Annotated in this window: 46 protein-coding genes and 2 pseudogenes; 17 read left to right on the top strand and 31 right to left on the bottom strand. The window is 70.3% G+C overall.

All coding sequences use genetic code 11. From position 1 onward, the window contains the following. Together GT007_RS22575 and GT007_RS17670 are read left to right on the top strand one after the other, a co-directional pair. Positions 1-109: pseudogene (locus GT007_RS22575) on the top strand (IS5/IS1182 family transposase); the annotation flags it as partial. Positions 110-285: 176 nt separating this feature from the next. Beyond that, positions 286-603, top strand: a complete 318-nt coding sequence (locus GT007_RS17670) for a YnfA family protein (RefSeq protein ID WP_160122983.1) — start codon at positions 286-288, stop codon at positions 601-603. Positions 604-685: 82 nt separating this feature from the next. Here the strand turns inward: GT007_RS17670 and phnX are convergent, their stop codons facing one another. Further along, on the bottom strand, positions 686-1,489 hold the full coding sequence (gene phnX / locus GT007_RS17665; protein WP_160122982.1) for a phosphonoacetaldehyde hydrolase: 804 nt from the start codon (positions 1,487-1,489) through the stop codon (positions 686-688). Continuing rightward, positions 1,486-2,616: a TIGR03364 family FAD-dependent oxidoreductase gene (locus GT007_RS17660; RefSeq protein WP_160122981.1), complete on the bottom strand. Its 1,131-nt coding sequence runs from the start codon at positions 2,614-2,616 to the stop codon at positions 1,486-1,488. Before GT007_RS17660 ends, phnX begins: the two co-directional genes overlap by 4 nt. A 164-nt stretch (positions 2,617-2,780) precedes the next feature. Between GT007_RS17660 and GT007_RS17655 the strand changes: the two genes are divergently transcribed. From GT007_RS17655 to GT007_RS17645, 3 genes are read left to right on the top strand one after another with little or no spacing between them, the layout of a single operon-like run. Then, positions 2,781-3,803, top strand: coding sequence for a putative 2-aminoethylphosphonate ABC transporter substrate-binding protein (locus GT007_RS17655; protein WP_160122980.1), 1,023 nt, complete (start codon positions 2,781-2,783; stop codon positions 3,801-3,803). Further along, positions 3,800-4,825, top strand: a complete 1,026-nt coding sequence (locus GT007_RS17650) for an ABC transporter ATP-binding protein (protein ID WP_236571733.1) — start codon at positions 3,800-3,802, stop codon at positions 4,823-4,825. Before GT007_RS17655 ends, GT007_RS17650 begins: the two co-directional genes overlap by 4 nt. Then, entirely contained in the window at positions 4,818-6,497 is a 1,680-nt protein-coding gene (locus GT007_RS17645) for a putative 2-aminoethylphosphonate ABC transporter permease subunit (RefSeq protein ID WP_160122978.1), read from the top strand. The genes GT007_RS17650 and GT007_RS17645 overlap by 8 nt, the downstream gene beginning before the upstream one ends. 18 nt (positions 6,498-6,515) lie before the next feature. Here the strand turns inward: GT007_RS17645 and serA are convergent, their stop codons facing one another. From serA to rpsF, 6 genes are all read right to left on the bottom strand, one after another. Beyond that, a complete protein-coding gene (gene serA / locus GT007_RS17640; protein ID WP_160122977.1) occupies positions 6,516-7,757 on the bottom strand; it encodes a phosphoglycerate dehydrogenase in 1,242 nt (413 codons plus the stop codon). A gap of 95 nt (positions 7,758-7,852) precedes the next feature. After that, on the bottom strand, positions 7,853-8,485 hold the full coding sequence (gene folE, locus GT007_RS17635; protein WP_160122976.1) for a GTP cyclohydrolase I FolE: 633 nt from the start codon (positions 8,483-8,485) through the stop codon (positions 7,853-7,855). A gap of 169 nt (positions 8,486-8,654) precedes the next feature. Then, on the bottom strand, positions 8,655-9,206 hold the full coding sequence (gene rplI, locus GT007_RS17630) for a 50S ribosomal protein L9 (protein WP_160122975.1): 552 nt from the start codon (positions 9,204-9,206) through the stop codon (positions 8,655-8,657). Positions 9,207-9,218: 12 nt separating this feature from the next. Beyond that, the gene (locus GT007_RS17625; RefSeq protein ID WP_160122974.1) at positions 9,219-10,103 is read right to left on the bottom strand and encodes a hypothetical protein; all 885 of its coding nucleotides are present in this window, start codon (positions 10,101-10,103) and stop codon (positions 9,219-9,221) included. Positions 10,104-10,127: 24 nt separating this feature from the next. Further along, the gene (rpsR, locus tag GT007_RS17620; protein WP_160122973.1) at positions 10,128-10,406 is read right to left on the bottom strand and encodes a 30S ribosomal protein S18; all 279 of its coding nucleotides are present in this window, start codon (positions 10,404-10,406) and stop codon (positions 10,128-10,130) included. A 5-nt stretch (positions 10,407-10,411) separates the two neighbouring features. Continuing rightward, positions 10,412-10,870 carry a 30S ribosomal protein S6 gene (gene rpsF, locus GT007_RS17615; protein ID WP_160122972.1) on the bottom strand — a complete coding sequence of 153 codons (459 nt, stop codon included), beginning with the start codon at positions 10,868-10,870 and terminating at the stop codon, positions 10,412-10,414. Positions 10,871-11,127: 257 nt separating this feature from the next. Here rpsF and GT007_RS17610 point away from each other — a divergent pair, with 257 nt between their 5' ends. The 3 genes from GT007_RS17610 (at position 11,128) to GT007_RS17600 (ending at position 14,031) form a co-directional block, all read left to right on the top strand. Then, positions 11,128-12,147, top strand: coding sequence for an LLM class flavin-dependent oxidoreductase (locus GT007_RS17610; protein ID WP_160122971.1), 1,020 nt, complete (start codon positions 11,128-11,130; stop codon positions 12,145-12,147). A gap of 165 nt (positions 12,148-12,312) precedes the next feature. Further along, on the top strand, positions 12,313-12,708 hold the full coding sequence (locus GT007_RS17605; protein WP_160122970.1) for a DoxX family protein: 396 nt from the start codon (positions 12,313-12,315) through the stop codon (positions 12,706-12,708). 54 nt (positions 12,709-12,762) lie between these two features. Beyond that, positions 12,763-14,031, top strand: coding sequence for a Zn-dependent hydrolase (locus GT007_RS17600; protein WP_160122969.1), 1,269 nt, complete (start codon positions 12,763-12,765; stop codon positions 14,029-14,031). Here GT007_RS17600 and GT007_RS17595 read toward each other — a convergent pair. The 8 genes from GT007_RS17595 to GT007_RS17560 form a co-directional block, all read right to left on the bottom strand. Further along, entirely contained in the window at positions 14,009-14,710 is a 702-nt protein-coding gene (locus GT007_RS17595; protein WP_160122968.1) for an ABC transporter ATP-binding protein, read from the bottom strand. The genes GT007_RS17600 and GT007_RS17595 overlap by 23 nt on opposite strands. Then, the gene (locus GT007_RS17590; RefSeq protein ID WP_160122967.1) at positions 14,710-15,465 is read right to left on the bottom strand and encodes an ABC transporter ATP-binding protein; all 756 of its coding nucleotides are present in this window, start codon (positions 15,463-15,465) and stop codon (positions 14,710-14,712) included. Before GT007_RS17590 ends, GT007_RS17595 begins: the two co-directional genes overlap by 1 nt. Beyond that, positions 15,458-16,432: a branched-chain amino acid ABC transporter permease gene (locus tag GT007_RS17585; protein WP_160122966.1), complete on the bottom strand. Its 975-nt coding sequence runs from the start codon at positions 16,430-16,432 to the stop codon at positions 15,458-15,460. The genes GT007_RS17590 and GT007_RS17585 overlap by 8 nt, the downstream gene beginning before the upstream one ends. After that, positions 16,425-17,339 carry a branched-chain amino acid ABC transporter permease gene (locus tag GT007_RS17580; protein ID WP_160122965.1) on the bottom strand — a complete coding sequence of 305 codons (915 nt, stop codon included), beginning with the start codon at positions 17,337-17,339 and terminating at the stop codon, positions 16,425-16,427. The genes GT007_RS17585 and GT007_RS17580 overlap by 8 nt, the downstream gene beginning before the upstream one ends. 9 nt (positions 17,340-17,348) lie before the next feature. After that, positions 17,349-18,518 carry an ABC transporter substrate-binding protein gene (locus tag GT007_RS17575; protein WP_160122964.1) on the bottom strand — a complete coding sequence of 390 codons (1,170 nt, stop codon included), beginning with the start codon at positions 18,516-18,518 and terminating at the stop codon, positions 17,349-17,351. A gap of 400 nt (positions 18,519-18,918) precedes the next feature. Continuing rightward, on the bottom strand, positions 18,919-19,608 hold the full coding sequence (locus GT007_RS17570) for an amino acid ABC transporter permease (protein ID WP_236571732.1): 690 nt from the start codon (positions 19,606-19,608) through the stop codon (positions 18,919-18,921). Beyond that, the gene (locus GT007_RS17565; RefSeq protein ID WP_160122963.1) at positions 19,596-20,276 is read right to left on the bottom strand and encodes an amino acid ABC transporter permease; all 681 of its coding nucleotides are present in this window, start codon (positions 20,274-20,276) and stop codon (positions 19,596-19,598) included. The genes GT007_RS17570 and GT007_RS17565 overlap by 13 nt, the downstream gene beginning before the upstream one ends. 39 nt (positions 20,277-20,315) lie before the next feature. Then, entirely contained in the window at positions 20,316-21,164 is an 849-nt protein-coding gene (locus GT007_RS17560) for a transporter substrate-binding domain-containing protein (RefSeq protein WP_160122962.1), read from the bottom strand. 146 nt (positions 21,165-21,310) lie between these two features. On the opposite strand from GT007_RS17560, the gene GT007_RS17555 reads away from it, so the two are divergent. Then, positions 21,311-21,514, top strand: coding sequence for a hypothetical protein (locus GT007_RS17555; RefSeq protein WP_160122961.1), 204 nt, complete (start codon positions 21,311-21,313; stop codon positions 21,512-21,514). Between the two features lies 1 nt (position 21,515). Here the strand turns inward: GT007_RS17555 and GT007_RS17550 are convergent, their stop codons facing one another. The 4 genes from GT007_RS17550 to GT007_RS17535 form a co-directional block, all read right to left on the bottom strand. After that, complete coding sequence (locus tag GT007_RS17550; RefSeq protein WP_160122960.1) at positions 21,516-21,860, bottom strand: hypothetical protein; 345 nt, start codon at positions 21,858-21,860, stop codon at positions 21,516-21,518. Positions 21,861-21,936: 76 nt separating this feature from the next. After that, positions 21,937-22,896, bottom strand: a complete 960-nt coding sequence (locus GT007_RS17545; RefSeq protein ID WP_160122959.1) for a LysR substrate-binding domain-containing protein — start codon at positions 22,894-22,896, stop codon at positions 21,937-21,939. Beyond that, the gene (locus tag GT007_RS17540) at positions 22,893-24,674 is read right to left on the bottom strand and encodes an HlyD family efflux transporter periplasmic adaptor subunit (RefSeq protein ID WP_160122958.1); all 1,782 of its coding nucleotides are present in this window, start codon (positions 24,672-24,674) and stop codon (positions 22,893-22,895) included. Before GT007_RS17540 ends, GT007_RS17545 begins: the two co-directional genes overlap by 4 nt. Beyond that, positions 24,647-26,125, bottom strand: coding sequence for a TolC family protein (locus tag GT007_RS17535; protein ID WP_160122957.1), 1,479 nt, complete (start codon positions 26,123-26,125; stop codon positions 24,647-24,649). Before GT007_RS17535 ends, GT007_RS17540 begins: the two co-directional genes overlap by 28 nt. A 95-nt stretch (positions 26,126-26,220) precedes the next feature. Here GT007_RS17535 and GT007_RS17530 point away from each other — a divergent pair, with 95 nt between their 5' ends. Then, complete coding sequence (locus GT007_RS17530; protein WP_160122956.1) at positions 26,221-26,481, top strand: hypothetical protein; 261 nt, start codon at positions 26,221-26,223, stop codon at positions 26,479-26,481. Here GT007_RS17530 and GT007_RS17525 read toward each other — a convergent pair. The 3 genes from GT007_RS17525 to GT007_RS17515 form a co-directional block, all read right to left on the bottom strand. Continuing rightward, positions 26,435-27,607: an ABC transporter permease gene (locus GT007_RS17525; protein WP_160122955.1), complete on the bottom strand. Its 1,173-nt coding sequence runs from the start codon at positions 27,605-27,607 to the stop codon at positions 26,435-26,437. The genes GT007_RS17530 and GT007_RS17525 overlap by 47 nt on opposite strands. Beyond that, positions 27,601-28,293: an ABC transporter ATP-binding protein gene (locus GT007_RS17520; RefSeq protein ID WP_160122954.1), complete on the bottom strand. Its 693-nt coding sequence runs from the start codon at positions 28,291-28,293 to the stop codon at positions 27,601-27,603. The genes GT007_RS17525 and GT007_RS17520 overlap by 7 nt, the downstream gene beginning before the upstream one ends. Before the next feature lie 361 nt (positions 28,294-28,654). Beyond that, entirely contained in the window at positions 28,655-29,620 is a 966-nt protein-coding gene (locus GT007_RS17515; RefSeq protein ID WP_160122953.1) for a lysine-2,3-aminomutase-like protein, read from the bottom strand. Positions 29,621-29,657: 37 nt separating this feature from the next. Here GT007_RS17515 and epmA point away from each other — a divergent pair, with 37 nt between their 5' ends. Continuing rightward, complete coding sequence (gene epmA, locus GT007_RS17510; RefSeq protein WP_160122952.1) at positions 29,658-30,683, top strand: EF-P lysine aminoacylase EpmA; 1,026 nt, start codon at positions 29,658-29,660, stop codon at positions 30,681-30,683. On the opposite strand, the gene GT007_RS17505 is transcribed toward epmA, so the two are convergent. Then, positions 30,680-30,865, bottom strand: coding sequence for a DUF1192 domain-containing protein (locus tag GT007_RS17505; protein WP_160122951.1), 186 nt, complete (start codon positions 30,863-30,865; stop codon positions 30,680-30,682). The two genes, epmA and GT007_RS17505, sit on opposite strands and share 4 nt — an antisense overlap. A 181-nt stretch (positions 30,866-31,046) precedes the next feature. Here GT007_RS17505 and GT007_RS17500 point away from each other — a divergent pair, with 181 nt between their 5' ends. From GT007_RS17500 to GT007_RS17485, 4 genes are all read left to right on the top strand, one after another. Continuing rightward, positions 31,047-31,619: a DUF1013 domain-containing protein gene (locus tag GT007_RS17500; RefSeq protein WP_160122950.1), complete on the top strand. Its 573-nt coding sequence runs from the start codon at positions 31,047-31,049 to the stop codon at positions 31,617-31,619. A gap of 80 nt (positions 31,620-31,699) precedes the next feature. Next, the gene (locus GT007_RS17495) at positions 31,700-32,098 is read left to right on the top strand and encodes a DUF2306 domain-containing protein (protein WP_160122949.1); all 399 of its coding nucleotides are present in this window, start codon (positions 31,700-31,702) and stop codon (positions 32,096-32,098) included. A gap of 63 nt (positions 32,099-32,161) precedes the next feature. Beyond that, the gene (radC, locus tag GT007_RS17490) at positions 32,162-32,947 is read left to right on the top strand and encodes a RadC family protein (protein ID WP_160122948.1); all 786 of its coding nucleotides are present in this window, start codon (positions 32,162-32,164) and stop codon (positions 32,945-32,947) included. A gap of 10 nt (positions 32,948-32,957) precedes the next feature. Beyond that, positions 32,958-34,091: an NADH:flavin oxidoreductase/NADH oxidase gene (locus GT007_RS17485; protein WP_160122947.1), complete on the top strand. Its 1,134-nt coding sequence runs from the start codon at positions 32,958-32,960 to the stop codon at positions 34,089-34,091. Between the two features lie 181 nt (positions 34,092-34,272). Here the strand turns inward: GT007_RS17485 and GT007_RS17480 are convergent, their stop codons facing one another. Together GT007_RS17480 and GT007_RS22840 are read right to left on the bottom strand one after the other, a co-directional pair. Further along, positions 34,273-35,169, bottom strand: coding sequence for an NAD(P)-dependent oxidoreductase (locus tag GT007_RS17480; protein ID WP_160122946.1), 897 nt, complete (start codon positions 35,167-35,169; stop codon positions 34,273-34,275). A 65-nt stretch (positions 35,170-35,234) separates the two neighbouring features. Next, complete coding sequence (locus tag GT007_RS22840) at positions 35,235-36,461, bottom strand: MFS transporter (RefSeq protein ID WP_160122945.1); 1,227 nt, start codon at positions 36,459-36,461, stop codon at positions 35,235-35,237. 86 nt (positions 36,462-36,547) lie between these two features. Between GT007_RS22840 and GT007_RS17470 the strand changes: the two genes are divergently transcribed. Then, the gene (locus GT007_RS17470) at positions 36,548-37,543 is read left to right on the top strand and encodes a LacI family DNA-binding transcriptional regulator (RefSeq protein ID WP_201451968.1); all 996 of its coding nucleotides are present in this window, start codon (positions 36,548-36,550) and stop codon (positions 37,541-37,543) included. Here the strand turns inward: GT007_RS17470 and GT007_RS17465 are convergent. From GT007_RS17465 to GT007_RS17450, 5 genes and pseudogenes are all read right to left on the bottom strand, one after another. Further along, positions 37,533-37,877, bottom strand: coding sequence for a TetR-like C-terminal domain-containing protein (locus tag GT007_RS17465; RefSeq protein WP_160122943.1), 345 nt, complete (start codon positions 37,875-37,877; stop codon positions 37,533-37,535). The two genes, GT007_RS17470 and GT007_RS17465, sit on opposite strands and share 11 nt — an antisense overlap. After that, positions 37,878-38,003 (bottom strand): annotated as a pseudogene (locus tag GT007_RS22970) (helix-turn-helix domain-containing protein); the annotation flags it as partial. It abuts the gene before it with no gap. A 48-nt stretch (positions 38,004-38,051) separates the two neighbouring features. Beyond that, positions 38,052-38,861 carry a type I methionyl aminopeptidase gene (gene map / locus GT007_RS17460; protein ID WP_160122942.1) on the bottom strand — a complete coding sequence of 270 codons (810 nt, stop codon included), beginning with the start codon at positions 38,859-38,861 and terminating at the stop codon, positions 38,052-38,054. Positions 38,862-38,966: 105 nt separating this feature from the next. Then, entirely contained in the window at positions 38,967-40,199 is a 1,233-nt protein-coding gene (locus GT007_RS17455; protein ID WP_160122941.1) for an ABC transporter substrate-binding protein, read from the bottom strand. Between the two features lie 88 nt (positions 40,200-40,287). Beyond that, positions 40,288-40,440 (bottom strand): DUF1127 domain-containing protein, encoded by a 153-nt coding sequence (locus GT007_RS17450; RefSeq protein WP_160122940.1) that lies wholly within the window; start codon positions 40,438-40,440, stop codon positions 40,288-40,290. 280 nt (positions 40,441-40,720) lie between these two features. On the opposite strand from GT007_RS17450, the gene GT007_RS17445 reads away from it, so the two are divergent. Next, positions 40,721-41,590, top strand: coding sequence for a LysR substrate-binding domain-containing protein (locus GT007_RS17445; RefSeq protein ID WP_160122939.1), 870 nt, complete (start codon positions 40,721-40,723; stop codon positions 41,588-41,590). Positions 41,591-41,714 lie beyond the last annotated feature (124 nt).

Here is a 41,714-nt window from a genome sequence, read left to right as displayed (position 1 = left end):
CTTCGCCAAACTCAAGGAATTCAAACGGATCGCACTGCGTAGCGACAAAACAGACAGCTCATTCGCCGCCATGATCTATCTCGCCGCAGCCGTCATACGGTCACGATGAATCTCAACAAGCCCTATATAGAATCAGCGCCGGCCCAAAACTTCTCGCAGGGGCCTGGGGAGATCTTATCTCCCCAGCGGATGGGGTCTGGGGAAGGCGGCGCCTTCCCCAGTCTTTGCCCCCTTGGGGAAGGCGGCGCCTTCCCCAGTGCGCGCCCCCCATCCACAATACCTGTCATGGCTTTCATCCTGTTCCCCCTCGCCGCCCTGTTCGAGATCGCGGGCTGCTTCGCCTTCTGGGCCGTCTGGCGGCAGGGCGCGCACCCGGCCTGGCTGGGCCTGGGCGTGCTCTCGCTGGTGGGGTTCGCGGCGTTGCTGGCGCTGTCCCCCTCCGAGGCGGCGGGCCGGGCCTTCGCGGCCTATGGTGGGGTGTATGTGGCGGCCAGCCTGGCCTGGCTGTGGTGTGTCGAGGGCTTCCGCCCCGATCGCTGGGACATGGCGGGGGCCGCGCTGTGCGTAGCGGGCGCCCTCGTGATCCTGTTCGCGCCGCGTTAGATCATCATCTGATCAGATAAAGATGATCGTGAAAACAAATACCTAGAGCGGTTTCCGTGAGCCGGTGCGAACGGAAGCCGCGCTAGGGCCTGTCGCCGCGCGCCATCCGGGCCTCGATCTGGTCGATGACCGCGGGCAGCTCATGCAGGCCCTCGATGATATAGTGCGCGCCGGTGGCTCGCAGCTTGGCGGCGGCGCCCTCATGCAGGGCGGCGCGTTCCGCCGCGCTCACGGCCGCCAGTTCGGCCTCGGACAGGCCCACCTCGTTGCCGGTCAGGGTCACGCCCACCGTCCAGCTGCCGGCGTTGATGCCCTCGCCGATGCCGGGCGGCGTGTCATCCACCTTCACCACCGCGCTGGCGGGCCACACGTTCAGGTCCAGGAAGCAGCGGTACATCATCAGCGGCGAGGGCCGGCCCTGCGGCAGGTCGCCCGCGCAGACCAGATTGTCGGGCGCATAGCCCTGGGCGGCGGCGGCCGGCAGCAGGGGGGCCATGATCTCCCGCGTGTAGCCGGTGGTGCTGCCGATCTTCAGGCCCCGGGCGCGCAGCGTGGCCACCGCCTGGGCGGCGCCGGGGATGAGCTGGGCGAAATCCACCACCACCCGCGCGTTCAGCGGCACGAACACGTCATGGATGGCGTCTGCGTCGGCATCGGAGAAGTCGCGGCCATGCGCGGCGCGCCAGGCTTCGGCGATGCGCGGCAGGCTGCCCAGGGCGCGGATATGGTCCCATTTGGCCATGCCCATGGGGCCGCGCGCCTCGGGCACCGTGATCTCCACGCCGAACTGGCGGAACACCTCGACAAAGGCGCCCATGGGCGCGCGGCTGCCGAAATCCACCACCGTGCCGGCCCAGTCCAGCACCACGGCCTTGAGGATGCTCATGCGGGTTCTCCGTGCAGTTCGGCCAGGGTTTCCTCCGCGATGGCGAAGGAGGTGGAGGCACCGGTGCCGCTGGTGACCATCACCAGCCGGATGTTGCCGGCTGGCGCGTCGCGGAACATCAGCTTGTCGGGGGCTGAGGGGTAGATGCCCGTCCAGCGTTCCAGCACCGGGGGCGGGGCAATGCCGAGCGCCGCCTGGAATTCCTCCAGGATCAGCCGGTCCACCTCCTCGGGCGCGAAGGGGTGGGGCGTGGCGCCGTAATGGTGGCTGTCGCCCACCACCAGCGACCCATCGGCCGATTGCACCACGATCAGGTGGATGCCGTTGTCGAGCTGGGCCTTCTGCTCGGCCAGCAGCACGGGGCGCAGGGCCTCGGCCTCCGGCAGTTCGGAATAGCCGAGGTAGCGCACCAGCCCCAGGTCGGACATCACCGCCCCCGGCAGGCGGAAGCCAGGATTGGCCAGGCGCAGCATGTGCAGCTTGCACTTGGTCACGCCCTGGGCCGCGATGCGCTCGGGGAACAGGGTCAGGAAATCATCGTTCGGGCAGACCACGACCATGCGGGCGGGGATGAGGCCGTCCGCGGTCTCCACGCCCTTTTCCGTCACGCCGCGCACCAGCGTGTCGCGGCGGAATTCCACCCCATGGGCGGCGGCCAGCCAGGCGGCCAGGCGCGGGATGGCGTCGCGGCTTTCCACCCGGCGCTCATGCGGGCTCCAGAGCAGGGCGCGGGGCGTACCGGCGCACAGGTCGGGGAAGCGGCGGGCGGCCTCGGCGGCGTCCAGCAATTCGCATTCCGCGCCCATTTCCGTGCGGCGGAAGGCCTCCAGCACCGCCACCGATTCGGGGCGGCGCGCCAGCATGGCGAAGCCGCTGTGCAGGATGTCGATGCCCGCCTGGGGCGCCACCTCGGCCCAGACGTCGCGGGAGCGCATGGCCCGGCGCCAGCAATCCCCCGCCTGCTGGCCGGTGACGGTGACGAAGCCGAAATTGCGGATGGAGGCGCCATTGGCCTGGGCGTCCTTGTCCAGCACCAGCACCTTCAGGCCGCGCCGGGCGGCGGCCAGCGCATGGGCCAGCCCCAATATGCCCGCGCCCACCACCGCGATGTCATAGCCCTGTAACATGCAGCCTGCCTGTTTCGCTGGCACAAACCCGAGGGTCCGCGCGGGGATGCCGAAGGAATGCCCCCAGTATGGGCATGGAAACGCTGGAAAATCGCGCGGTGTTTGTTTCACCCTGCGGGGGCTGCGGTCAATCCGGCCGCGATGACAGCCAGCACGGAAACCGCATGCGCCGCTCCCTCCTCCTCGCCATCGCCGCCGGGATCAGCCTGTTCTCGGCCGAGGCCCGCGCCCAGAGCCGCACCCGCCTCACCGTCTATACCGCGCTCGAGAACGAGCAGCTGGCGCCCTACAAGGCCGCGGCCGAGCGCGCGGTGCCGGGCATCGAGATCGCCTGGGTGCGCGACAGCACCGGCGTCATCACCGCCCGCCTGCTGGCCGAGCGCGCCAACCCGCGCGCCGACATGGTCTGGGGCCTGTCGGTGTTCAGCCTGCTGAGCCTGGAATCCCAGGACATGCTGGAACCCTACACCCCCCAGGGCGCCAGCGCGCTGCGGCCCAACATGCGCTCCGCGCGGGAGCCGATGACCTGGACGGGCATGGATGCCTATGTGGCCGCCATCTGCTTCAACCGGGTGGTGGCGCAGCAGCGCGGCCTGCCGCGCCCCTCCAGCTGGGCGGACCTGCTGAACCCGGCTTTCCGCGGGCAGGTGGTGATGCCCAACCCGGCCTCCTCGGGCACCGGCTTCCTGACCATGGCGGGCTGGATCGGTTCGATGGGGGAGGCGCCGGCCTGGACCTACATGACCGGCCTGCATGAGAACATCCAACTCTATACCCATTCCGGCAGCGCGCCCTGCAACAACGCGGCGCGCGGCGAATACGCGGCGGGCATCAGCTTCGACATGCGCTCCGTCACGCTGCGCAACCAGGGCGCGCCGATCGACATCATCATCCCGACCGATGGCGTGGGCTTCGACCTGGAGGCGACGGCGATCATGCGCGGCACCCGCAACCTGGAGGCCGCGCGCCGCCTGGCGGACTGGACCGTGAGCCGCGAGGCGAACGAGGCCTATGGCCGCTTCTTCGCGCTGCTGGCCCACCCGGATGCCAGCGCCAGCGTGCCCAACTACCCGGCCGATTTCGCCCAGCGCCTGGTCAGCCAGGATTTCGCGGGGCTTTCCGCTCGGCGTGAGGAACTGCTGCGCGAATGGACGCGCCGCTTCGACGGCAAATCCGCCCCGCGTTGAGCTATCTGCGGCTTTCGGCCATCGGCAAGCGCCACGGCGCCTTCCAGGCGCTGCGGGGGGTGGAGCTGTCGGTGGCGGAGGGGGAGTTCCTGTGCCTGCTGGGGCCCTCGGGCTGCGGCAAGACCACGCTGCTGCGCGCCATCGCCGGGCTGGACCCGCCGAGCGAGGGCCGCATCGAACAGGCCGGCCGGGACATCACGGCCCTGCCGCCCGCCGCGCGGGATTTCGGCATCGTGTTCCAATCCTATGCGCTGTTCCCGAACCTGACGGCGGCGGCCAACATCACCTATGGGCTGCGGGGCGGCGCCTGGCCGCGCGCGCGGCGCCAGGCCCGGCTGGAGGAACTGCTCGCGCTGGTGGGGCTGGCGGAGCATGCCGGGAAATACCCGGCGCAATTGTCCGGCGGGCAGCAGCAGCGGGTGGCCATCGCCCGGGCGCTGGCCGCCAGCCCCGGCCTGCTGCTGCTGGATGAGCCGCTGGCGGCGCTGGACGCCGTGGTGCGCCACCGCCTGCGCGCCGAGATCCGCGCCCTGCAGCAGCGCCTGCGTATCACCACCATCATGGTCACCCATGACCAGGAGGAAGCGCTGGCGGTCGCCGACCGCATCGCGGTGATGAACCAGGGCCGCATCGAGCAGCTCGGCTCGCCGGAGGAGCTGTATCTGCGCCCCGCCACCGGCTTCGTCGCGGGTTTCATCGGCCGGGCCAGCCAGTTCCGGGCCATGGTGGAGGCGCCGGGGCTGCTGCGGCTGGGCGGGCTTTCGTTGCGCGCCGCCATGGACCTGCCGGCGGGGGCGGCCGCGCGCGGCTTCATCCGGCCCGAGGACGTGCTGCCGGACCCCCAGGGCATGCCCGCCCGCATCCGCGCCATCGCCTTCGAGGGGCCGGTCTGCCGCCTGCAACTGGCCCTGCCGGAGCTGGTGCTGGAGGCCGAATGGCCGCCTGCCGCCGTGGCGGGCCTGGCCCCGGGGGCCGAGATCCGCATCGCCCTGCCGCGCGTGCTGGCCTTCGCCGATGGCTGAACCCGTGCGGCCGGTGCTGCCCGCCGACCAGAAGATCATGCTGGCCGGGCTGGCGGTGGCGCTGGTCTTCCTGGCCGCGGCGCTGGTGCTGCCGCTGGGATTCCTGCTGGTCCGCGCCTTCCAGGATGCCCAGGGCGGCTTCGTGGGGCTGGCGAATGTCGCCCAGTACCTCTCGACGCCCAGCCTCGCGGCCTCGGTGGTGAATTCGCTGTGGACGGCGGCGCTGGTAACGCTGGTGGTGGTGCCGCTGGCCTTCACCTATGCCTATGCGCTGACGCGCAGCTGCATCCCGCTGCGGCTGCTGTTCCGGGCGGTGATGCTGCTGCCGGTGCTGGCGCCCTCGCTGCTGCCGGCGTTGAGCCTGGTCTATCTGTTCGGCAACCAGGGCTTTCTGCGCGGCGCGCTGATGGGCGCGCCCCTGCAGGGGCCGGTGGGCATCGTGCTGGCGCAATGCGTGGCCTGTTTCCCGCATGCCGCGATGATCCTGGCGGTGGCGCTGTCCGCCGCCGATGCCCGGCTGTTCGAGGCCGCGGCGTCCCTGCGGGCGGGGCGGTGGCGGATCCTGGCCACCGTCACCCTGCCCGGCGCGCGGGGCGGGCTCGCCTCCGCCGCCGTCGTGGTGTTCACCCTGGTGGTGACGGATTTCGGCATTCCCAAGGTGATCGGCGGCAATTTCCCGGTGCTGGCCACCGAGGTCTATAAGCAGGTCGTCGGCCAGCAGAATTTCAACATGGGCGCGGTGGTGGGGCTGATCCTGCTGCTGCCGGCGCTGGCCGCCTATGGCTTCGACCGCTGGGCGAATGCGGCGCAGGAGAGCGTGTTCTCCGGCCGCGCCGTGCCCTATACGCCCCGCCCGCGCACCGGGCGGGACCTGCCGCTGTTCGTGTTCTGCTGCGCCATCGCGGGGCTGCTGCTGGCGGTGGTGGGGATGGCGGTGTGGGGTTCCTTCATCCAGTTCTGGCCGTGGAACCTGGCGCTCACGCTCGACAACTACGATTTCGGGCGGTTCGATCCGGCGGGCTGGTCCAGCCTGGGGAATTCGCTGGTCTTCGCGGCCCTGACGGCGGGGCTGGGCACGGGCGTCATCTTCCTGGTGGCCTGGCTGCTGGAGCGCGGGCCGCGCCTGCCGGCGCTGTCAGGCCCGCTGCGTTTCCTGGCTGCCGTGCCGCTGGCGGTGCCGGGGCTGGTGCTGGGGCTGGCCTATATCCTGTTCTTCAACGCGCCCTGGAACCCGCTGGGGGTGATGTACGGCACGCTGGGCATCCTGGTGCTGAACTCGCTGGTGCATTTCTACACTGTCTGCCACCTGACCGCCGTCACCGCGATCCGCCAGCTGGACCCGGAGTTCGAGAGCGTGTCCGCCAGCCTGGGCGTGCCGGTCTGGGTCACCTTCTGGCGCGTGACCCTGCCGATCTGCCTGCCCGCCATCCTGGAGATCGCGGCCTATCTGTTCATGTCCGCAATGACGACCGTCTCGGCCGTGATCTTCCTGTATGGGCCCGACACCAAGCCCGCCTCGGTCGCGGTGGTGCATATGGATGAGACGGGGCAGGTCTCGGCCGCCGCCGCCATGGCCGTGGTGCTGCTGGGGCTGAATCTGGCGGTCAAACTGGCGCAGCTGGGGCTGGGAGCCGCGCTGGGGCGGGGGATGCAGAGGTGGCGGCGGCGCTAGGCGCGCCGCCGCGCCGCCTCAGCGTTCGTAGAGCAGCCGCGCCCGCATCGTGCCCGGCAGGGCGCGCAGCTCCTCCAGGATCGCCTGGCTGTCGCGCGTCGCGCCCGCATCCACCACCACGTAGCCAACCTCGCCATCAGTCTGCAGGTACTGGCCGGCGATGTTCACGCCGCGCCGGGCGAAGATGGTGTTGATCCCGTTCATGATGCCCGGGACATTGTGGTGCACGTGCATGAAGCGCACGCCGGTGGCCTGCGTCGGCAGCGCCACCTGCGGGAAGTTCACCGCACCCATGGTGGCCCCGGTGTCGGAGTAGTCCACCAGCTTGCCGGCCACTTCCTCACCGATGCGGGCCTGGGCTTCCTCGGTGCTGCCGCCGATATGCGGCGTCAGGATCACGTTCTCGATGCCCTGCAGCGGCGTCACGAAGGGGTCGCCGTTGCGGGCGGGCTCCTCGGGGAAGACGTCCACGGCGGCACCGGCCAGATGGCCGCTGCGCAGCGCGTCCGCCAGGGCCTTCAGGTCCACCACCGTGCCGCGGGCGTTGTTGATGAAGATCGCGCCGGGGCGCATCTTCGCCAGCTGCTCGGCGCCGATCATGCCCATGGTGGAGGGTGTCTCGGGCACATGCAGCGTCACGATGTCCGACCACATCAGCAGCTCGTCCAGCGAGTTGCAGCGGCTGGCATTGCCGTGCGGCAGCTTGGCCTGGGTGTCGAAGAACAGCACCCGCATGCCGAAGGCCTCGGCCAGCACCGACAGCTGGCTGCCGATGCTGCCATAGCCCACGATGCCCAGCGTGCGACCGCGCACCTCATGGAAGCCGTCGGCCGTCTTGGCCCAGATGCCGGCATGAGCGGCCACCGATTTCGGGAACACGCCGCGCAGCAGGGTGATGATCTCGCCCATCACCAGCTCCGCCACCGAACGGGTGTTGGAGAAGGGGGCGTTGAACACCACCACGCCGCGCTCGCGCGCCGCGGCCAGGTCCACCTGGTTGGTGCCGATGCAGAAACAGCCGATGGAGATCAGCCGGTCGGCCGCCTCCAGCACATCGGCGGTCACCTGGGTGCGGCTGCGGATGCCCAGGATATGGACACCCTTCAGCGCCTCCTTCAGCGCCTCCCCATCCAGCGCCTTCTTCAGGCGCGTGACGGTGGCATAGCCGTTCTGCTCGAAGAAGGAGACGGCCGTATCGTTGATGCCTTCCAGCAGCAGGATACGGATGCGGTCCTTGGACAGGGAAAGAAGCTCGCTCATGGGGCGCTCTTGCTGCCAGAACGGGCATCGTGCAAGCCCCGGAACGGAATGGCTGCCCCCGCAAGCCGTGGGGCTTGCGGGAAGGCGCGCCCGGCCTAGCCTTCGATGTTGCCCCGGCTGCCCTGGATCATCGACAGGAACTCCTTCCGGGTGGAGTGATTCTCCCGGAAGGCACCCAGCATGCGGCTGGTCACCATGGTGACGCCGGGCTTGTGGATGCCGCGGGTGGTCATGCACTGGTGGGCGGCCTCGATCACCACGGCCACGCCCTTGGGCTGCAGCACGGTTTCGATCGTGTTGGCGATCTGGGCCGTCAGCTTCTCCTGGATCTGCAGGCGCTTGGCATAGGTCTCGACCACGCGCGCCAGCTTGGAGATGCCGACCACCCGGCCATTGGGCAGGTAGGCGACATGGGCCTTGCCGATGATGGGCACCATGTGGTGCTCGCAATGCGATTCCAGGCGGATGTCGCGCAGCACGACCATCTCGTCATAGCCGTCCGTCTCCTCGAAGGAGCGGGCGAGCATCTCGACCGGATCGTCGGCGTAGCCCTGGAAGAATTCCTCATAGGCCCGCACGACCCGGGCGGGGGTGTCCACCAGGCCTTCGCGGTCCGGGTCGTCACCGGCCCAGAGCAGCATGGTGCGCACGGCGGCCTCGGCCTCCGCGCGGGTGGGCCGCGCGATGGGGCCGGTGGAGAGGCGGTGCGGAGGCGTGACTTCGTTCATGGCCGCATGACAATCCCGCTGGGGCCTGTCCGCAAGGGGCTGGGCCCGCCCGTGGCGCGCCGGCGGGCCCTGTGCCGCGCCGTATCACCCCGGGAGTAATCACGAGATGGGGGCGGATCGCGTCTCCGCAACCCGCCCCCAACCGTATTTTCCGACTTATTGAGTCGGATTAGTCGCGCGCGGCGGCGCCCAGCTCGGCGGCCAGCTCGGCCTCCAGCGTGGGCTCTTCCTCACGCACCGGCTCTTCGCCGCGCGCCTGGCGCTCGGCTTCTTCCAGGCTGCGGGCGACGTTCACGATCACGGGGATATGCACCTCGGGGTGCAGTTCCACGCGCACGGTGGACAGGCCGAGCACCTTGATCGGCTCCACCAGCAGCACCTGCTGGCGGGTGATCGTCAGGCCGGCTTCCTTGGCGGCGTCGGCGATGTCGCGCGCGGAGACGGAACCGTAGAGGCCGCCGCTCTCACCCGCCTGGCGGATGAGGGTCACGGCGATGTTCTCCACGCGCTCGGCCACACGCTCGGCTTCCTCGCGGCGCTTCAGGTTCTGCGCCTCGAGCTGCGCGCGCTGGGCGGAGAACCGCTCCAGGTTTTCCTTGCTGGCGCGGATGGCCTTGCCACCGGGCAGCAGGAAGTTGCGCGCGTAACCGGGCTTCACCTTCACCAGGTCACCCATCTGGCCGAGCTTGTCGACCCGCTGCATCAGGATCAATTCGATCATTGTTAAGTTCTCCTAGGTCTGCGGCGGCGGCGAAGCGCGCCGCGCCCATTGTTCGTAAAGCCCCAGGCCCACCATCGCGGGCGCCATGATCTGCAGGAACAGCACCATCACCACGTAGAATGCCGCCAGCCACCACACATTCTGCCGCCGCAGCCGCCCATGCGCGCCGGCCACACCCATCAGGAAGAAGGGCAGCAGCAACAGCAGCAGCAGCGACAACGCCACGGCCCCACCCAGCACGGCTGCGGCCAGGGCCGCCGCCAGCACCAGCACCAGGTACCAGCCCGGCATCCGCGCGAAGGCGGTGGCCGGGTTGGGGCGCAGGGCCAGCCCGCGCCGGGCCAGGATACGCTGCGCGATGCCGGCGTTGGCCGACAGCGTCAGCGCCATCCAGAACCCCACCGCCGCCGCCTTCACCCGCACCACCGCCTGGACCATGCCGTCTGACAGCATGAGGCCCATGCGGGCGGAGCCTTGCTCCACGGCTTCGCGCATCACGGGCTCAAGCCCGCCGGACGGCGCGTACCAGGCAGCCAGGCACAGCAGCGCCGCCGCGGGGTACAACCCGAGCGACGCCAGGGGGAGCGACAGGCTCTGCCCATCGGGCCTGAGGAACAGGCTGACGAGCAGGGCGGCCGGCACCGCGAAGATGCCGAGGAAGATGAGCGTGGCCGCGATGTTGACCGAGACGGCCAGCACCACGGCGCCCACCCCCGCCGCGACCCAGGCCGGCGTGGTGCCGAACCCGAGGCCCGCGAGCAGGATGGGCAGTGGCGTGAACCACATCAGGACACTGCCCAGAGGCAGCCCCCGCGTGGCCCACATCAGCATCAGGGCCGCGACCAGCCCCGCGGCGGAACCCGCCAGCGCTGCCGGATTGTCGAAGCCCTTCATCATGGTGAACCCTGAGCCTTGGCCTGCTTAGTCGGCGATCACATACGGCAGCAGGGCCAGGAAACGCGCGCGCTTGATGGCCTGGGCCAGCTCACGCTGCTTCTTGGCGCTGACGGCCGTGATGCGGCTCGGCACGATCTTCCCCCGCTCGGAGAGGAAGCGGGACAGCAGACGCACGTCCTTGTAGTCGATCTTCGGCGCGTTGGGGCCGGAGAACGGGCAGGACTTCTTGCGGCGGTAGAAGGGCCGGCGGGCGCCCACGGCGGGGCGGCGGGCGGCGGGAACGAGCTGCGCGTCGTCGCTCATGGGGCTTACTCCTCGATCTCGGAAACGTCGAGCTCATCGCGCGAGCGGGCGCGGAACTCTTCGCGGTCGTCGCCACGGCCACGGCCGGAGGCGAAGCGGCCGGTGGGCTTGGGCCCACGGAAGCCGCGCTCGCGGTCGTCGCCGCGCTTGCTCAGGATCGCGCTGGGCTGGTCGTCGATCTCGTCGATGCGGATCGTCAGCGTGCGCAGCACGTCCTCATGCAGGGCGAGCTGGCGCTCCACTTCCTGCATGGTGGGGGCGGCGGTCTCGAGACCCAGCAGGGTGTAGTGGCCCTTGCGGTTCTTCTTCACGCGATAGGCCAGGGCGCGCAGGCCCCAGTACTCGCGCTTGCGAACCTCGCCGCCGGCCTCGGTGACCAGGGTCACGAGGGCGTCGGTGATGGTATCCACCTGTTGCTGCGAAACGTCATTGCGCGCGATGAACACGCACTCATACAACGGCATGTCTGCTCCCTTCGGATGAGCTCAGCCTGGCGTGCCCAACCATTGGACACAAATAGGCATAGCCGCGGCGCGCCAACGCCACGGCAGGGACGGGGGGCGTAAACACTGGATGCGCCCGGGCGTCAAGGCGGAAAGCGGCCTGGGGCGAGAAAGCCCGTCCGCCGCCTGCACGCACAGGTTGTATCGCCGATTCCGGCGTTCCCCCGGCCGCATCCCGCCGGTAGCGTCCGGCGCATGCAACGGGAAGGGGCCGCGCCATGGAATTCGGGCTGTTCGACCATATGGACCATGGCGCCGGCACCGTGGCCGAGGATTTCGAGCACCGTCTGCGCCTGGCCGAAGCCGGGGAGGCGCTGGGCTTCACCCGCTTCCACGCCACCGAGCACCACGGCACGCCGCTGTCCGTCGCGCCTTCGCCCAGCCTGCTGATGGCGGCCCTCGCCCAGCGCACGCGCCGGCTGCGCTTCGGGCCGCTGGTGTGGAACCTGCCGCTGTACAACCCGCTGCGCCTGGCGGAGGAGATCGCCATGCTCGACCAGATCTCCGGCGGGCGGCTGGAGATGGGGGTGGGGCGCGGGGCCTCACCCATCGAGCTGCGCCTGCACAACATAGCGCCCGAGGAAGCCGAGCCCCGCTTCGAGGAGGCGCTGGAACTGATCCTGCTGATCCTGCGCGGCGAGGGCGGGCAGGTGGATTTCTCCGGCCGCTTCTTTCGCGCCGAGGGGCTGCCGGTGGTGATCGGCCCGGTGCAGGCGCCGCACCCGCCGCTGTGGTATGGCGTGACGCGCGCCGCGACGGTGGCCCGCATCGCGCCCCGCCGCATGAACATCGTCACCAGCCACGACGCCACCGCCGCCCGCCCGATCACCGATGCCTATCGCGCCCTGCTGGCGCCAGGGCAGGCGGAGCCGCTGATGGGCATCAACCGCCATGCCGTGGTGGCGGAGAGCGACGCGGCGGCCCTGGCGCTGGGGCGGCGGGCCTATGCGGCCTGGCACCGCAGCTTCACGCATCTCTGGCGGCTGAAGGGCGGCGCGCCGCACACCCTGATGTTCCCGCCCGATTTCGACGCGCTGCTGGCCAGCGGCAAGGCGCTGGCGGGCAGCCCGGCCAGCGTGCGGGCGCAGCTGGCGGCGCAGATCCGCGATTCCGGCTGCAACTATGTGCTGGCGCGCTTCGCCTTCGGGGATATGCGGGCGGAGGAATCCCTTGCCTCCCAGGCGCTGTTCGCGCGGGAGGTGATGGGCGAGTTCGCCCCGCTCCATTGTAACGGGTGATAACGCTCATTCACCACGGCGATATCGTTCTTGATCTCGCACAAGGCCGGGCGAGGGTATCGAGACCAGTCTCCGCTCATCCGGCGGGGTGCCATAGGGGCATCTGCCGAAGCAGAATGGAGGCAGGTCATGGCCCTGCTCCCATCTTTCTCCCGCGATCCCCTGATGCCTGTCCGCATCATGCTGGGGCTGCTCTATCTACCGCACTGGTTTTACAAGATCCTGCGGATGGAAGCATCCGCCCGTTTCTTCGAGAGCGGCGGTTTCCATCCGGGGACGTTCTTTTTGTACGTCGCGCTGGTGATGGAGATCGCCTGCGCCATCGGCTTCATCTTCAACATCCAGACCAAGTGGTTGGGCCTCGTCTCCGCCGGGGTGATGGGTTTCGCGGGCATCGCCGTGTTCAACACGAAGGGCGTGGGCTGGCTGTGGAACCTGGGCGGTGTTGAGTACCTGTTCTTCTGGGGCTTCTGCTCGGTGGTCGTGGCCGCCGACGCCTGGCGGCGGGAATGGCAGGTCAACGGCAAGCTGAGCCTGTTCGGCACGCCCCGCTACGCCTGAACCATCTTTTGGGGGGCGTTCCCTTGGGGGGCGCCCCTGGTCTATTCCCGCCCCATGGCGAACCAGACCGACAGGCTTTCCATCAACGCGCAGCGGCTGCTCGGCCGCCTGCGCACTCTCGGCGATACGGGGCGGGATGGCGAAGGGCGCCTGACCCGCCTCGCGGCATCCGATACCGAAAAGGCCGGCCGGGACCTGCTGGCGGGCTGGATCGCCGCCGCCGGGCTGGAACTGGCGGTGGACCGCATCGGCAACATCTTCGGCATCTGGCGCGAGCCGGAGCAGGGAGATGCGGCGCCGGTCATGATGGGCTCCCACATCGACACCGTGATCAATGCCGGCATCTATGATGGCTGTTACGGCGTGCTGTCGGGGCTGGAGGTGATCGAGACCCTAAGGGAAGCCGGCATCCGGCCCGCGCGCCCCCTGGTGGTCGTGGCCTTCACCAATGAGGAGGGCGTGCGCTACGCCCCGGACATGCTGGGCTCCCTGGCCTATGTCGGCGGCCTGCCGCTGGAACAGGCGCTGGCCACCCCTGGCGTGGACGGCTCGGTGCTGGGCGAGGAGCTGTCCCGCATCGGCTATGCCGGCGAGCGGGAGCTCGGCTTCCTGCGCCCCCACGCCTATCTGGAACTGCACATCGAGCAGGGCCCGGTGCTGGAGCGCGAGGGGCTGCCGATCGGCGCCGTCGAGACGGTGCAGGGCATTTCCTGGCAGCGCGTGACCATCGAGGGCACGGCCAACCACGCCGGCACCACCCCCATGTCCATGCGCCAGGATGCTGGCATGGCCGCCGCCCGCGTCATGCTGTTCCTTCGGGAGCACGCGACCGGCGGCAACGCGCCCACCGTGGCGACCGTGGGCTGCCTGGAGCTGGTGCCCAACGCGATCAACGTCATCCCCTCCCGCGCCACCTTTACCGTGGATCTGCGCGACCCGGACGAGGCGCGGCTGCAGGCCGCCGAAGCGGCGCTGGCCGCCTTCCTGGAGCATCTGGCCGCCACCGAGGGTTTCGTGATCTCCACCGACCGGCTGGCCCGCTTCGAGCCCGTGCCCTTCGACCAGGCACTGGTCGGCGCGGTGGAACAGGCCGCCGCTGGGCGCGGGCTGCGCAGCCGGCGCATGACCTCCGGCGCGGGGCACGACGCGCAGATGCTGGCGCGGATCTGCCCGGCCGCGATGATCTTCGTGCCGAGCCAGGGCGGGATCAGCCATAATCCGCGGGAGTTCACCCCGGAGGCGGAGCTGGTGGCGGGGGCGAATGTGCTGCTGGATGCGGTGAGGGAGGGGCTCCGCCCGATCAGATCCCCATCCACCCCCTGACCATTTCCGCGTCGCGCTCCAGTTCTTCCGCGCTGCCGGCCCAGACGGTGCGGCCTTTTTCCAGCACATGGTGCCGGTCGGCCAGGCGCTTCAGCGCGGTCAGGTTCTTGTCGATCACCAGGATCGCCAGCCCCTCTGCCTTCAGCGCGGCCAGGGTGGACCAGATTTCCGCGCGGATGACCGGCGCCAGCCCCTCGGTCGCCTCGTCCAGGATCAGCAGCCAGGGGTTGGTCATCAGCGCGCGGCCGATGGCCAGCATCTGCTGCTCCCCGCCCGAGAGCGTGCGCGCCAACTGGTTCTGCCGCTCACCCAGGCGCGGGAACAGGGCGAAGATGCGCGGCAGGGTCCAGGGGCTGGCGCGGTGGAAACGGTCGGCGGCGGTGGCGATCAGGTTCTCGCGCACGGTCAGGGTGGGGAAGACCATCCGCCCCTCCGGCACCAGGCCGATGCCGCGCTGGGCCACGCGCTCCGGCGGCAGGGCGGCGATGGGCTCGCCACGGAAGGTCAGGCTGCCCCCGCGCGCGGGGTTCAGCCCCATGATGGCGCGCACCGTGGTGGTCTTGCCCATGCCGTTGCGGCCGAGCAGCGTGGCCACCTGGCCCTCGCCGATGCTCAGGTTCACGTCGAACAGGACTTGGGACGGGCCGTAGCCAGCCTCAAGGCCCAGCGCCTGCAGCATCACGCACCCTCCTCGGCCAGATAGGCTTCCTGCACGGCGGGGTTGGCACGGATCTCGGCCGCCGTGCCGGTGGCGATGGCGCGGCCATAGACCAGCACGGTGATGCGGTCCGCGAGCGCGAAGACGGCGTCCATGTCGTGTTCCACCAGCAGCATCGCGGGGCCGCCCTTCAGCGCGCGCAGCGTGTCGGTCATGCGGATGCTCTCGCTGGCGCCGAGCCCGGCCATGGGCTCGTCCAGCAGCAGCAGGCGGGGGGCGCCCGCCAGCACCATGGCCAGTTCCAGCACCTTGCGTTCCCCGGCGGACATGTCGGCCACGCGGGCGGCGCGGCGGGGTTCGGGGAAGTCCACCTGGTCCAGCAGGGCGCGGGCGGGGGCCAGCAGCCGCTCGTCGCGGTCCGCGCGGCGCCAGAAGCGGAAGCTGTGGCCCGCATGCGCCTGCACGGCCAGCGCCACATTGGCCAGCGCCGTTTCCTCATCCAGCAACTGCACGATCTGGAAGGACCGGCCGAGCCCCATCTTCACCCGCGCGGGCACGGAGGCGCGCGTCACGTCCTGGCCCAGGAAGCGCACGGTGCCGGCATCGGGCGCGATCTCCCCCACCAGCTGGCCGATCAGGGTGGATTTGCCGGCGCCATTGGGGCCGATCAAGGCGTGGATCTCGCCGGGGCGCACATCCAGCGAGAGGTGATCGGTGGCCGTTAGCCCGCCAAAGCGCTTTACCAGACCCGCGATCTCCAGGATGGGTTCAGCCACGGCGCACCCCCAGCAGGCGGTTCACCAGCGCCATGATGCCGCCCCGCCCGAACAGCACCACCACCACCAGGATGGGGCCGAGGATGATGGCCCAATGCTCGGTCAGGCCGCCCAGGAAGAATTCCAGCCCCTGCAAGGCGATGGCACCCAGCACCGGCCCCAGCAGCGTGCCGATGCCGCCCAGGATCACCACCACCATGATCTCGCCGGACTTCTGCCAGCTCATGATATCGGGCGAGACGAAGCGCATGTAATTGGCCATCAGCGCGCCCGCCGCACCCGCGCCCATGCCCGCGATGACGAAGGCCGCCAGCTTGTAGGGATAGGGCGAGATGCCGATGGCGCGCATCCGGCGCTCATTCTGGCGGATGCCCTCCAGCACGCGGCCGAAGCGGCTGCCGACGATGCGCCATTGCAGGAACAGCCAGGCGCAGAGCACCCCCAGCACCAGCCAGTACAGCTGGTCGATGTCGCGCAGATCGAGCCCCGGCACGGCGTTGCGCCGGCGGATGGTCATGCCGTCATCGCCGCCATAGGCCTTGAGGCCCACGAACAGGAAGAACAGCATCTGCGCGAAGGCCAGCGTGATCATGATGAACTGCACGCCGGAAGTGCGCAGCGACAGCGCCCCGATCACGGCGGCCGCCAGCCCGGCCATCAGCATCGCGGCGGGCAGGGTGATCAGCAGTTGGTCGGTGCCGGGGATGAGGCCGAAGATCGGCTCCTGCTGGCGGAAATGCTCCCACAATATGCCCACCGTATAGGCGCCGATCCCGTAATAGGCAGCATGGCCGAAGCTGATCATGCCGCCATGGCCGATGATCAGGTTCAGCGAGGACGCCGCGAAGGCCAGGCACAGGATGGAGGTGGCCACCCCTGTGCCGCCCGGCAGGTCGAGCGCGCGCATGAGAAAGGGCAGGGCGACGGCCGCCGCGAACAGGATGGCGAGGGCGATCTTCTCACGCATGGGCGGGGAAGATCCCGCGCGGCTTGATCAGCAGCACCAGCGCCATCAGCACATAGACCCCCATGGAGGACAGCGCGGCCCCCAGCGCATCGGCCTGGCTGGCATCCAGCACGCCGCGCAGCAGCCCGGGCACGAAGCCGCGCAGCAGCGTATCGACCACACCCACCAGCAGCGCCCCGAACAGCGCGCCGCGCACGGAGCCGATGCCCCCGATCACCACCACCACGAAGGTCTGGATCAGGATCTGCTCACCCATGCCGACCTGCACATTGAAGACGGGCCCGGCCATGATGCCCGCGAGCCCCGCCAGCAGTGCCCCCAGCCCGAACACCAGCGTGTAGAGCAGCCGGATATCGACCCCCAGCGCCCGCACCATCTCCCGATGCGTGGCCCCCGCGCGCACCAGCATGCCGATGCGCGTGCGCTGGATCAGCAAGTATAGCCCGCCCGCCACCGCGAGGCCCACCGCGATGATCAGCAGCCGGTAGGACGGGTAGGGCACGCCGGGGATGATCTCGACCGAGCCGGTGAACCAGGCGGGCAGGGCCACGAAGCGCGGCTGGCGGCCGAACAGCAGCACCATCAGCTGGTTGAAGAACAGGATCAGCCCAAAGGTCGCCAGCACCTGGTCCAGATGGTCGCGCGCGTATAATCGCCGCAGCACCACCAGCTCCATCACCATGCCGGTCACACCCGCGGCCAGCAGCCCGCCCAGCAGCGCCAGCCACCAGCTGCCGGTGGCCTGCGCCACCACGGCGGCGCCGAAGGCCCCCACCATGTACAGCGACCCATGGGCGAGGTTGATCACGCCCATGATCCCGAACACCAGCGTCAGCCCGGCGGCCAGCAGGAACAGCATGACGCCGAGCTGGAGGCCGTTCAGCAACTGCTCAGCGAGGAGCGCCATGCCGGGGTCTTACAGGCGGCACTGGGCGGCGTAGCTGTCGCCCTCATTCTCCAGGATCTTGGATTTGGTGACGAGCGCCAGCGTGCCGGCCACCCGCTCCACCTTCAGCGCGTACCAATCCTGCACCGGGTGCTGGTTGGGGCCGAAGGCGAACTTGCCGCGCGTCGAGACGAAATCCGCCTTCAGCATCGCGGTGCGGAAGGCCGCGGGGTCGATGCTGCCGCGCGTCTGGCGCAGCGCGGCGCCGATCGCCAGCGCCGTGTCATAGCCCTGCTGCGCGTAATAGGTGGGCAGCCGGTTGTACTTGGCGCGGAAGGCCGCGACGAAGGCCTGGCTCGCGGGGTTCTGGAAATCGCTGTTCCAGTGGCTGGTCAGGTTCACCCCCTCCGCCGCGTCGCCCACGGCGGCCAGCGTCGTGCTGTCCATCGAGGGGTTGGGCACGCATTGCGGGATGGTGCTCAGCAGCCCGGCCTGGGCGTATTGCCGCAGGAAGCCGATGCCCAGCCCCCCCGGGTGGAACTGGAACACCGCATCCGGCCGGGCGGCGCGGATCTGCGCGAGTTCGGCCGCGTAGTCGGTCTGGTCCAGGCGGGTATAGACCTCCTGCACCACCTCGCCGCCGAACTTGCGCTTGAAGCCGGTCAGCGCGTCGCGGCCCGCCTGGTAGTTCGGCGCCAGGATGAACATGCGCTTGTAGCCCAGCGTGTTGGCCAGCACGCCCGCCGTCTCGTGCAGCGTGTCGTTCTGCCAGGCCATGGTGTAGTAGTTGCGGTGGCACTCCCGCCCCGCGAAATTGCTGGGCGCCGCGTTGGGCGAGACATAGATGCCGTCCGCATCCAGCACGTCCGGCGCCACCGTGCCCAGCACGTTGCTGAACACCACGCCGGTCATCAGGCGGATGCGTTCATTGCGCAGGAAGCGCTCGGCGATGGACTTGCCCTGGCCCGGGCGCAGCGCGTCATCCTCGACCAGCACCTGCACATTGATGCCGCCGAGCTTGCCCTGCTCCTGCTCCACCGCCAGCTGGAAGGCATCGCGGATATCGGCGCCCAGATAGCCGCCGGGGCCCGAGAGAGTGGTGATCATGCCGATCTTGACCGGCGCGCCCTGCGCATAAGCCGGCGCCGCCAGCACCGAGGTCAGGCCGGCCGAAGCCGCCAGGAATCCACGCCTTTGCATCGGTTCACTCTCCCGGAATGATTGAAGCCTAAAATATTCTAGTCATGGCCCATGATGGACGTCGAGACATGAAACAAGGTCCGGCGGCTTCCCTCAAGCGGGCAGGCCGGGGCAGGGGGCGGGTGACTGCATTCCTGGGGGCAAATTGCCGTATTTGAGGCAGATCGCCGTGGGCAGGCAGGCGGAACGAGAGGGCTCTGCCCTCTCGCGCTCTCCCGCCAGGAGCCGAAAGGCCCCTGGACCCCAACCGTTTGGCGCCTCACCTTGATAGGCCCGTTGCCATTTTCATCATAAAAATCAAGCAGAACCACCTTGGCAGGACCAGCACCAAACTCCTGGGGGCCAGGGGCCTTTCGGCTCCTGGCGGGGGTCCAGGGGGCGGCGCCCCCTGGCCTTTTCGCTACCGCTTCCCCGCCATCTGCTTGTTCTCCAACCGCGACAGCACCCGCACCAGCGGCCACAGCAGGATGAAATAGGCCACCGCCGCCGCCATGATGGGGGTCGCGTTATAGGTCACGCTCTGCGCCTGCCGTGCCTGGAACAGCAGTTCCGGCAGGGCCACCACGCTGGCGATGGAGGTCAGCTTCACCACCTCCAGCGTGTTGGAGACGAGGTCCGGCAGCACGTTGCGGATGGCCTGCGGCAGCACCACCAGCCGCATGGTGTGGTAGCGCGACAGGCCGAGGGCGCGGGCGGCCTCCGCCTGGCCGGCCGGCACGCTTTCGATGCCGGCGCGGATGATCTCGCCGTAATAGGCCCCGGTGTTGAGGAAGAAGCCGATCGCCACCGCCTGCCAGGCATTCACCTCCAGCCCCGCGAAGGGCAGGCCGGCATAGACGAAGACCAGCAGCACCAGCGGCGGCAGGGCGCGGAACAGGTCCACCCAGGCCGCGATGGGCAGCCGCAGCCAAGGGTTGCGGATGGTGGAGGCGATGCCGAGGATGATGCCCCCCGCGATGCCGATCGGCACCACCATGGCCGAGAGCAGCAGCGTCTGGAGCAGCCCCTGGATCAGGATGGGGGAGGCTTCGCGCAGGATCTCCAGCGAGAAGAAGCCGTCGATGAAATCCTGCATGGTCAGCGTTTCCACGCGAAGCGCGTTTCGATCCAGCGGCCGGCGAGCACCACGGGAATGAACAGCGCGAGATAGGCCGCGGCCGCCATCGTCAGCGGCGTCGCGTTGAAGGAATGCGAGACGGCCGATTGCGCCGCGCCCAAAATCTCCGGCACCGCGACGACGGAGGCGAGTGCGGTGCCCTTGGTGATGGCGATGGTGCGGTTGACCAGCGGCGGCACCACCATGCGGATGGCCTGGGGCAGCACCACCAGGAAGAAGGTGACGAGGAAGCCGAGGCCGAGGGAGCGCGATGCCTCCCACTGGCCCTTGGGCACGGAGGTGATGCCGGCCCAGAACACTTCCTCGGCGAAGGCCGCGAGGATGAGGGAGAGGGCGAGCCAGGCCGCCCAGAACCCGTCCAGCTGGATGTCGATGGCGGGCAGGCCGAAGAAGATCAGCACGATCACGACCAGCGGCGGCAGGGCGCGGAACAGGTCGACGATGAAGATGATGGCCCAGTTCAGCACCCGCACGCCCATGGCGCGCAGCACCGCGAGGCCGAGCCCCGCCGCCAGCCCCGCCACGATCACGGCGATGGCCAGCAGCACGGTCACGCCCATGCCGTCCAGGATCTTGGGCGCCCATTGCGCCGCGATCCGGGCATTGAAGAAATTATCGAGGAAACGGTCGAGGTTGGTCATGCAAATGAACAGGGCGCCGTTTCCGGCGCCCTTCTATTCTCAGCCGCAGGTCGGGTTCTGCGGGGTGGGATCATAGCCCGGCATGTCCGGCGGGCCATAGCCCGGGAACTCGATCACCTCGGCCTGATCGGGGCCGGGGCGGTTGCCGAACCAGCGTTCGGAAAGGCGGGCCACCGTGCCGTCGCGCTTCATGCAGACCAGCACATCCTCCACCTGGCGGCGCAGGGCGGTGGCTTCACGCGGGAAGGGGCTGCCCCAATGCAGGCGGGTGCCCGGCAGCACGTAGTCGGCCACATATTGCGGGCTGCGGCTGGCGGTGTAGCGCACCACGGTGTTCCCCGCGAGGTTGGCGCGCGCCCGGCCCTGGATCACGGCCTGGGCCGCGTCGGCCTGGCTGTCGAACACCAGCGGCGTCAGGTTCAGGCGCTCGCGGTTCGCGTTCACCCAGTTCTCGTAGGGCGTGCCCTTGTTGACCGAGACGGTGGCGCCGCGCAGGTCTTCCTCGGTGCGGATGGGCTGGCTGCCGCGGCGGATACCGAATTGCAGCTCCGTCCACAGATAGCCCTCGGTGAACAGCAGCTGTTCCGCGCGTTCGCGCGTGACGGTCACGGGGGCGCAGAGGAAATCGTAGCGCCCGGCGTTCATCGCCGGGATCAGCCCCGCGAAATTCGCGCTGTCCACCACCAGCTCACGGCCCATGCGGCGCGCGACTTCGCGGAACAGGTCGATCTGGAAGCCCTGCACGCCGCCCGACAGGGCGGGGAAGGCGTGGGGGGCGAAGGTGCCGTCCACCGCGCAGCGCAGCGGCGGCTGGGCCGTCTGCGCCTGGACGGGGGGCGAAAGGAAGGGCAGGGCCGAAAGGGCGGCCGCCAGCAGCAGGCGTTTCATGTGTGGCATTCCCCGGGCAAGAACCGAAAGTCAGACGCCGATGATCGGGGAAGGGGGGCCGTGGCGCAATGCCATGAAATGGCCTTTTCCTCGGCGGCTTCCTGCCGCCTCGCCCAGCCATGGTGCAGGGCGAAAGGAAGATTGCCATGTTGCAGCGCATTGGCCTGGCCCTGGTGGGCACGGGCCTGGCCTTGATCCTGATGGTGGTGGCGGTGCTGATGACGGACGGGCTGACCCCCGGCCGGATCGCGCCGCTCTATGCCGCCCTGACGGCGGCGGGCGCGGGGCTGGCCCTGGTGCTGGGGCTGCGGCTGCTGGAACGCGGCCGCGACCAGCACAGCCTGTATTGAGTTAGCGGGCCGCGCGGTCCGGCACGGTCGGCGCGCCCTGGCGGGCGCATTCGGCAGCCAGCTGGTCGCGGCGGAACTGCCGGCCCAGCTGGTCGATCTGGCTGCGCATGCCCGATGCCGCGGCATCCGTGCCCACGCGCACGCCGCGCTCGTCCTCACGCATCAGCTGGCCGCGGTCCTGGCGTTCCAGCACCCGATTCGCTTGCTCCCGGCAGCTGGCCAGATAGGCGCTGCGGTCGCGGTTGGTGCTGCCCACATCGCCGCTGCCGCCGGAGGCCGCGAAATTCGGCCCGGCGCAGGCGGCCAGGGCGACAGGGAGCGTCAGGGCGAGAACGGCACGGATCATCATGCGATCATAGGTGGTGGCGCGGCGCCTGTCGAATGCCCCCGGCACAGAATTACGCGCCGCAACATGACCGCTCTCAGCCTGTGGCACGGATCGAGGCACCCAGCAGCCGCACCAGCCCCGTGGGGCCCAGCGCGTCGCGCATCGCCTCCCGCAGCAGGCGCACGTCGCGGATGCGGCCGAAGCTGGGGCGGTGATACAGTGACAGGGTGCGGCCCGGCTCCTCGCCGCCCTGCAGGCGGCGATAGGCCACCATGTCATCCAGCAGCGCGCCCACCGCCACCGCCAGGCGCGGCATCAGCGAGCAGCCGATGCTGGCCCCCACCATCTGGCGCAGGGTCTCCAGGCTCGAGGCCTGCAGCACGTCGCCCGGGCGGGTGCCGCGGTCGCGGGCGGGGCAGATGCCCAGCACCTGGTCGCGCAGGCAATGCCCGTCATTCAGCAGGATCAGCTCCTGGGCATGGATGTCGGCCAGCGTGACCCTGTCCACCGTGGCCAGCGCGTGGTCGCGCGGCACGGCCAGCACGAAGGTCTCGAAGAAGACCGGCAGCTCCGTCAGGTCCGAATCCTTGACAGGGCCGGAGGCCAGCACGGCATCCAGCTGCCCCTGTTCCAGCTGGGTCAGCAGCTGCCAGGTCAGCCCCTCCGTGATCAGCAGCCGCAGCTTGGGGTAGGCATCGCGCAGCGGCTTCAGCAGCAGCGGCAGCAGATAGGGGCCGAGGGTGGAGATCACCCCCAGGCGGAAATTGCCCGACAGCGGCTCGCCTCCGGCCTGGGCCAGTTCCAGCAGCCGCCGGCTCTCGCCCAGGATGATCCGTGCCTGGGAGACCACCTGCTGGCCGCGTTCGGTCAGCAGCACCTGGCGGGGCGCGCGCTCGAAGATATCGAAGCCGAGCCAGTCCTCCAGCTTGCGTATTTGTGCCGACAGGGTGGGCTGGCTGACCGAGCACGCCTGGGCCGCGCGGCCGAAATGTAGGTTTTCCGCCACCGCGACCACATATTCCAGGTCACGCAGCGACAGGCCGGAGACGTTCATCGTCCAACTCCCAGAAGTACAATGTCGCCGGGGTTGAGGGCGCCGCGCACCTCGATCCCGTCGGGGGTGGCGATGCCGATGGTCACCGGCACCTCCCGCACCGCGCCGCCCTGGCGCAGGCGCACGAAACGCCCCGCCGGGCCCTCCTGCACCGCCTCGGCGGGCAGTACGATCGCGGCGGGGTTGTCGTGGGTGATGATGGACAGGTTGGCGGACATGCCCACCGCCAGGCGCGGCCGCTGCTCGGGGGTGATGCCCTCGATCACCACCGTCACCGCGAAGCTCGGCAGGCCGGAGCGGCTGCCGCCCTCGGAGGAGGCCTGGGCCGCGATGCTGGCCACCCGGCCGCGCAGGGTGAGTTCGCTGAAGGCATCGCCCGTGACCTCCACCGGCTGGTCCAGGCGCAGCTTGGTCACGTCGATCTCATCGACCATGGCGCGCACCTGGAAGGTTTCCAGGTCGCCGATGGTGAACACGGTCTGGCCGCGCTGCACCCGGCTGCCGACCTCCACCGTCTGCGGCCGGCCGCCGCCCGGCGGGTCCGGCGGCAGCAGCACGACGCCGGAGACCGGGGCCGAGACGGCGGCCTGGGCGATATCCTGCTCCAGCTCCCGCACCTTGGTCTCGGCATTGGCCAGTTCGAATTCGGCGATGCGCAGATGTTCGCTGTCGCCCCGGGCCAGGGTGGAATCGAGGTCCTGCCGCGCGGCCTGCATCTGCAACAGCTGGTTGCGCTGCTGCTGCACCAGGTTGCGGTGTTCCTCGGCGGGGATGATGCCGCGCGCCAGCAGCGTGGCCGATTGGCCCACCCGGGTGCGCAGGTCGCCCGCCTCCATTTCCGCGGCGGCCAGCGCGCGGCGGGCGCGCGCGGCCTCGAAGCCATTGGCCCAGCCGCGCAGCTCCTCCACCCGCTGGCGGGCACGGATCTCGGCGCTGCGGGCCTCGCGCAGGCGCACTTCGGTCTCGCCGGTGTCCAGCACCAGCAGGGGCTCGCCGCGCTGCACCGCGCCGCCGTAGCGGAAGCTGCGGCTGCGCACGAGCCCGTCGAAGGGCCCCACCACATTCACCAACTGCCCGGCATCCAGCGCGCCGACCACCGCGATGCGGGAGGTGACGGGGCGCGGCGCCACCACCACGCTGTCGGCCATCATCGCCGGGCCGGAGGACGGGAACAGGTCCACCCCCGTGTTCTTCCAGGCATAGAGCCCGGCGGCCAGGAACAGCAGGAACACGCCGCCGGTGGCCACCGTGCGGGCCATCTGGATGCGCCGGCCGGTGGTGCGCATCTGCTCATGGGCCGCCTCCAACTCCCGGAAGGCGGTTTGCAGTTGGGCGTTCTGCTCGCGCAGCTGGGCGGCCAGGGCCTGCTCGGCCTGGGCCAGGCGTTCCAGCTCCGTCACGTCGGTGAAGCTGGCGGTCAGCACCAGCCGGCCGGCATCGGGGCCCTGGGTCAGCCGGTGGGCGCGGCTGCGCACCGCCAGCCGCCGCGCGCCATAGGCCACGCTGCCGCCCGCCTCGGCCTCGCCGGCCACGGGGGCCAGCACGGCATCCAGGAAAGCATCGCCGCTGCCATCCTCGGGCAGCAGCGCGTGCAGGCTGGCGCCGATGGCCTCGGCGGGTTCCAGCCCCAGCAGCCGCGCGCCGGCCGGGTTCAGGGTGCGGATGCGCCCATCGGCGCTGACCGTCAGCACCCCGTCCGCCAGGCCCTCCAGCGTCGCGTGGTCCAGCGCCTGCCTCTCGGTGGCGGCGGTCAGTTCCGGTTGAGGCTGATCTGCCATGTCTCCAGCGTGGTGCCGAGCACCTGATCGAGCGAAGTGAGCGCGTTCTGATAGGCGATGACGGCCGAGAGTTCCTGGCTCTCGGCCTGTTGCAGCGAGGTCTGGAACGACACCACCTGGAAGTTGGAGGACCGCCCGGCCTGCAGCTTGATCAGCTCCGCCTGCAATTGCTGCCGGGCCAGTTCGCGGGCGCGGCGGGCGAGTTCGGCCTGGCGGCGCTGGGCCTCCACGCCGCGCGCCGCGTCCTCCACCTGCTGGCGCACCCGGGCGCGGGCGGCGTCGGCGGCGATCTGGCTCTGGCGCAGGGCGATGGTGGCGTTCACCTCCGCCTGTTCGCGCGTCAGGGTGCCGATGGGGATGTTCACCACCAGCCCCACATTGAAATCCGACCGCACCCGGCCGAGCGCCGCCACCGTGTCCAGATAGCCCGCGCGGCTGGCCTGGGGCCCGGCGCCCGCCAGCAGCGAGACATCCCACAGCCGCTGGTTGCGCGCGACATCGAGGTTGATGCGCCCGATCTCGATCGCCAGCAGGGATTGCAGGAAGCTCGGTTGCTGATCGAGCGCCACGGCCAGGGCGCGTTCGGTCGTGACCTCCACGCTGGGGGCGGCCGGGCGTTCCACCGCCCAGACACGGCTCGACTGGTCCACGCCCATCAGCGTCAGCAGCGCCAGGCGCGCGCTCTCCCGCCCGTTGCGGGCGGAGACAACGCCGAGTTCCTGCTGGGCGATCGCGGCCTCGGACTGCACCAGCTCCACCTGCGCCAGGCGGCCGGCCGCGATCAGGGCGCGGTTCACCTCCAGCAATTCGCGGGCGCGCAGCAGCGCCTCATCGGCGATGCGCAGCTGTTCCTGGCCCTGCACCAGCGCGCGATAGGCCTGGATGATGCCGGTGATCTGGTCGATCACGCTGCCCTTCAGGCGCAGCTGGTTGTTGCGTTCCTGGATGCGGGCGATGCGGATGGGCGCCATGGCGTAGTCGATGCCGCCCCCCGCCAGCAGCGGCTGCACCACCTGGAAGGAGAGCTGGGAGAAGCTGCTGTCGGGCTGCCCCCGGGTCGAGACATTGTTGTTCGCCCAGCCGAAGGTGAAGCGCGCGCCGGTCGGCACATCCCAGGTCACGACCGGGCCCACGGTGGTGGCGCGGCTGGTGACACCCGCCGTGCGGGCGTAGCTGGTGTTGATCCCCACATCCAGCCGGGGGGTGAAGGCGCGCTCGGCCACGCGCAGGGAGAACCGGTCGGCGATGCGCTGCTGGAACTCGCTGCGGATGGCCCGGTTGTCCCGCAGGCCCAGATAGACGGCCTCCACCAGCGTCAGCGGCACATGGCCGGCGGGGATGGCGGAGCGCGGGGCGGCGGAAGCGGTGGGGGCGGCACGCTCCCCCCGGCGCTGCTGCGCCATGGCGGGGGGTGCCGCCATCAGCAGCGCCGCCAGCGTTCCCGCGGTCATGACACGCCAGTGCTTCACAATTCCGTTCCCAGGCCTGTTTCCCATTGTCATCAGCAAGCGTGGCCGCACAAGCGCCGATGGCCTATCGTCGCGGCATGTCCCGCTCTATCGCGCTGATTTCCGTCTGCTGTGCCATCCTGGCGGGATGCGGCACGCCCGCCGAGCTGCGCGCCCCGGTGGGCAGCGCCACCATGCCGGAGCCCGCCTCGCTGGCCGCCGGCGCCCCCCTGCCGGCCCCGGGGCTGGAGGTGGTGCGCCTGACCGGCGGGCCAGCCATCGCCATGCCGCCCGTCAGCGAGACGGCCCCCGCTATTCCGTCCGCAACGCCACGATCGGATCGAGGCGCGACGCCATGACCGCCGGGTAGAAGCCGAAGAACACCCCCACCGCCACCGACACCCCGGCGCCGACCGGGATCGCCTCCGGCGACAGGGAGAAGGCCCAGCCGGACATCCGCGCGAAGGCCAGCGCCCCCGCCACCCCCAGCCCGATGCCCAGCACGCCGCCCAGCACCGACAGGGTCGCGGCCTCGGCCAGGAACAGGGTGCTGATATCGCGCCGCCGCGCGCCGATCGCCAGCCGCAGCCCGATCTCCCGCCGGCGTTCCTGGATGGAGACGAGCATGATGTTCATCACCCCCACCCCGCCCAGCACCAGCGCGATGCTGCCCACCGCCCCCAGCAGCAGGGTGAACAGCCGCATCTGCCCCTGCATGCCCGCGATCAGCGCCCGCGCGCTCTGCACCTGCACCGACTGCTCGCGCATCGCGGGGGCGAGGGCCGCGCGGATGCGCTCGGCCGCGGCGTCGGCATCGGCCTCCGGCGCCAGCCGCGCCACCGCCCAGGACAATTGCGGCGAGGATATCACCCGCCGCGCATTGGCCAGCGAGAAGAACAGCGCCTGGTTGGCGTCGGCCGGCATCATCGGGCTTTGCAGGCTTTCGGCCAGCACGCCGATCACGGTGAACACATACCGCCCCACCCGGATCTGCGAGCCCACCCGCACCCGGGCATAGGGGGTGGACAACTCCCGCGCCATGCCCGCGCCCAGCACCACGAAGGGTTCGAACCGGTCATGCCGGCTCAGGAACCGCCCCTCCGCCAGGGTGAGCCGCGCCACCGCCGCGAACTGCTCCGTCACGCCCAGGAAGGTGCCGGAGCGCACCTGCCCCTCATGCCCCGCATTGCCGCCGCCCAGGATGAAAGGTGCGATCTGGCGCACCTCCGGCAGGGTCCGCGGCAATTCCTCCAGCACCGCCTGGGGCAGGGTGCCGAGGCCGTTCGCGCTCTCGGCGCGCAGCAGCAGGGTGTCGGTGCCCATCTGGCGGAACTGGCGCAGCGTCTCATTCCGCGCGATGCCGCCCACGGCCAGCATGGCGATCACCGCGCCCGCCCCCACCATGATGCCCACCAGCGCCAGAATCGAGCGCTGGCGCGAGGCCAGCAGATTGCCCACCGCCTCCAGCATCACCTGTTTCAGCATGGCGCCGGCACCCGCGCGCTGTCATGCGCCAGGGCCCCGCCCTCCAGCACCAGCCGCCGGCGGCATTGCGCCGCTACGCCCGGGTCATGGGTGATGATCAGCACCAGCACGCCCAGCGCGGCATTCATCTCCAGGAACAGATCCATGATCTCCTGGCTCGTCGTGGGGTCCAGCGCACCCGTGGGCTCATCGGCCAGCAGCACCGCCGGCTCGCCCACCAGGGCCCTGGCGATCGCCACCCGCTGCCGTTGCCCGCCCGACAACTGCGGCGGGAAATGCTCCGTGCGGTGGGACAGGCCCACCCGCTCCAGCATCTCGCACGCGCGGCGCCGGGCCTCACCCTCCGCCACGCCGCGATACATCAACGGCAACGCCACATTCCGCCAGGCATTCAGCCGCGGCAGCAACAGATAGGACTGGAACACGAACCCGATCAGCCGGTTCCGCAGGCCCGACAACGCATCCGGCCGGGCCGCCAGGACATCCTCGCCCCTGATCCGGTACGCCCCCTCGCTCGGCCGGTCCAGCAAGCCGATGATGTTCATCAGCGTCGTCTTGCCGGAGCCCGAACCACCCATGATCGAGGCCATCTCGCCCGCCGCCAGCGTCAACGAAATGCCCCTCAGCACCTGCGTCTCCGCCGGGCCCACCCGGAAACTGCGCGAAATCGCCTCAAGCTCCAGCATGACACCAGGGTAGGGCCCGGCCCCCAGTGCCGCAACGGGGCGCGTGAGGGAGGCACTGGGCGGGGAAGGCGGCGTGCGAGAGGGGCTTTGCCCCCCTCGCGCTCCCCCCACCAAAGGCCGAAAGGCCCTTGGAACCCAATTATTTGGAAGTTGAGAGAGGGGGCTCCAAGCGCGCTTCGGGCTGGGAGGCCAGTCGCGCCCCCTCTCCCAACTTCCAAACTAAACTGATGGGGTCCAGGGGCCTTTCGGCTCCCCGGGGTGCGGGGCTTCGCCCCGCGGCTTTGGGCGGGAGAGCACGAGAGGGCAGAGCCCTCTCGTAGACCACCTCCCCGCTCAGCACCCCCTCACACGTCCCGCCGCGTCACAGGGTCCAGGCCGGGCCCAGGGGTTTCTTGCCGGCGCCTTGGGGGCTTTCGCGCACGAAGTTGGGCCAGGCGAGGCCGGTGATGCGGGGCCGCAGGTCGCGCAGCAGGGTGAGGGCTTGGTCGTCGGGCACGGCGAAGTGGGCGGTGCCGGGGGCGGGGTCCAGCGCGTGCAGGTAGTAGGGTTTGATGCGGTGGCGCAGCATGGTGCGGAACAGGGTTTCCAGGGCTTCCACGCTGTCGTTGACCCTGGCGAGCAGGACGGACTGGCCGAGCAGGGTCACGCCCTGGTCCGAGAGGGCGCGCAGGGCCGTGGTGGCTTCGAGGCCGAATTCCTGGGCGTGGTTGGCGTGGACGCAGAGGTAGAGGGGTTTGTCGCGCCGCAGCGTGGCGAGCATGGCCGGGTTCAGGCGCGCGGGGTCGGCCACGGGCACGCGGGTGTGGATGCGCAGCAGCTCGATATGGGGCAGGGCTTCCAGCCGGTCGAGCATGTGGCCCAGGCGGCGGGGCGAGAGCATGAGCGGGTCGCCGCCTGTGAGGATGGCCTCGCGGATGTCGGTGTTTTCGGCGAACCAGGCCAGGGCGGCTTCGAGTTCCGCCTCGGTCAGCAGGCCGCCATCGGGGCCGACATGTTCGCGGCGGAAGCAGAAGCGGCAATAGACCGGGCAGGCGAGCAGCGGCTTCAGCAGGGCGCGGTCCGGATAGCGGCGGACGACGCCCTTGATGGGGGTGAAGGGCGCGTCGGCGGTGGGGTCGTCCAGCTCGTGGGGGTGGGTGGTCAGTTCGGCGGCGCTGGGGATGTACTGGCGGGCGACCGGGTCATCGGGGGTGGCGATGCGCGCCTGCACGGCGGGGGTGACGGAGATGGCGTAGCGGGCCGAGAGCGCGTGCAGATCGGGCAGGGCCTCGGGGCTGACGAGGCCCTGGGCCAGCAGGTCATCGGGCGTGCGCAGGGTGCGGGACATGGTGTGGGGGCGTTACTCGCGCTAAGCGCTGGGGGCAATGGCGAACCCGAAGACATCCCCCGATTGGCACCCCGAGCGCCTGGCCGCGCGGCTGCCGTTTTTGCGCGCGCGGGCGGCGCTGAGCATGGCCACGCGGGCCTTCTTCCACGGCCGCGGCTATATGGAGGTGGAAACGCCCGCCCTGGTGCCGAGCCCGGGGGCGGAGGTGCATCTGATGGCCTTCGAGAGCCGCTACATCCCGCATCTGGGCCAGGGGCGGGAGCGGCGGCTGTTCCTGCGCACCAGCCCGGAGCTGGCGATCAAGCGGCTGCTGGCCGGCGGGGCGGGGCCGGTGTTCGAGCTGGCGCGGGTGTGGCGCAATGGAGAGGCGAGCGACCGCCATGCCCCCGAATTCACCATGCTGGAATGGTACCGGCCCGGCGCCCCGATGGCGGGGCTGATGGAGGAGACGGAGGCCTTCCTGCGCGCCGTCTGGCCCGGCTGCCCGGCGGCGCCCTTTGCGCGGCTGACGATGGCCGAGGCTTTCGCGCGGCATGTCGATGGGCTGGATATCCTGGCCACCATCCGCCCGGATGGCAGCGGGGACGCGGTGGCGTTGATCGAAGCCGCCCGGGCGCGCGGCCTGCCGGGCCCGGCGGACGAGGATTGGGAGAGCGCCTTCTTCCGCCTGTTGCTGGAGCGGATCGACCCGGCCCTGGGCGCGCACCCCACCTTCCTGACGCATTGGCCCGCGCCGCAGGCGGCGCTCGCCCGGCGTGACGCGGCGGACCCGCGCGCGGCGTTGCGGTTCGAGCTGTATGTGGACGGGCTGGAACTGGCCAATGCCTTCGAGGAACTGACCGACCCCGCCGAGCAGCGCCGGCGCCTGGTGGCCGACATGGCCGAGCGCGAGCGCCAGCACGGCCCCGCCGCCGCCTGGCCGGTGGATGAGGATTTCCTGGCCGCGCTGGAGCACGGCATGCCGCCGACCTCTGGCATCGCCATGGGGTTCGACCGGCTGGCGATGCTGGTCAGCGGCGCGCCGCGCATCGGCGACGTGCAGTGGCTGCCCTGGAGCGGTTAGGGCGTCTTGAAGAAGGCGGCGGCGGCGGCCAGCGAGCCCTTGCGGGCGATCATGGCGGCCTCCGCGCGGGTGATTTCGGCCTTCAGCGCCGCCAGGTGCTGCTCGAAATCCGCCATCGACCAGCCATCGTAGGTCCTGGGGGCCAGCGGGGCGTCGGGCTTCTGGCGAGGTTCGTCTTCCATGAATATTGTCTCCCGGTCCGAGATTCCACGGTCGCCTGGCTTTGACCACGGGCGCAACCATGAGTATAGCGTGCGCAGCGGTGGCGAAGTCTTCGCCTCCCCCCGTGTTCCCGCGTGCCGGCACGGGCCGCAGATTTCCTGCGCGGCGTCCGGCGCGCCGCTCAGGATGGATCGGTTCCCAATGGCTCAAGTGTTGATGCCGAAAGCCACCGCGGTGTGGCTGATCGAGAAGACCTCTCTGACCTTTGAGCAGGTGGCGGATTTCGTGGGCATGCACCCGCTGGAAGTCCAGGCCATTGCCGATGGCGAGGTGGCGCAGGGCATTGTGGGCTTCGACCCCGTCGCCTCCGGTCAGCTGACGCGCGAGGAAATCGAGCGCTGCGAGAAGGACTCGAACCGGCGTCTGGTGATGTCCCGCCCCTCGATCGAGCTGCCGAAGCCGAAGGGGAAGGGCGCGCGCTACACCCCGGTGTCCAAGCGCAACGACCGCCCGGACGGCATCGTGTGGCTGCTGCGCCATTACCCGCAGCTGTCCGACACCCAGCTGGGTAAGCTGCTGGGCACCACCAAGGACACCATCCAGAAGGTGCGCGACAAGACCCACTGGAACAGCGCGAACATCAAGCCGCGTGACCCCGTGATCCTGGGCCTGTGCACGCAGCAGCAGTTGAACAACGCGCTGCTGGAAGCGGGCGAGAAGCCCGGCGCCATCCCGCCCCCGGCCCCCGTGCCGGATGGCGAGGAGGAGGCGTAAGCCACCCCACCAGGCCGGCGCCCGCGAGGACGCCGGTTTTTTTCTTGACCGATGAGTGAATGTAATTCACTTATACATTGATGCAGCCCCTCCTCTCCGCCTCCCCCCTCGTCCAGATCCATGCCTTCGGCGCCATGGCCGCGCTGTTGCTGGGCGCCTGGCAGCTCGCCGCCCCGAAATACGGCCTGTCCCACCGTGCGCGCGGCTGGGCCTGGGTGGGGCTGATGGCGCTGGTCGCCCTCAGCAGCTTCGGCGTGCGCACCCATGGCGGGTTTTCCTGGATCCATATCCTATCGGTGCTGGTGCTGGCGCAGCTGCCCATCGCGGTGCTGCATATCCGCCGGGCCAGGGTGGGGCAGGGCAGGGCGCGGACGCATGCGCGCGCCATGGTGGGGCTGTTCGTCTTCGCGCTGATCGTGACCGGCGCCTTCACCCTGCTGCCCGGGCGGATCATGCATCAGGTGGTCTTCGGCGGGTAAGACTTGCTTCATTTTCTTGCATAGGTTGTGATGGCGCGGCCCGCCAAAACCGCTGGAAGCGCCATGACCCGTCACGCCAGACCCGCCAGACACGAGCCAGGCCCCGGTTTCGCGGATGCCTCTGGCCAATTGGCGCTGGAGACGGAGGCCCTGTTCTCCGTCCCGGAGGCCGAGCCGCCCCCGGGCCATCTCGGCCACCGCGCCCGCATGCGCCAGCGCCTGCTGACCGCTGGCCCAGACGCGCTGCTGGACCATGAGATGCTGGAGATGGTGCTGTTTCTGGCCCTGCCGCGCCGCGACACCAAGCCCATCGCGCGCGCCCTGCTGGCGCGATTCGGCGACTATCCCTCCGCCATCGCGGCCCCGGTGGAGGCCCTGCGCCAGGTCGAGGGGCTGGGCGAGGCCGGGGCCGCCGCGCTGAAGCTGGTGCATGGCGCGGCGCTGCGCCTGTCCACCGCCGGGGTGAAGCAGATGCAGGTGCTGAACAACTGGCAGCGCCTGATGGACCACCTGACCGCCGAGCTGGCGCGCGAGCCCATCGAACAGTTCCGCGTGATCTTCCTGGACAGCAAGAACCGCCTGATCGCCGATGAGGCCCAGGCGCGCGGCACCGTGAACCACACCCCGGTCTATCCGCGCGAAGTGGTGAAGCGCGCGCTGGAACTGAACGCCACCGCCTTGATTCTGGTGCACAATCACCCCTCGGGCGACCCCACCCCCAGCCGCGCCGACATCGAGATGACCGCGGATGTGCGCAACGCCGCCGACGCGCTGGGCATCGCGCTGCATGACCATGTGATCGTCGGCCGGGGCACCGTGCTCTCTTTCCGGCGCGAAGGTCTGATGTAACTCTGGGGGCATGAACGCAGCCAACCCCAATTCCGGCGAGGACGCCCGTCGCGTCCAGCGCCCTTCCAACGACCCCTTCCTGTTCCGCCCGCTGACCCTGCGTGGCGTCACGGCGCGCAACCGCATCATGCTGGCGCCGCTGTGCGAGTATTCCGCGACCGATGGCGTGGCCAATGACTGGCACCTGGTGCATCTGGGCGCGCGCGCCATCGGCGGCGCCGGCATCATCTGCACCGAGGCCACCCATGTCTCGCCCGAGGGCCGGATCACCCCGCATTGCCTGGGCCTGTGGAACGCGGCCCAGCGCGACGCCCTGGCCCGCGTCGTCGATTTCATCGTGGCCCATGGCGCCACGCCCGCCATCCAGATCTCCCATGCCGGGCGCAAGGCCTCCGTCGCGCGCCCGTGGGAGGGCGGCGGCCCGCTGAGCCCGGAGCAGGGCGGCTGGCAGACATTCGGCCCCTCCGCCCGGCCCTTCACCCAGGCCTATCCCACCCCCCAGGCGATGACCAAGGCCGATATCGCGCGCGTCACGGCCGATTTCGCCCATTCCGCCCGGCTGGCCCTGCAGGCCGGCTTCCAGATCGCGGAGCTGCACGGCGCCCATGGCTACCTGCTGCACCAGTTCCTCTCACCCCTGGTGAATGAGCGCGAGGACGAATACGGCGGCAGCCTGGAAAACCGCGCCCGCTTCCTGCTGGAGGTGGTGGCCGCCGTCCGCGCCGAATGGCCGAAGCACCTGCCGCTGTTCGTCCGCCTCTCCTGCACCGATTGGGTGGAGGGCGGGCTCAGCGCCGATGAGACGGTCGAGGTCTGCCGCATGCTGGCCGCGACCGGCGATGTGGACCTGATCGACGCCAGCAGCGGCGGCGCAGACCCGCGCCAGAAGATCCGCCCCTCGCCCGGCTACCAGGTGCCCTTCGCCGAGCGCATCCGCCGCGAGGCGGGGATCGCCACCGGCGCCGTGGGCATGATCAACACCCCCGACCTGGCCGAGGAGATCCTGGCCAATGGCCGCGCGGACCTGATCATCATGGGCCGCAAGCTGATGGCGGACCCGCATTGGCCGCTGAAGGCCGCGGCCGCCCTGCATGTGGCCGGCGCCTGGGTGCCGCAATACGAACGGGCGGCGCCCATGGTGTGAGGGCGCGGGGCCCTTCGCCTATCGGCGCCATTCAGGCCATCAATTGGTCGTGCCCGGCGGCCCGGTGTAGCTGCTGGGCATGGAACACGATCACCCCGCCCAGAACCGCCGTCTGCACCTGCTGGCCGCTCTGGCGGTGATGGCGCTGGTGCTGGCCTATGCTTTCTTCTGAGGCGGGGCGTCAGCCCCGCATCGCGGCCGCATAGGCATCCAGCACCTGGGCGGCGTCATAGCCCTTCCGCGCCGCGAATTCCCCCCGCAGCCCCAGCGCCGCCGAGGCCCGTAGCCGCGCGGCGGTGGCCGTGGTCATCAGGGGCTCCACCCCCATCTCCCGCAGGCCATCGGCCACGCCCTCCATCTCCACGGCGCGGCGTTCGGCGTGCAGCACGTCGGTGCGCACGCACATGTCCAGGAAGCCGCTGAAACTGGTGGCGTCCATCGGCTCGCAGATACCGCGCAGCGCCTCCGGGCGCACGCCGGCCAGGGTGGCGGCGGTCAGGGCCTCCATCACCAGCGCCTCGATGCCTTTGGTGACGACGCTGCGCAGCAGCTTCACGGCGGCGGCGGTGCCGGGCAGGGGGCCCGCATCCTCGATGGTGAAGCCGAGCGGGGTGAAGACCCGCAGGAAGCGCGCCATGCCGTCGCCGGAGGCATAGAGCGGCACGCGGGCGCCATACAGGCTGACCGCGCCCATCAGGTTCGCATCCACGAAGGCCGCGCCGCGCGCCGTGACGGCCTGTGCCACCGCCAGCTTGGCGCGCGGGGTGGAGGCATTGATGTCCACCACCAGCATGCCCGGCCGGGCCAGGGCGGCGATAGCCTGGCCCACCTGGGCCGCCGTGGCGACCACCACGGCGGAGAACACGATATCCGCCCGGGCCATCAGCGCCCGCAGGCTGTCCATGGGTTCCGCGCCCAGGCTGGCGGCCTTGGCGCGGAAGGCGTCGCTGTAGGGCGGGTGGTTGGTGGGGCCGTCACAGTACACCGGCATGGGCGGCTGGCCCTGGGTGGCCAGATGGGCGGCGAAGCATTGCGCGGCCTCTCCGAAACCCACGAAACCGATCACGGGGGTGGTCATGGCTGGGGGCCTCTCCGGTGGGGAGCGGGAATGGTGAACCGGTTCATCAGGCCGCGCAAGCGCGATCAGCGCGCCGGCAGCACGCGCCCCAGCACCACCACCAGCACCGGCGCCGTCCAGGCCACCAGGATGCTCAGCAGCGCCAGCCATTCCATGCCCCACAGCCCGCCGCCCGGGGCCTCCCGCAGGACCAGCGTCGAGAAGCCCGCGCCCAGCGCCTGGGCCAGGCTGGTGCAGGCCGCCACCAGGCATTGATAGGTGATGCGCTCGGCGGGGCTGGCCACGCGGGTCGCGCTGCCCTGCGCCACGGTGCTGCGTGCCAGTTGCACCGCCAGCACCATGCCCAGCACCGGCACCACCAGCGCCTGCGGCAGCCGCGCCAGGAAGGCCGCGCCGATCACCAGCGTGATCGCGGTGCCCACGCACAGGGAAGCGGGCAGGGGGCCGATGCGGTCCATCGCCCAGCCGGTCAGCCGGGTGGTCAGCAGGGCCAGGCCGCCGCCGATCAGGAAGATCAGCCGCAGCCCGCTCTCACTGACGCCGGCATTGCCCAGCGCGAAGGCGCTGATATTGGGTGAGATCAGCAGCGTGGCGAAGGACGCGCCCGCGATCAGCCCCAGCCCGGTCAGGCTTTCGGGGCGCAGCAGCAGGCGCAGCAGGGCCTGCGGCGTCACGCGCGGCAGGATGGCGGGCTGGCTGCCCGGCGGCGGCGCCAGCATGCGCCAGGCCGGCGGCACCAGCGCCAGGCACCCCGCGCCCAGCGCCAGGAAGGGCGTGCGCCACCCGCCCAGATGGCCGCTGAGGAACAGCGCGAAAGGCAGCCCCAGCACCAGCGCCAGCCCGTAGGAGCCGGTGACGGTGCTGACCGCGCGGTTGCGCCGTTCCTCCGGCACCGCATCCACGATGATGGTCAGCACGGCGGCCATCAGCGGCCCGGCGCACAGCCCGGCCAGCACCCGCGCCCCCAGCATGGTCACGAAATCCGGCGCGGCGCCGGTGGCCAGCATGAACAGCCCCAGCCCGCCGAGCGAGCCCACCAGCGACGCCCGCCTGCTGAACCGCGACAGGAACAGCGCCCCGATCAGCCCACCCACCCCGGCCGAGGCGGTGAACACGCTGCTGGTCAGCGCCGCCCATTCCAGCGGCACGCCCAGGTCCCGCGCCACGAAAGGCCCCAGCGGGAAGACGATGGTGGCCCCCATCGCGCTGACGAAGGCGATCGCCCCCAGCAGCGCCACCCGGCCGAAGCCTGTCTGGTGAATTGTAACGGTACCGCTTCCAGCAGAAGTCATCGTTTGATATGAAACGTTTCACCGGCGCCACGTCAATCGTCAGAATAGGCGCCGGAATGGGGTGGGAGGCGAGTTTGCCGGAACGGGTGAAGATCCGCGATGTGGCGCGCGCGGCCGGGGTGGCCGTGGGCACCGTCTCTCGCGTGCTCAACGACCATCCGACCGTGACGGAGCCGGTGCGTAGCCGCGTGCGCGCCGCCATCGCCGAGATGGGCTATGAGCGCGACAGCGTGGCCCAGAGCATGCGCGGCGGCAGCACCCACCTGGTGGCCTGCGCCATCCGCGACTTCGACATCCCCCGCTTCGCGCTGTTCATCAAGGAAGCCGAGCGCGTGCTGCGGGAGGCCGGCTACACCCTGCTGCTGTCCAGCACCACCAACAGCCCGGAGGTGGAGATGGCGCTGCTGCGCGCCTGCGCCGCGCGCCGGGTGGATGGGGTGATGACCACCATCAGCGACGAGAGCCACCCGGGCGTGATCGACGCGCTGCATGCCGCCCCCATGCCCGTGCTGCTGATCGACCGCGACCACCTGCCGGAGCTGGACCGGGTCACGGCCGACCACGCCGCGGGGGCGGAGGCCGCCACGCGCCACCTGCTGCAACTGGGTCACCGCCGCATCGCCCTGCTGGTGGGCGATACCAAGGCCGCGCCCTCTCGCAGCAGGGTGGAGGGGTTCCGCCGCGCCCTGGCGCCGGCCGTGCCCGACGCGCATCTGTTGCGCGACCGCGTGCTGACCTCCGAGGATGCCTTCCGGGAGACGATGGCGCTGATGAGCCTGGCGGAACCGCCCACCGCCATCTTCGTGGCGGCGATGGACATGCTGGGCGGCTGCCTGCGCGCGCTGCGGGCGCTGGGCCTGCGGGTGGGGGAGGACGTGTCGCTGGTCTCGGGCAGCGATTCGGAACTGGCGGAACTGTATGCCCCGCCCGTGACCGCTATCGCGTGGGATCTGGCCGAGATGGGCCGCCACGCCGCCACCATGCTGCTGGAACGCATGCGTGGCGAGGCGCCGGACACCGGGCGCGCGCTGAAACTGCCGACCACGCTGGTGGTGCGGCAATCCTGCCGGGCTATCCCTTAGTCATCCTGGGCACTGCAGTGCACAGCACCGCCTCCGCCTGTTCCGCGCCCAGCGCGCCGGCGCGTTCCAGCGAGGCCAGCCCATGCGACAGCGCCCACACCGCGACGGCGGCGGTGCGCTGCTGGCCCTCGGGCATATGGGCCATCAGCCGGGCGAAGCCGCCATGCCCTGCGGGGGCGCCGCTGGCCAGGCTGCCGGGCTGGAACATGGCCGCGTACCAGCCCGGTTCCTCCCGCGCGAAGGCCAGATAGGCCTGGCCCATCGCCTGGAAATCCCGCGCGGCGGACAGGCGCTCGCCCAGCGCGGCATAGCCTTCGGCCGCGAGTTCGGCCATCAGCGCGGCCCGGCTCTCGAAATGCTTGTAGGGGGCGGAGGCCGAGACCCCGCAGGCGCGGGCGGCATCCAGCAGGCTGAAGGCGCCCGGGCCCTGTTCGGCCGTCAGCCGGCGCGCCGCGTCCAGCAGGGCGCGGCGCAGGTCACCGTGATGATAGGCCGCGCGGGCGATCGCTCAGCGCCACGTATAGGGGGGCTTGTGATAGCCGGCGGGGGAGTAGGTGAAGACCTCGCACCCCGTCTCGGTCACGCCGATCATGTGCTCGAACTGCGCCGACAGGCTGCGGTCGCGCGTCACGGCGGTCCAGCCATCGTCCAGCACCTTCACCTCCGGGCGGCCGGCATTGATCATCGGCTCGATGGTGAAGAACATGCCGGGCTTCAGCACCACGCCCTCACCGGGGCGGCCGAAATGCAGCACGTTGGGCGAGGCATGGAAGGTGCGCCCGATGCCATGGCCGCAGAAATCCCGCACCACCGAGAAGCGGAAGCTCTCGGCATAGCTCTGGATGGCGTGGCCCACATCGCCCAGCGTGGCGCCGGGCTTCACGGCGGCGATGCCACGCATCAGGCATTCATAGGTCACGTCCATCAGGCGCTGCGCCTTGGTGCTGACGTGGCCGGCCGTGTACATGCGGCTGGTGTCGCCGAACCAGCCATCCAGGATGACGGTGACGTCGATGTTCAGGATGTCGCCGTCCATCAGCACGCGGTCGCCCGGGATGCCGTGGCAGACCACATGGTTGATGCTGATGCAGCTGGCCTTGGTGTAGCCGCGATAGCCGATGGTGGCGGAGGTCGCGCCCTTGGCCAGGATGAATTCCAGGATCAGGTCGTCCAGATGGCCGGTGGTCACGCCGGGGCGCACATGCGGGCCGATCATGTCGAGGCATTCCGCGGCCAGCTGGCCGGCGCGGCGCATGCCCTCGAAATCCTGGGGCGCGTGAAGGGGGATGCGGCGGGATTCGCCTGCGCTTCTGTCCATGGCCGCAAAAATGCGTCCGGCGGGGCGCGGGTGCAAGCGGCGTGATGCGCTTTGGCGGCAGGGCTGGCATGGCGGTGTCCGGGGGCAGGGCCCCCGGAGCACCTATCAGGCCCGGATCAGCGGGCAGCCGCCCTCGGCGATCGGGCGGAACGCTTCCTCGGTGCCGACGGTCGAGACCAGCTTGTAGAAATCCCACGGCCCCCGGCTTTCGGCCGGCGACTTCACCTCGAACAGGTAGGCGGGGTGGATCTTGCGGTTGTCCTCGCGGATGCGGCCCGGGCCGAAGGCGTCGTCGTCGGTGGGCATGCGCTTCATCACCTCCAGCACCGCCATGCCGCTGGATTTGGCCTGCGCCACGCCCACCTGCTCCACGGCCTTGAGGTAGTGCACCACGCAGGAATAGGTGCCGGCGTGTTCCTGGCTGGGCATGTTGTCGGGGGTGCGGCGGAAGATGCGTTGCGCGAGGCCCCGGGTGCGGTCGTTCAGGTCGTGGTAGAAGACCTCGGACAGCAGCATGCCCTGGGCGGCCTCCAGCCCGATGCCGCGCACGTCCTGCACGAACATGATCATGCCGGCCAGCTTCTGGCCGCGCCGGGTCAGGCCGAATTCATGGGCCTGCTTCACGCAGGTCACGGTATCGGCGGCGGCCATGCCCAGGCCCACCACCTTCGCGCGGCTGGCCTGGGCCTGCAGCAGGAAGGAGGAGAAGTCGGAGGTGCCGGGGAAGGGGAAGCGCGCCGTGCCCAGCACCCGCCCGCCCGCGCGCTGCACGAAGCTGCTGGTGTCGCGTTCCAGCTGGTGGCCGAAGGCATAGTCGGCGGTCAGGAAGTACCAGCTGTCGCCGCCCGCCCGCACCGTGGCGCCGCCCACCACATTGGCGAACATCCAGGTATCATAGGTCCAGTGGACGGTGTGGGTGCTGCACTGCGCGCCCGTCAGCGCCGAACTCGCCGCGCCGGAGGAGAGCTGGAGCTTGTCCTTCTCCTTCACCAGGTTCGCCACCGCGAGTGCCACGGCGGAGTTGTTGGTTTCGCAGATCATGTCCACGCCGTCCTGGTCGATCCAGCGCCGGGCGAGGGCGAGGGCGGCATCGGGGCGGTTCTGGTGGTCGCCCTGCAGCACCTCCACGCGGATGCCGCGGGCGGCCAGGCCCATATCCTCCACCGCCTGCTGGGCGGCGGCCAGGCTGGTGGGACCGGAAGTGGAGCGGTAGGGCCCCGAGAAATCGGCCAGCACGCCGATCTTGATGACCTGATTCTGGGCGCGGCCCGGGGTGGCGGATGTGGCGAAGACGCCGGCGGCGCCGCCCATGGCGGCGCGTCGGGTGAAAAGGCTCATGGACGTTTCCCTTTGCGGGTTTGGCAATGCCGCGCAGCGTGGCAGCCGCGCGGCATCCATGCAAGCGTTGGCCCAACCGGTGGGCCGGTCAGACGCGCCAGAACGGCTTTTCCGCCTCGCGCCGGACTTGCTGGCGCGTCAGGCCCATGTCGCGCAGGTCGCGCTCCGTCATCTCCTCCAGCAGGCGGCGATCCCGCCAGCGCTCATAGGCATCCAGCAGCCAGGACAGCGCGGCCTTCATGGTCCTCCGCTCCCTTGGCCGGGGGCGCGGCGCGGGGCCGGATTGCGGTGCGGGGGCAGGCGGATGCGGGTGGGGGTGATGCGATGGGTCATGGCGTTTGCCTTCCGGTTACAGGAGGGCGGGAGCCTGACGTTTCGTGCCGCACCGCAACAGCAAGGGCTGGTCATGCGGCATGAGGGGGACTCATGGCGCAGCCCCGCGTCAGTAACGTGACAGTCATGCTGACATTCTCGTGGCGCAACGGCGCCATCCTTTGCTGCCATCGGGGCCGGAGAGAGCCATGTCACACACCCTGCCACCCCTGGCCCCGCTGCGCCTGTTCGAGGCCGCGGGCCGCCTGGGCGGCTTCACCGCCGCCGCCGCCGAGCTGGGCGTCACCCCCAGCGCCGTCAGCCATGCCGTGCGCACGCTGGAGGATGTGCTGGGTGTGGCCCTGTTCCGCCGCGACCCGCGCGGCCTGACCCTGACCCCGGCCGGGGAGAACCTGCTGCTGGAGGCGACGGCGGCGTTCGAGGGCATTTCCCGCGCCATGGGGCGGCTGAAGGGGGCGAAGGCGGCGGGCATCTCCATCTCGGTCTCGCCCAGCTTCGCCACGCGCTGGCTGATGCCGCGCCTGTCCGCGCTGCGCCGCCACCATCCGGGCCTGGCCCTGCGCATCAGCACGGAGCGCGAATGGGTGACGCCGGGCGATGGCCGCTTCGATGCCGCCATCCGGCTGGCCCAGGCGCCCAGCGGCCCCGGCGAATGGCGCCACCTGGCCGATGAGCGGGTGGTGCCGGTGGCGGCGCCCCGCTACGCCTCCACCCCATTGCCGGAGCTGCTGGGCCGGCTGCCCGCCATCCATGACACCGCCACCGACACCGGCTGGGATGCCTGGGCGGGCTGGCATGGCATGCCGGCCCCCGATCCCTCACGCGGGTTGGGTTTCGACATGACGCATATGGCGCTGGATGCGGCCGCCGCCGGGCTGGGCGTGGCGCTGGCGCGGCTGCCGGTCGCCGATGACGACCTGGCGCGCGGCACGCTGGTGGCGGTGGGGCCTGAGATGGGGGCGGGCACGGCCTATTGGCTGGTCAGCCGCCCGGGCCTGAGCCGCCAGACCGACGGCCGCCTGTTCACGGATTGGCTGGCGGCCAGCCTGGCGGCTTAGCAGGCTGATGAAATTCGTAGCCCGAATTTCCCGTCCATGATTCGCTGTTGGCGCAGTCGGACGGGGTGAGAATGCGCGGCAGCGACGCGGTGGCTGGTTCCTTGTTCAGCTATGTTGACCTTGA

The organism is Rhodovarius lipocyclicus, from assembly GCF_009900765.1.
GTDB classification, from domain to species: domain Bacteria; phylum Pseudomonadota; class Alphaproteobacteria; order Acetobacterales; family Acetobacteraceae; genus Rhodovarius; species Rhodovarius lipocyclicus.
The sequence above is the reverse complement of the archived record's forward strand: the minus strand, read 5'-3'. Positions and strand labels throughout refer to the sequence as shown.

Excerpts from the sequence above, each read along its gene's own strand:
- GT007_RS22840 (WP_160122945.1), bottom strand. The coding sequence starts at position 36,461 with ATGACTTCTGCTGGAAGCGGTACCGTTACAATTCACCAGACAGGCTTC.
- GT007_RS17660 (WP_160122981.1), bottom strand. The coding sequence starts at position 2,616 with ATGTTACAGGGCTATGACATCGCGGTGGTGGGCGCGGGCATATTGGGG.
- GT007_RS17515 (WP_160122953.1), bottom strand. The coding sequence starts at position 29,620 with ATGTCCCGCACCCTGCGCACGCCCGATGACCTGCTGGCCCAGGGCCTC.
- rpsF (WP_160122972.1), bottom strand. The coding sequence starts at position 10,870 with ATGCCGTTGTATGAGTGCGTGTTCATCGCGCGCAATGACGTTTCGCAG.
- rplI (WP_160122975.1), bottom strand. The coding sequence starts at position 9,206 with ATGATCGAATTGATCCTGATGCAGCGGGTCGACAAGCTCGGCCAGATG.
- GT007_RS17520 (WP_160122954.1), bottom strand. The coding sequence starts at position 28,293 with ATGCTGGAGCTTGAGGCGATTTCGCGCAGTTTCCGGGTGGGCCCGGCG.
- serA (WP_160122977.1), bottom strand. The coding sequence starts at position 7,757 with ATGAGCGAGCTTCTTTCCCTGTCCAAGGACCGCATCCGTATCCTGCTG.
- GT007_RS17645 (WP_160122978.1), top strand. The coding sequence starts at position 4,818 with ATGGCTGAACCCGTGCGGCCGGTGCTGCCCGCCGACCAGAAGATCATG.
- map (WP_160122942.1), bottom strand. The coding sequence starts at position 38,861 with ATGGACAGAAGCGCAGGCGAATCCCGCCGCATCCCCCTTCACGCGCCC.
- GT007_RS17465 (WP_160122943.1), bottom strand. The coding sequence starts at position 37,877 with ATGGCCGAACTCGCGGCCGAAGGCTATGCCGCGCTGGGCGAGCGCCTG.
- radC (WP_160122948.1), top strand. The coding sequence starts at position 32,162 with ATGACCCGTCACGCCAGACCCGCCAGACACGAGCCAGGCCCCGGTTTC.
- GT007_RS17565 (WP_160122963.1), bottom strand. The coding sequence starts at position 20,276 with ATGACCAACCTCGACCGTTTCCTCGATAATTTCTTCAATGCCCGGATC.
- GT007_RS17505 (WP_160122951.1), bottom strand. The coding sequence starts at position 30,865 with ATGGAAGACGAACCTCGCCAGAAGCCCGACGCCCCGCTGGCCCCCAGG.
- GT007_RS17600 (WP_160122969.1), top strand. The coding sequence starts at position 12,763 with ATGGCGAACCAGACCGACAGGCTTTCCATCAACGCGCAGCGGCTGCTC.
- GT007_RS17585 (WP_160122966.1), bottom strand. The coding sequence starts at position 16,432 with ATGCGTGAGAAGATCGCCCTCGCCATCCTGTTCGCGGCGGCCGTCGCC.
- GT007_RS17625 (WP_160122974.1), bottom strand. The coding sequence starts at position 10,103 with ATGATGAAGGGCTTCGACAATCCGGCAGCGCTGGCGGGTTCCGCCGCG.
- GT007_RS17580 (WP_160122965.1), bottom strand. The coding sequence starts at position 17,339 with ATGGCGCTCCTCGCTGAGCAGTTGCTGAACGGCCTCCAGCTCGGCGTC.
- GT007_RS17575 (WP_160122964.1), bottom strand. The coding sequence starts at position 18,518 with ATGCAAAGGCGTGGATTCCTGGCGGCTTCGGCCGGCCTGACCTCGGTG.
- GT007_RS17555 (WP_160122961.1), top strand. The coding sequence starts at position 21,311 with ATGTTGCAGCGCATTGGCCTGGCCCTGGTGGGCACGGGCCTGGCCTTG.
- GT007_RS17530 (WP_160122956.1), top strand. The coding sequence starts at position 26,221 with ATGTCCCGCTCTATCGCGCTGATTTCCGTCTGCTGTGCCATCCTGGCG.
- GT007_RS17540 (WP_160122958.1), bottom strand. The coding sequence starts at position 24,674 with ATGGCAGATCAGCCTCAACCGGAACTGACCGCCGCCACCGAGAGGCAG.
- GT007_RS17485 (WP_160122947.1), top strand. The coding sequence starts at position 32,958 with ATGAACGCAGCCAACCCCAATTCCGGCGAGGACGCCCGTCGCGTCCAG.
- GT007_RS17445 (WP_160122939.1), top strand. The coding sequence starts at position 40,721 with ATGTCACACACCCTGCCACCCCTGGCCCCGCTGCGCCTGTTCGAGGCC.
- GT007_RS17670 (WP_160122983.1), top strand. The coding sequence starts at position 286 with ATGGCTTTCATCCTGTTCCCCCTCGCCGCCCTGTTCGAGATCGCGGGC.
- GT007_RS17595 (WP_160122968.1), bottom strand. The coding sequence starts at position 14,710 with ATGCTGCAGGCGCTGGGCCTTGAGGCTGGCTACGGCCCGTCCCAAGTC.
- epmA (WP_160122952.1), top strand. The coding sequence starts at position 29,658 with ATGGCGAACCCGAAGACATCCCCCGATTGGCACCCCGAGCGCCTGGCC.
- rpsR (WP_160122973.1), bottom strand. The coding sequence starts at position 10,406 with ATGAGCGACGACGCGCAGCTCGTTCCCGCCGCCCGCCGCCCCGCCGTG.
- GT007_RS17610 (WP_160122971.1), top strand. The coding sequence starts at position 11,128 with ATGGAATTCGGGCTGTTCGACCATATGGACCATGGCGCCGGCACCGTG.
- GT007_RS17535 (WP_160122957.1), bottom strand. The coding sequence starts at position 26,125 with ATGACCGCGGGAACGCTGGCGGCGCTGCTGATGGCGGCACCCCCCGCC.
- folE (WP_160122976.1), bottom strand. The coding sequence starts at position 8,485 with ATGAACGAAGTCACGCCTCCGCACCGCCTCTCCACCGGCCCCATCGCG.
- GT007_RS17500 (WP_160122950.1), top strand. The coding sequence starts at position 31,047 with ATGGCTCAAGTGTTGATGCCGAAAGCCACCGCGGTGTGGCTGATCGAG.
- GT007_RS17450 (WP_160122940.1), bottom strand. The coding sequence starts at position 40,440 with ATGAAGGCCGCGCTGTCCTGGCTGCTGGATGCCTATGAGCGCTGGCGG.
- GT007_RS17550 (WP_160122960.1), bottom strand. The coding sequence starts at position 21,860 with ATGATCCGTGCCGTTCTCGCCCTGACGCTCCCTGTCGCCCTGGCCGCC.
- GT007_RS17560 (WP_160122962.1), bottom strand. The coding sequence starts at position 21,164 with ATGAAACGCCTGCTGCTGGCGGCCGCCCTTTCGGCCCTGCCCTTCCTT.
- GT007_RS17525 (WP_160122955.1), bottom strand. The coding sequence starts at position 27,607 with ATGCTGAAACAGGTGATGCTGGAGGCGGTGGGCAATCTGCTGGCCTCG.
- GT007_RS17495 (WP_160122949.1), top strand. The coding sequence starts at position 31,700 with ATGCAGCCCCTCCTCTCCGCCTCCCCCCTCGTCCAGATCCATGCCTTC.
- GT007_RS17605 (WP_160122970.1), top strand. The coding sequence starts at position 12,313 with ATGCCTGTCCGCATCATGCTGGGGCTGCTCTATCTACCGCACTGGTTT.
- GT007_RS17545 (WP_160122959.1), bottom strand. The coding sequence starts at position 22,896 with ATGAACGTCTCCGGCCTGTCGCTGCGTGACCTGGAATATGTGGTCGCG.
- GT007_RS17480 (WP_160122946.1), bottom strand. The coding sequence starts at position 35,169 with ATGACCACCCCCGTGATCGGTTTCGTGGGTTTCGGAGAGGCCGCGCAA.
- GT007_RS17455 (WP_160122941.1), bottom strand. The coding sequence starts at position 40,199 with ATGAGCCTTTTCACCCGACGCGCCGCCATGGGCGGCGCCGCCGGCGTC.
- GT007_RS17655 (WP_160122980.1), top strand. The coding sequence starts at position 2,781 with ATGCGCCGCTCCCTCCTCCTCGCCATCGCCGCCGGGATCAGCCTGTTC.
- phnX (WP_160122982.1), bottom strand. The coding sequence starts at position 1,489 with ATGAGCATCCTCAAGGCCGTGGTGCTGGACTGGGCCGGCACGGTGGTG.